This window comes from Mesorhizobium onobrychidis (genome assembly GCF_024707545.1).
Lineage (GTDB): Bacteria > Pseudomonadota > Alphaproteobacteria > Rhizobiales > Rhizobiaceae > Mesorhizobium > Mesorhizobium onobrychidis.
Window position 1 is genome coordinate 1 of the sequence record NZ_CP062230.1, and the last position, 57,671, is coordinate 57,671.

Genomic DNA, 57,671 nt, shown 5'->3' on the forward strand with positions numbered 1-57,671 from the left:
ATGAACGTGAGTTCGCCCGTTCCCACGAAAATCCCGTTGCTGTTCGAGAAAAGCATTCTCGAGCAGGGCGACCAGATATCGAAGAAGCTGCACCTACTCTCGATGCAGCGCTTCCCTCCCCATGCAAAGAAGAATCTTCGCTCGTTCTCGCTGGCCGAGGTTGCCACGTATCTTGGGGTCTCCCAAAGCCATCTGAAGAAACTGCATCTGGAAGGCAAAGGCCCGGTGCCTGAAACCTCAACGTCGGGCAGGCGGTCGTATACTGCTGAACAGATGCTTGAGCTGCGCCAGTATCTCGACCAGTACGGGCGATCCGACGCCCGAATGTATGTTCCCCATCGGCGGCCGGGCGAGAAGCTTCAGATCCTAGCTGTGGTCAATTTCAAGGGCGGCAGCGGTAAGACCACCACCGCTGCCCACCTCGCCCAATATCTTGCGCTGACCGGGCACCGTGTCCTAGCTGTCGATCTCGACCCGCAGGCGTCGCTCTCCTCATTGCATGGGTTCCAGCCTGAACTCGACCAGACGAAATCGCTTTACGACTCGATTCGATATGACGACCAGAAGGTGCCTCTCTCGGAAATCATCAAGCCAACGAATTTCCCGGGCCTCGATATTGTCCCTGCGAACCTAGAGCTGCAGGAATTCGAATACGACACGCCTCTGGCAATGACCGACAGGTCCTCGAATGTGGGCAGGGCGTTCTTCACGCGCATCTCGACGGCATTGACGGAGGTCGACGATCGCTACGATGTCGTAGTTATCGATTGTCCGCCGCAGCTCGGGTATCTGACGATCACCGCACTGACCGCGGCGACGTCGGTGTTGATCACGATCCATCCGCAGATGCTCGACGTGATGAGCATGGGCCAGTTTCTGCTGATGCTCGGGAACATCCTCGATCCGATCAGGGCGGCGGGTGCCGAGGTGAACCTGGAGTGGTATCGCTATCTTGTTACTCGATTCGAACCCACGGATCAGCCGCAAGCGCAGATGGTCGCGTTCCTGCATACGCTGTTTGGCGAATTCATTCTCAAGAACCAGATGCTGAAATCGACGGCGATTTCCGATGCGGGGATTACCAAGCAGACCCTCTACGAAGTTGAGAAGAATGCGATGACCCGTTCCACATACGAGCGGGCAATGGATGCGCTGGAAGTCGTAAACGGTGAAGTCGCCGACTTGATTCATAAAGCATGGGGGCGCTGACTTTTGTCCGCTGACAAAATCGGATCTTTTTCGAATGCATTCAATGGACTAGGCGCTATCTGGAGGTAGACAAATATGGCACGTAAGAACCTTCTTGCAGGCCTCTCAGAAACGGAGACCGACGACCAGGTGTCGTCTACCTCCACGGCGGCATATCCGATCCGCGGCGCTTCGAAATCTATGATCCGCTCAGTCAATGAGTTGGCAAAGCAAGCGGATGCGTATCTTGAAGGCGAGCATGTGGTCGAACTCGATCCAAACGTCATCGACGGCTCGTTCGTTTCCGACCGCATGGGCGACGACAAGGAGCAGTATCAAGAACTGCTGGAAGCGATCCGGGAGAGGGGTCAGGATACTCCCATACTTGTTCGTCCGCATCCCGGTATCGACGGCCGCTACATGATCGTTTTCGGCCATCGCCGCGTCCGAGTTGCCGGCGAACTGGGGCGGAAGGTGAGGGCGGTCGTCAAGGAGATCGACGACAAGACTCATGTCATTGCCCAGGGTCAGGAGAATTCTGCTCGGGCAAATCTCAGTTTCATCGAGAAGGCGATGTTCGCAAAGCGCCTTGAAGACTTAGGATACGACAGAGATGTCATCTCGTCGGCATTAGCCTCGAACGCCGCTGCTGTCTCGAAGATGGTGTCAGTTGTCACAAGGATTCCGGCATCTGTCATCGGCAAGATTGGGTCAGCTGCGTCTGTCGGTCGCGAGCGGTGGGTCGAACTGTCCCTGCTTGTCGGCAAGAAATCCGACATGGTTACTGAAATCCAGTCCGAACCCGAATTCGGTGAGTTGGAAAGCAACGAACGCTTCGAAAGGTTGCTTGCGGCCCTGAATGCCAAGGGGAAGCCCGTTCGCAAGGCCAGTGTAAAGCCCGAGGCACAATCTTGGGCTCCTGAGGACAAATCAGTTAGCGTCAGTGTCAAGAAGGCAGGCAGGGCCGTCACAATCGCTGTGAAGGAGACAGATGGCGGCCGCTTTGGAACGTGGATTTCCGACAATCTGGGCGACCTTTATGAGGCGTTCAGGAAGTCGGAGAGGACAGCAACAGGAGACTGAACCGCAAAAGAAAAAGGCCCCCGACGGCGAACCGTGGAAGCCCTTCTCGATCTGTAGCAAGCCGAGAATCTCATTTCCACGAATCAGTGTCAAGAGTTTTAAGCGTCGATTCGGCGGACGGATTTCTTTTGCCTAATTGAAGGCGAAAGGAAGAAATGGAGACGGGTATAGCAACGACGCCCTTTGGGCGGCGGCCGATGTCGCTTGCCATGCTGGCAGCGCAAAACGAGTCACGTGAGATCCCCAAAGGCAGGGTCGTTGACAAATGGCAGATCTATCGCAACCTCTGCGAGGGCAAGAGCATCATCGGCATCGGCGATCGCGCCCTGGCCGTCCTGAATGCGTTGCTGTCATTCTATCCTGACAGCGAGCTGAGTGAGGAAAACGGCCTCATCGTGTTTCCCTCGAACGCTCAGCTGTCCCTCAGGGCGCACGGCATGCCCGATTCCACCTTGCGGAGGAACCTGGCGGAGCTGGTGGATTGCGGTCTAGTCATCCGTCGGGACAGCCCGAACGGCAAGCGTTATGCACGCAAGGGCAGGGGTGGGGAGATCGAGGAAGCATTTGGCTTCTCGCTGGCGCCGCTGCTGGCCCGTGCTCAAGAGTGCGAGGCGGCGGCCGAGCGTGTCCGCGCCGACAACAGGGCGCTCAGGCTAATGAGGGAACGCATTACGCTGCACCGCCGGGATATCCAGAAGTTGGTCGAGGCGGCCGTTGAGGAAGACGTGGCGGGCGACTGGGGAGGCCTGTGGAGGCGCTTCCGCGCCGTTGTGGAGACAATTCCGCGCCGAGCCCGCATTGCCGAGCTCGAGCCTATCGTGGCCGATCTGGCAGCGTTGCGTGACGACGTGGATAAGCTGCTGGAAATCCATATGGAATCTACGATTCCGAGCGGCAATGAGTCCCAAAGCGAGCGGCAGCAATCTGATTCAAATACCGACTCTATTTTTGAATTTGAACCTGCTTTGGAAAAAAGCGGGGCGGCGGCCGAGCCACTAACGAGGACCGCAGAGCCGCCGAAAACCTATCCGCTGGGGCTAGTGCTGAAGGCCTGCCCCGAAATCGCGGACTACGCCGTTGAGGGGATCGGCAACTGGCGCGATTTCATGATAACCGCCGCCCAGGTGCGGGGATACCTGGGCGTTTCGCCGTCTGCGTATGAGGATGCCTGCCATGTCATGGGTCAGGAGATCGCCGCGGTGGTGATTGCCTGCATTCTGCAGCGGGCACAGCACATCGAGTCAGCTGGCGGCTATCTGCGCGTTCTGACCGAGAAGGCGAGGGCAGGGGAGTTTTCGGTCGGGCCGATGCTGATGGCGGCATTGCGAGCGAACGGCGCGACTGCGAAGATGACAGGGTAGCCGTTGGCGGATCCGTTCGCGCTGATGCGGGGCTTGCATGACGCATCAAGTGAGGCTATATTTTGCCTCAAATGGAATGGAGAGTGAAATGCTAGCGTTCGGAAATGTCGCCGACGTGTTGGGGCTGCCCGTCAAAGAGGTGGCGGCGCGGTCGCCTTTCGGGCTGATCTCCCGGATCGAGCATGGACTTCCCATTGGCGCGCTCGAGCGCGTTGCGCATCTTCTGGCGCCTGGCGATGCTCAGTTCAAATACCGGCTGATCCCCAAGGCGACCTACGAGCGGCGCAAGGCGGTACATCGCCTCTCGTCGGACGAGGGTACACGATTGGCCCGCGTGGCGCGCGTCTGGGGCCTTGCTGTCGATGTCTGGCAGAACGAAGAGGAAGCGCGCGATTTCTTGTTTCGGCCGCACCCGATGATCGAGGACAAGCGACCGATCGACGTCGTTATCCTGAGCGAGTTCGGCGCCGAAATGGTGGTCGATATCCTCGCAGGTCTGAAGTACGGCAGTGCTGCGTGACGGCGCAGACTCTCGATCGCACGCTATCGTCCTTTCGTATCGGCGATCCGGCCGGCACCTACCCGATCTTCGATGCGACCGGCTCGACAGTCGCGCCAGGTCGATGGAATACGCCCGGAAGTCCTATCATCTACACCAGCGAGCACTATTCGACCGCCCTGTTGGAAAAGCTGGTGCATGGCAGCGGCCGACTGCCGCCCAACCAGCACTACATCGAAATCACAATCCCGCGCGGACTGAGCTACGAGGTCTTTTCCCAGCCGTCACTGCCCGGCTGGGACACGATGCCGGCGACGGTGAGCAAGGGATTTGGCGAAACCTGGTGTTTAGACCGGCGCAGCGTCATCCTGCTGGTGCCGAGTGTCGTGGCGCGTCTCGATTGCAATGTGCTGATCAATCCGGCGCATCCGGAGTTTTCAAGGATCCAGACAAGTCTGCACCAGCCGGTCTACTGGGACCGGCGGCTGTTTGGCGCGTAACGGGGAGGGGCTTGTCGCCTACAGCCTCGAGGCCTTGGTGAGATTAGCACGGAACGGGTCACGTCGGCGCTGGTATTTGCGTGTCATCTCCGCCGAGGTGTGGCCGAGCTGCTTTTGCACAAAATGTTCATCGACCTCGGCCGACGAAGGCAAGCTCGGCGCGCAGGGAATGGCCGGAGAACTTTTGGCCCCGTTCGCCTTCCGACCGGTCGCCGCGCCCGCCGGCAAATGCGGCTGCCTCGAACCAATTGTCCTGGAGCTGACGCCGCAAGCTGTGATGTGTCGGATCGATCTGCGGCTCAGACGATGATCCGCGCCGCCCGCCCGAGCGTGCGCTCGGCGTCATTGTAGTAGTTGGACGCCTGTTGCACCGAGCGGTGCTGCGACTGCTGCATGGCTTCGGGCAGCGGAATGCCGCGACGGGCGGTTTCGGTGAGATAGCCGGAGCGCAGGCCGTGGGCGGAAAACGCCATCGGATCAAACCCGGCCTCGGCGATGCGGCGCTTGAGGATCAGATTGACCGCTTGCGGCGTCAGCGCGCGTTTTTTGAGATTGCCCCAGCGGTCGATGCCGCGAAACACGGCGCCTTCCCTGATCCCGGCGCGCTCGAGCCAGCCTTTCAGGGCCAGAACAGGCCGGCCGACGAGCAGCACGAATGCGTCGCTGTCGGCCTGTGTCGTTTTTGTCCGGCCGAGCCGGATCGACAGACAGGGCAGTTTTTTGCCGCCGGGAGCCTTGGGATCGGTGGGTACCGGCTCTTCTTCGACGATCTGCTCGAACCGGAGCGAAGCAATCTCGCTGCGGCGGCGGCCGCCGGACGCAAAGGCGGTTATGAGAAGAGCGCCGTCGCGCACGTCGACGAGACGGTCGCCGGCGCAGATGTTGAGCAGGGTGGTCAAAATATCGGCGGTCACCGCCTTTTTGCTCTTGCGGCCGCGGGGGCGGGCGCTGGCGCGCACCGCCAACTTGATCGCGCTCTGCAGTCCCGGCGCGTTGAATTTTCCCCTAAGACCGCGCCATTTGGTCAGCGTCGACCAGCTGGACAGACGCCGGCGTACGGTGTTCGGCGCGTGCGGTCCATCGACACGCAACAGTTTGGCCGACTTCAAAGCCGCGGTCACGTCTTCCGGCATACCGTGCGAGACGTCGGTTTCACGCTTTGCGGGATCCCACAGGTGATGCGCGACGAATTTGATCAGCAGTGCCTCCGGCGCCGGCCAGGGGAGCGAAAAACCGGTCGCGGCCAGCGACCAGGCCTCGAGGTAGCCGAGGTCGGAGGCGAGTGCCCGCAGCGAATTTTCGCCGATGCCTTCTTTGGCGAGATGGCGCAGAGTGGCGACATCGTCGTCGGTGAGGATTTCGGCCAGAAAATCGCGCCGGTCGAATGGCAGAACCGACTCCAGCGCATCGAGCGCCTCCGCACGGCGCAGTTTTTGGTCGGGTACGGGTTTTGGCAGGCGAAGATCCATGACGGCGGCTCAGAACAGATATTTTTTGTCTGCCCAGGCGAGCAGCACGGCTGCATCGCGGTCTGGCAGGCGCACGCGGCCGGCACGCAAGCCGTCGGCGATGGTGTGGCCGACGTCCGGATCGACCCAGTGCCCGTGCGTCATCAGAAAGAACCAGGCGAAGGGCAGGCCAATCTCGGCGTCGATCGCCTCGGTCCGCTCCATCAGGCGGTGCACCGAAATACCTTCTTCCAACGACAGCTTCCCGGCCGGCATTTTGAGCGGCCGCGGGATAAAACCGATCTCGCGCCGGCCACGATGCTCAAGATCGTGGATCTCGAATGCCCAATGGTCAAAAATGCGGTGGGCGCAAGCGCTCGACCGCTCCCAGTCGGCAAAAAAGCGGTTTTCGCGCGGTACAAAATCGAACCACCCGGGACTGGCTTCCAGGAACGGGATGTCTCGTGTGCCGGCGGGCCCAACCTCATGAAGGACGCTGTTCTCGAGCTCGGTTCGGCGCGCCTCCCGCTGCTCGCGTTCGATGCGGGCCCTGCGCGCCAGAAAACTGCGCATGTGAACGATGCCGCCGCCGGCGCGGCCGCGCAGCCGGTAGACTGGTCCTGCGAGCGGCTGCGCCTCAGCAGCGGAATCGCGAGAAACCCAGGTCGGCTCGAAGAGATGGTCGACGCTGTTGGGGCGGTAGTCGGGATCAACGACGGGGCCGGCTAGGACCTCGATCTCGCGGCCGAGCGAGAGTTGCACGAAGTCGGCGACGCCCGGCCCGGTCGGCGCAAAGGCGAAGGCGCTGGTGCCGCGCCATTCGGCGAATTTTTCCCCGTCCTCGCGATGCCGGTTCCAGAAGGCGGTCAGATCGCCGTTGAGTTCGGCCAGCTCGCTCTCGATCCAGGCACGGTGGTCGCCGCGGCGCGTGCCGTCGGCAGCGACAACAGCGTGAGGGTTGCACCAGTAGGGATCGTCGATCGTCACGACGGTGAAGGCAAAGCCTGGAAAGGCCTTGTTGAGGGCAGGGGCGAGCTCGGCGTCGGCCGACTGCGCCTCCAGAGATGCGAGCACGGTTTCGACGGAAGCGGGATCGGGCAGGCGGACGGGTTCCGTGGTCATGCAAGGTTCTCTGCGGCGGGAACGAAAGATGCGCTTTCTCGTCGATGTCAAGCCCGATTGTCGTCGCCGGCGGGCTCCTGGGAGGGCGATTCTGGCTGATTTGGGCGGCGATATCAATCACTATCGATAAGAGGTCATTATCGATAGTGAGCCTTGTTCCCAGAATCATCGCCTGTGACGGAAGTGAATAGCGATATAGCTTCCGTTACGCGAATCGGTTACAAAGAAATCAATGGCTTACGATTTTTCCAGCCTGCCCCTGAACAGCCTGATCGGGCCGCTCGCCCGCGCCGAAGACCTTTTGGCCCGGCTCGACGAGCGCGTGCAGAAGAGTCCGCTGCGCGACGGTTTTTTGCAACGCTCCCACTTCGCGGACGCGGCCGCCGCGCTGTGGCTCGACGGCGAACTCGTCCATGCAGAAGACCTCGTGCTGCACGACACCCATATGGACATCCGCACCCCGACCCACGAACTCACCCGGGCGCACGCCGTGCTGCGCGCCCGCCGCCGGATTTTTGGCCACAAACCCGACTGGGCGCTTTCTCGCGTTGGCATTTTGGCCTTGCGCGGGCGCGAAGGGCAGGGCGGCGGCAACGGGGCGAGTCCGGGACGTGCCGGCTCCGAACCTTATCCCGCGACGGCGGCCGGTGGGGCGGGCGACGACGCCGACGAAAGCCTTTCCGAAGACACCGACCAGGCGGTCGCGCTGAGCGAAGAGCTGGCCGAGATCGACGCCGTGCTGGCCCGCTCCAGCCGGCTGCTGGCGGGCGAAAAGTTCGCGCCGCGCGCCGCGGACGGCGAAGATGTCGACACGACAGGGCAGGGGGCAAACGCGCGAGAGGGCTTGCCGAACAGTCTCGGGCCGCTGATCCGCGATCTCGACTGGGACGAGGAACAGCGGCTGGCCGACTGGCTCGCCGTCGTCGACCGGCTCTGTGGCGAAAACATGCCGGCCGTGCTGAGCGCGGCGATCGCCTGGGAGGCCTGGCAAGACATCGAACCGCTGCAGCACCAACATTGGCTCGGTACGCTGCTGGTGGCCGCCCTGCTCAGGGAGCGCGGCAAGGTCGGCTCGCATCTTTTTTGCCTGAATGCCGGATTGCGCGTCGTTCCGCGGGAACGGCGGCGGGCGCGCGATCGGACCGCCCGGCTGCTCGCTATCCTCGACGCTTTCGCCGAGGCGGCCTCGGCCGGACTGAAGGAGCTCGACCGGCTGGTGCTGGCCAAGGGCCAGATGGAGCGCCGGCTCAGGAAGCGGCGCAATAACTCGCACCTGCCGGCGTTGATCGACTTGGTGCTGGCGCGGCCGGTGGTGTCGGCGGGATTGATCGCGGCCGAGCTGAAAATCAGCCAGCGCGCCGCGCACGGCCTCGTCGCCGAACTCGGCATCCGCGAGGTGACCGGCCGGGGGCGCTACCGGGCGTGGGGGATCGTCTAATACTCCTTTCCGTGCGGCGGTGCTTGTCTAGCCACCGATCTCGGCCGCGCTGCGGCCAGCTCGTTTTTTCGGATCTCACGCGCCTGAATGGGCTGGTCAGACCGCATCGTCCGGGTGCATAGTTATGTCCGGACTTCGCGGGCGGTACCTGTCCGCAGCAATGCCATTGCCCGGTCCCGTCTTTGTGCTGCATCCGTCCGCGATCCCGATGGGACCAGGCCACATGGAGGCTACCATGCTGGTAAAGGAAGCGATGACGGGCGAAGTGCGTTGGTACTCCCCCGATACGCCGATACAGGAAGTCGCGCGCGTTATGCGTGATGAAAGTATCGGTTGCGTGCCGATCGGCGAGAACGATCGGCTTGTTGGCATGATCACAGATCGCGACATCACCTGCCGCGGCGTGGCCGCCGGCGAACGCCTCGAAGCCTTGACATGCCGCGCGGTGATGTCGCCCGGCATATTCTTCTGTTTCGAGGACCAGACACTGGAGCAGGCGCTTGGGCAAATGCAGGAGCACCAGGTACATCACCTCCCAGTGCTCAACCGGCAGAAGCGGATGACGGGCCTCATCTCGCTGGGTGATATCGCCCTGAAGGGCGAAAGTTCGATCCTCGCGCCGCTTGCCAAAATTGCCGCACGCGACGCTGAACGGCACCTGCAGGCCGCCTGAGGTTTTCAGGGACGCTTGCGTCAAATAGACGGGGGCGGCATGCGCTTAGCGGGAACCAGGCATGCCGCCCCCAAATATCAATCGGCGTGGGGGTTCCGCGCCGATCGGCACGATAAGCCATTGCAATCTCGGTCACGCTGTGGCGCCTGTTCACACCCATGCTGAGCGATGGACCTCGGCTGTTAACGGCTTCAAGCGCGGCTGGTGCGTAGTCCCGTGTTAGATCGAAGATAGGTGTCGCGCACCGTCATCGGTAGGTCGCAGCCGTAGCGTGGTGATGCCAGAGGAGTTCAGATTTGATCACATTCAATGGTATCCTTCGGGCCGAGAATATTGATCCCAGTACCGTGCTACTCGTTCGTCACCAAGATGGGCGATCCAAGAGCAACCGCACACCCTACAGCCTCTGGCGAACTGACCCGGAGGCATTGGAGCTCTACCAGAGAATCCAGAGCAAGGACCGTTTCCCGCTAGGATCACGCCTCGCCAGCTTTGTCGGTACTCCTTCCGGCGAAACGCTGTTCACCGGCCTCTACGCGGTTGTTGAACGTGGATTCGTACCACCCGGCACGATCGATCCGGTTTCGGCGGAGAGCGTCGAAGGCCTGCATTTGTATACGCTCGACCGCGACCCACGCCTCGATGCGTACCGCGGCCTTCTGGTTGTCGATTGGGGGCAGGGATTCCGCTCGTGGATTCAAAAGGCCCAACGCCAAGACAAGCCAATCTTGGAGCTACGCCGCACGGTTGCCGATCCGCCGTTCCCTGGCTTCACCGAGTTCCGGCACGATGTAGACACGATCGAAGCGATACCGGAGTCATGGAAAGAGGTGCTGCGTTCTGTGAAGGGCGTGTACGTCCTCGCATGCAAGGAAACCGGCAAGCTCTACGTCGGATCTGCGAAAGGGGAAGAGAGTCTGTGGGGCCGCTTCGCTGATTATGCGGCAAGCGGCCACGGCGGTAACGTGGAGCTAAAGAAGCGCGGCAAGAGAACCTACCAGGTGTCCGTGCTTGAGGTTACGAACAGCGCCGTTGGGATCGAGCGCCTCGAAGAGCTGTGGAAGCGAAAGCTGATGAGCCGAGAGCACGGCCTCAACGACCCGGTGTTCTCTCCGGACCTGGAGGCGATTTCGGCGTTCGCCGAAAAATTTGCCGACCGTCAATTCTCGTTTGGTGAGTGGGCCGGAGGAGAAACCAAGGACGGAGCCACGCAGATGCCTTGGTTAAAGATGTCGGACGACGCCATGGCTTTCGTCAAAGCGGCGTATGATGGCCGGTGGATTTTGGACGGCGAGTTCTCCTGGGTCCAATGGAAGGAGAGCGAAGAAGCGCGTCGTCTTTTCAATGAGTCCGGCCGGATTGAGAAGGCCAATGTGCGGCAGCTGGCGCGACTGCTGACGGCCTTGATCCGGAGCGACCATTTTGCGGAGGGAACGCTGAATGGCGCATTTCAAAGTGGCCTTTTGCCGAGGATAGTCAGGCGCGCTGCAGTCTTGGCTGGATCTTTGACAAGAGCCGATCCGCTGGCGCCAACGGCCGCGGCGCCCTGATCAGCGACGCAACGGCTCGTATTTGCTGACCGTATTCGAGGTGGCGTGGGCAACCACACCACGTTTGCTTCCTGGCGGTGTCTTACCAAAGAAGCTTCGACGCGTACGACCGCCCGCAAGCATGGTCAAGGCTCTCTTCCGGCATCCGGTACGGGCGGACGGCATTGCTTATCGCGCGCGACATGACGACGACGAGCTCTGCTATGCCTTCTTTGATCGTTCGATGACGGTCTTACGTGAAGCCGAGAGAAAAGTGGACCTCGACGGTGACTGGTTTTGGGAGATCGCCGCACGATACAAACTTGGCCTTTCACCTGGCTGATAGGCAATGAGGCCAGAGCCAATCGTAAGCTAACTTCTGACCTTGGTTGGATGCGATGTACGGCTAAGAGTTGCCCACCAACGAGGTCACTATCCGAGCTGCGAACCGCCCCGGCCCACCGGACCGGAGTATCAGCTATCACGGCTGGCGGCCGCAGGCACATTGCCTTATTTGTTGGATCTGGTCGGTTCGAGGATGTGCGTCGCCGATGCAATTTCTTCAGTCCATCACCTCATAGGGCCAGTCAAAGCGGCTATAAAGAAACGGTTTGCCACCTTCCCGATTAGTTATCCCCTTTGCGTAGATGCGGAATTTTGTGCCTACAGGATGGTTCTTACGCATCGAACGAGAGCATTCCACATCCATACTGGTTGGGAAGGGCTGTCCTTCAATTGGCCTAACATGGATAAATGAGCTTTTTCCTGGCTTCCTTGCCGCATAGGTCTCGACGACAATTTGCTGGTAATCCGACCATCGGCTGTTCATGGTTCTGTTCTCCGAATATATCCCCAGATGGCAAGCCTTCGATCCAATCGCAATATTGCACAGCTGTCTACCAACTGTTTGACTTGTCGGAGGAGTTTGAGGAAGGTTCAGTGTTTGGGATTCGGTCGCTTAAAGATTCCAATGCGTGGTCTCCTCACCTTTTTTCGACAGGCCGGATGCCATCAACTGATCGAATATGGATAGTAAATTCCGGGACAGAAAGTCAGGTGGTGCTGCCAAGTACTGGGCCGACAGTCCGACCTCCAACGCTGTGCATTGCGCGGCAAAGAAAGCCGAAGCGTCATTAGGGCGGGGTGTTTAATAGATGCGATTTATGGCAACTAACCGCTAACTAGGGCTGCACCCGAATTTCAGGATGATCATGATGAAAAGATTCACTTTGGAGCTTACCGCTGATCCGAGCGGATCAGATCAAGAGGAAGCTCTCTTGGTGATCATTCGGGCCACAGCCCAAAAACTGCTGGCGGATACACTTTTGCTAGAGTGCAAGCGGCAACCGAACATCGCCGTGTACGTAGCCGATATGTTTTCCGGCGTTCAGGAAATTGATCTCGAAGCCCCTTCGTTGCCGGATAGGAAAAGGGTGCCGCCCCCAGGAATGATGCACTCGAGCGATCACGTTCGAAGTGTAGTCGATTGGATTCGGTCGCAGGACACCGATGTAATACTGTACAGTACCTACGTGAACGAAATAGAAAAATTCAATTTTCTCTCGGACGACCGCATAAAATTCAACCAAGAACTCGAAGAGCTTGGGTACACCATATCAGGGTTCGCCACACTTGCTGACGGGACGGATATCCCTGTCGCGATTGCTCTCGCTAGTAGCGGGGAGCAGCCAATCCAACTTGGCGGGCAGGTTGCAAAAGAAGAAGTAGAACAGGGGCTAAGGCGAAGCGCATCTGAGTGTGGTATATTGCCGGGCGACCAAGTATGGCAATATTCGACTCTATCAGATCAAGAAAGCCCAGGATTTGGCATGGAGAGCGGGTACGCGATAGTTCGTGGCGGTGTAGTTGTGAACATTTTAGTAACGCGGATCACCTAGCCCAGATGACGAAGGAATGGGCAATTAATACAATTATACGGGATGGACGTGATCAACACCGTGCTATTGCGAGTCGCTTCGTCTTGGCAGCGGGAACAGGCTTCCCACTTCATAGCTCGGCACCCTGACTATCCAGTTTCCTCATCTTCTCTGGCGCGCCAAACCTTCGAACGCATTGATGTGAACCGCGACTACGAGCCGACTTCTTCAACGATATCCGCGCAATTCGCTCGTTTGACGATCGCCAGCTGTTTAGTTCTGCGGCTGTAAGTGCACGTACAGGCTCTCAGCCAGTGTCGCTTTCGAGGTCCTAGGGCAATCCGTTACGAACGTTGGGCGAGAAGGCACTTACAGGCGCCGTGGTCGGCGAGGTTGTCCGATTGCGCATTCGAGAGCGGCGGCATCCCATTCCGCGAGGTCGGCAGCGGCGCGATAGGCGCTCTCGAGAAAACCCATGAGGATCGCTTCCGGATCGGCTGCTCCGCGCACCGCGTCATAAGGCAGCAGGAATTCTCCAAGGCTCGCTTCGTAGTATGCGGCGTCGGGAAGGATCTTTGCCGCGGCGAAGCCAGCCGGTGCCGGATAGGCATAGGAATAGAAGGCGGGAAAGTCGACCGCTCCACCGCCCGGCCAAAAGCCAGCCGACGAAACCTCATGACTGTAGGCTTCGCGGGTGATCTCGTCGGGCAGGGCGGGAATGCCACCCGGGTGCAGGGGCGCTCGCCGCCCGGAAAAGCGCGTCACTGCGAGATCGAAGCTCCCCCAGAACAGGTGCACCGGGCTGACCTTGCCGAGATAAGCGGTGCGGAAGGTCTGGAGTACGGCTGTCACCGCTATGCTTGCCTTGAAAAAGCGCGCGACGGCATCGGCATCGTAGGGCCGCTCGGCTCGGTCCTCTGCGAACGGAATCGCGTTCGGGATTTCATTCGGCATGCCGTTCAGCTCCGCCGTCCCGCCGAGGCTGCGAACGAGGTCTAATGCGTGAGCATGGAAGGAAGCGACCGACATCGGCTCGAGCGGAAATCGGGCAGTGCGTCCGTCGGTGGCCGCTCCGACCACCTGATGGTCGACCAGGTCGAGGCTGAGCTCGATCCCGCCAGCTCCATCAGGCACGAGCCCGGTCGTGAAGCCGCGAGCATTAGGATAGAGGGTCGCGTGCCACGAATGGTTCACCCAGGGCGTGCGCGCAAGCCGATATTTCCCTATGATCTGGGAATAAAGATGCAGCGCGGAGCAGGTGCCGCGCCAAGGACCATACGGTATGTCCGGCCACCGATCATGGATGCGGTCGTTCATCGGGCTAACCTACCTTCGACAAAGTTGAACAACAATCTGCGAGTGCCCCTTCGCTCCGGTCACAATACCCGCCCCGTTGAGATAGAGTAGGTCCAAGGCATTGTCAGTTTCGCTTGGGATCGATCCGTTCATTTGGGTCCCGCTTCAACCACAAGGATGCCGAAATTTGAAAAAGGGCTCTGACCTCCTCGTTGCCGCCCTCGAGAATGAGGGAGTGGATCGGATCTTCGGTGTCCCCGGCGAGGAAAATCTCGACGTCCTGGAGTCGTTGCGCACCTCGGGGATCGAATTGATCACAACGCGGCATGAGCAGGCGGCCGGCTTCATGGCGGCCACGCATGGACGGCTGACCGGGCGGCCCGGCGTTTGCATCTCGACGCTTGGACCCGGCGCGCTCAATTTCTCGACCGCCGCGGCCTATGCCCATCTCGGCGCGATGCCGATGATCCTGATCACGGGACAGAAGGCGATACGCAGCGCCAGGCAAGCGCGCTTTCAGATCGTCGACGTGGTCGGATCAATGAAGCCGCTGACCAAGATGTCGCGGCAAATCGTCAGCCCGCGCAGCATCCCGACCGCCGTACGCGATGCTTTCCGGGTTGCAACGGAAGAGCGTCCCGGCCCGGTGCACCTGGAGCTTCCCGAAGATGTTGCTGGTGAGAAAATCGCGCTCATTCCTCCCATTCCGGTGCATCGGCTGGAAAGTCCGGTGGCCCATGCCGCCGCGATCAATCGTGCAGCCGAGATGATACTCGCGGCCAAGCGTCCTCTGATCATGATAGGCGCGGCTGGCAATCGTCCCAGGCTGGTCGGTCCTCTCTCTGACTTTGTGCGACGCTGCCGCATTCCGTTCTTCAACACACAGATGGGCAAGGGCGCCGTCGACGGCGGCTCCAACCTCTATGTCGGAACGGCCGCGCTTTCCGAGCGCGATTATGTGCACGATGCGATCGAGCTTTCGGATCTGATCATCGCCATTGGACACGACACGATCGAGAAGCCGCCATTCCTCATGCGGGACAAGGGCGGCCCCAAAGTCATCCACATCGGGTTCACATCAGCGACGGTGGAACAGGTGTTCCATCCCGATGCCGAAGTGGTCGGCGACATCGGCACGACCGCGGCCGTGCTCGCTGATCGGCTCGAGGGCCGGCTCAGCCCCGACACGAAGATCATCGAGCTTCGTCAGACGATTCTGTCGCGGATCAACGAGCGCAGCCTGGAGGATCGTTTCCCGATCAAGCCGCAGCGCATCGTACACGACGTCAGAACGGTCATGCCCGAGGACGGCATCGTCTGCCTGGACAACGGCATGTACAAGATCTGGTTCGCCCGCAACTACCGCACCCATCATGCGAACACGCTGCTGCTCGACAACGCGCTCGCGACCATGGGGGCGGGATTGCCGTCGGCGATCATGGCGTCGCTCCTCTATCCCGAGCGCCGCGTGATGGCGGTATGCGGTGACGGCGGCTTCATGATGAACTCCCAGGAACTCGAGACAGCCGTTCGCTTGAGGCTTAACCTTGTCGTGATGATCCTCAACGATTCCGCCTACGGCATGATCCGCTGGAAGCAGGCGGTCGACGGATTTCCGGACTTCGGGCTCACATTCGGCAATCCCGACTTCGTCCGCTACGCCGAGTCGTACGGGGCCAGCGGTTCCCGCGTCGGCGCAGCGGAGGAGCTGGTTCCAACGCTGGAGGAAGCCTTCAAGGGAGGCGGCGTCCATCTGGTGGACGTCCCGATCGACTATTCGGAGAATGCCCGCGTCCTCGTCGAAGAGCTGCGCAGGCATTTCGCGGCCAAGGAATCGCAATGAGGCGAACCTATGCTGCCAATCCTGCAAGTCAGCGGAGAAGCCCCTTGCAGGCGGTCCTGCCCCGGCCGCTTTCGCCTCGTAGGAAGAGGCTTCATGAATTGGTTGCAGCCGAAGCATCAATGCAATGTCGGGAAATGGCGCCCAGTGTGCCCTTTGCCAAGGTGCACTTCATCGGGCACCGCCAACCGGCAATTCTCAAACCGAATCCTTAGTAGCGCTTTCTGGTGAGACGCTACAATTCGCAGGCTCGCGTCGAGCGCTACGGCTAGAAGCCGTGAGGCTGATAGAGGGGCTGCGCCGCAGCCCGAGCGATACGAAATCGGAAATACTAGTGAGGGCGCTCTCGCCACTGCAAGAGGCCGCAAAACCTGCGGCTGATGGCCGGAAGGTCTTCGACTACAAGGAAGGCATTCGCCTGCCGGTCGGTGAAAAGCTTTACCTGTTCCTGTCGCGAGGGGCTAAGTATGCAGGCAAGCCCGATGCCCAAGGTGAAATCCGCCAGGACGGGTTCTACATGGATGGCAAGCGCATTGAGCCGTCGCATGGAAGGCCTTTCCAGCCGGCCATGGAAATCGTCCAAAATCGAAAGAAGCACTTCAGCAAAACGAACGGCGGAACGGTGTCGCTGAGCGCTATCAGTAAGTGGTGCGTCCTGCGGAACGGGAAATTTACGTCGCTCCGTGAGTTGAAGGACCCGGCGCTGAAGCGCACTCGCGGGAAGCGCATGGACCTTGATAGCCTTGACGAGCTCGACGATTGAGCAAATCCCTCGGCGACCGAGTTTATGGCCTACAACTGTGAGCTTGAGACGAAGACCGTGCTGCGGACGGTGGCGAGCAATCTATTGTCAGGAACACAGGAACCGGTCATTTGATCAGTGTGAAGATCTCGCCAGACTTGGCCACACAACCAATCAGGCTGCCTTGCCGACCTGTTTTTTGATACCCATTTTTTTGCATCATCTTAGTTACGAGATAACCGGCCTGGATCGTGGCCTCGTAAGTTTTCGCGTACTTGTCTTCGAGCGCGGCTTTCAGCAGCGGGTCAATTGCGGCCAAAGCCGGCAATCCTTGGTTCGTGGCTCCTATAGCAGCAGCCACCCCTTGCGGAGAATTCACGATCTTGGCCATTTCCCGGCCAACCGGAGTGTCCAGTTTCAAACCTTTGGGATCTGTGTATGCCAGGCCGCACTCCTCAATCATTCGTACGAGGTCTTCCGCGCCGAGACGGTTGGCATTGTTCCAAAGGTCATACCTTCCTTGTTGAGTGAGGGCCGTGATCCTTTCTTTGGTCCAGTGCATTTTCACTCGTATCTCCCCATATCCGATGTGATTGAACGGAAACTGACAGCAACACGACCAGTTGGTATTAGCCTACCGCCAGTAGGTTAGGTCCTCGATGACGAGAAGCTGATTGCGCTGATCAGCCGCGCGGTGCCGGATTAATAACAGCTTAAGGGTTCCCTATTCAAAGAGGCTTATTCGGCAGCTTCCTCTACCGTGGGGGCCGTCAGCCGATTCCACAGAAGCTCCAAATCGTCATTCTCGCGCGGCAGAGTATCCAGGAATGCCTGCTGGATGCGGATGGCAAAATTCATCCGGTCCGGCGGCCGCTCGGGGCGCTTCAGGCCGCCGAGCGGTTTCCAAGAGTCCGCGGGTAGTGGCGGCCCAGGATCAGAGGCGGCCCAGACCCAATCTACACGTCGCTCACACGGGAGAAGGTCATTCAGCGGATTCCAGGACCAGCAGACCTTGAAGCCCGACGTCACGTCGGGGAGGAGAAAGGCCATCAGGTATCTACTGGGTTTATCCTCTGCCTTCCGGCGCTCGTGTTCAGACCAATAAATGCGCTCCGTCGCAAGCGTCTTGATTTCAATGTGCCATTCATCGCAATCCGACGACAGCACGACGTCGCTCTCGCGGACTTCCTCGTCCCGAACGTTGAAGCTAGGGGTCCAGCCAACTGCGATGGTATTCTCGAGGCGCCTAGCGAACCACTCTTCACCGGCATAGCCAAGCGCTCGTGCTTGAATGGCTGCCCCTGCAGCGATCGCGCGTCCGGGAGTGCCACCTCCGCTCAACTTACTTCCGCCCTCATAAAGTGGACGCTTGCGCAGAGCACTGGAAAGTACGGAGCCCGAGCGACCGCTAGTAGCGGACGGAAGTTGGGTCGATCGCCCGTCTGACCTCGTGCCTCGATCAGCTTTGGAACCGTCGCTCTTATCCACTCCAGTATACTCGCTGCCGTGGTCCTCGTCGAACTCCCGTGGGCCAAGGCCGACATCTGTCTCAGGCAGTAAGGGGGAAGGTCCAGGCGGCTCAATTAACAAAGATGCGGTCGGCCGCGACACAAACTCAGGGGGAGGTGCTTCATCATCAACAAGGCTCAATTCTTCGAGGCGGTAGCTCGGGATCCCGCCATCGCGAAGAATGGCGGATACTTCCTGAGCGTTGGGCGCCTTAAGGATCTGGACAAACCAAAGGCGGAGATCAGCGGAATTTCGGAAACGGTCGGCACACGCCATCGCTAGGCCCTCCCAGAGACCGGCATCGAGGTTGATCAACCAGGTGCCCTGAACGTGGAAGGCCGCCGCCGCGTGGCGTGAGATGACCTGATCAGCCAAGGTCAGCGTCAGTGACAGGCCTTGCACGGAGCGGAGGATGCCGGGCTCGGCCCATTTTTCGCCTTTCCGTTCGCAGACGGCGGCGAGAGCCCGACGTCGAGATTTAAGCCGGCTTTCGAGGCGCGCAGTGATCTCGATCGGCCCGTCCCGGAAATCCGGGGTCACGGCGACCAGCTCGCTTGCTTTCCTGGTCTTCAACCGTTGCACTGAGCCGGCTCCTCGGTCGAGCATCGGCAGAAACAGCGGCTGGGTCGCGAGCAGCTCAGCATGCACCTCGGGGGAGGCAAGCTTGGGCTCATCAATCCAGACTACGTCCTTTGCAGGCACTGCGATCAGCTTGTCGCTTGTTGCCGCGACAACCCGCTTCGGGGTGCGAGGCTGGCGATCGTCGAATTTGCGCGAAACGAATTCTTCATAGAAATTGCGGGCGGCTCGGATCGAAATCGATCCTCCGCTTGCGACGTGGTCAGCGAGGCCATCTGCCCAATCGAGCCATGTCTCCCACGTGTCTGGCAGCTTTTCCTGAACCTTTAGTTGGGACACAAGAAACTTCTTCAGGCGTGAACGCTCGCCTAAAGGAAAGGATCCAACATCCAGAGTCGGCGTTATTCCAGGGAGCCCTCGATGCGGCCAATAGAGATCGCATGGCGCTCCTCGATTGCCGGGGTGCGTAAAGCTTGGTCGGCAAGGGAGATAGGCCTCTCGCTTCAACTGGTAGTCAGCGCAGGATTCGAACGGGTACGGCCGGTGCGCTAGCATGACGCCCCAAACCTTAGTGTAAGCCGCTGAGAGTTGCGAGACGGCCGGCTGCAGGACCTCGATCATTCGCAACAGACGAGCTGGTCTCACGTCAGCAATGGCATCTGGGAACCCGTCGACGTACCAGTCGCATTTCAGGTATCTGAGGGAAGACGCTTCAATGGCAGCCCAATATCTCGATTGGCAAAGGAGGCCATGATCCTGACGACCACTCATTGCCCGGATTTTCGGTTCCCATGAGACTCCTAGATATCTAAGCAGGGCTTTCCAGCGACCTTTGCCCACGACGTTGGCCTTTGGCGGCATGCCGACCACGGTTCTGCCGTCCTGTATGCGGAAATACTCCGCCATTTCATGGCTGCCACCAATTTCGCCACTTGCATAAGCATCTGCCGACGCGACCCAATCTGATCCAAACGGCACTCGCGCGGTTTCTATCAATGCGGCACGCGCCGGTTCGCTCAATTGAGTTTTTTTAGGAATGAACGGCTCGATCTTGGACCAGTCCAGATCAGGAAGCCAAGCGCAGAGGGTCTCAAGTGCCTCCCAGCCACGTTCGGCCCAGTCATTAGGGGACCAGTTGCTCAGGGTGGGCACGAGGCAGTGGACGATCTTGTCGTCGATACTCCGAAGAAGACGACCCTCGATTAGCGGCGCCCATTTCTCTGTCTCCTTACCCGAAGGAAAGACCGCCTTGACAAAATCGGAATGAAGATCGTCGACCACAAGCCATGACGGCCACGCTGCGGAGCGGAAGTTGACGAGAGGCTGCTTGCCCTCGAGCGGCCTCACATTGCCATCGTTCACAAACCAGAACGACCCCTTGGCGAGGAGAGCAGTGGCACTGTCCGTCAGATTGCCACCCTCAAGGCAGGCATCACGAATCACATCAGCCGCGTTAAGGCACTCATCCAGTGTTTTGCAGCGCACGTTTGCGAGAAGTTCAGCATAGTCGGCGATTCGCAAAGTCTCAGCCCCGAATTCACGCAACGCCGGCGCAGCCTCAATCACCGCTTTAGCGCATAGCCGAGCCTCTCTGATCGCCTTCAGCCGACGATCCAGTATGGAAACAAGGTTGTGGGACCAGATTCTAGCGCTAGACGGTGACACGAGCCGCCCACCATGAGTTGGCACGAACTCTGCGGCATGTACCGCCATTCCAAGGGCGCGTTCGATCTTGCGATCGAGCCGAGTGACATTGGCGGGAGGCAGCTTCGCCAGCGGCCGAAAGAGCTCCAGAGCGGAGGCCGGCTCCAAATAGCTGGCGGCATGGCTTGCTAGGTCGCCTAGTGCATCGAGGAGCACCGACTGGTGTTTCGCGCCAGCCAAAAGGTGGTTGCGATCACTGCGGAGTTCGAACGCGGCATGTACCAAAAACGGCGCCGAGATCGTCTCCTGAGTTGGGAAGAAGACATGGACAGGTATCTCCCGCTGGGCCGGAATAGCAATCTTCCCTTCCACCTTGACGGCGATAGTAGCACTGAGCCGCTTCGATCCATCGGTCGGCGTCTCCCAAAGCTTCGACCACATCCGCCATTCTTCCACTTGGCTCTCGTTGCCTTCCAAGGTCGAAAGGACCGCTCGGACGGCCATGCCATTGAGACTGCCGCCCTGTTTGCTCATGCGGCGAGCCGTGCCATTTCCGAATTGGATCTCAAGGGAGGTCAGGTGCTGGCAGAGAAGCAGGAAATGCGGAGCAAGCCCGCGGAGGCTGTGCTCGACCTGCTCTCGGGTTTCCGCTCCCTTGTACGGGAGCTTGACGACCGTAGCGAAGCCCTCAGAGCGAAACGATTTGACCAGCTTGTCAGGCAGTGTGGTATGCGGCAACCTGAAAACCAAGCGCGGCGGCTTCGCAACCAGCTTGCTAAGCATGGTTGCCGATCGATCCGGATCGAAAGCGAAATGGAATTGCCCCGAATGCACTTCAGGGCGATCTGTCAGTTCCAGAACGGACTTGAAGCCTAATCCCTTTGCTCCGATCAATTCGCTTGAGGGACTGCCGGCTGGAGCCATGGCATCATCGGCATTCTGGAGCAACTCCCAAAGCGCGCGCCCCGCATAGTCTCGTCGTGCGGCATTTTCCTCGTTGACGTGGGCGTTCAAGTCGTTGAGGTTCTGACTGTAAAGGTCCAAGCGCTGATTGCTGATAGCGCTTGCTAGCTCGCCGTCTCGGCAATTATAGTTATCGATCGGTGCGCCTTCCGCCTTGGTACTGAGATATTGGTTCGAGATGGAGATGACGCCGGGTCGGTCCATCGGCCGTCCAGTATTGGCGAAATAGATCGCCTCATCCGTAATGACTATTTTCACGCTGTTGAGCACCGTCCGCTCCCTCGCAATCCCACTAGCGCCAGTTCAAAATTTCAGGCGTCGCGTCCGCTTCGCTGCTGTAATTATCTTTCCGTCATCGCTCATTACTAGATAACTGTTCAGCCGATCCGAAAGTCTTGCGTACTGGCGCCCCAGTTCTTCCTCGGCGCGCGCTCGTGCTCTGTCATCCATGAAATACACGTCTGCGCCGTGTCGGCGTTTGCGACGCCCGTAGGCGAGGATGGCATCGACAACTTCGGCCTTGATCCCTCTCTGCTGACAGCGGATTTCTGCGTGGTTCGTGTACATCGAATTCTCCTCCTTCCTGTGTCGTCTGGAAGGTAGGAGAGGGGGATGCCAATTCCTGTCATGCAGCCCGCCCCCGTGAAACGGCAGCCATGGTAGCGCCTTCCTGCGTAAGGCCATACTCATGCAAGGCGCAGAGCGTATTGACGAGCCGCATCTCGTTAACGTTGCTGCAGGGAACCTCCAGGAGGCGCGGACTGGCGAAAACGAGCGCAAGCACCTGCGCCCGCGAAACAGCGACATTGATCCGGTTGAGGCTGAAAAGGAACTCGACACCCCGCGGTATTTCATCTGCCGACGAGGTAGTCATTGACACGATGCAGACGGGTGCTTCCTGTCCCTGGAATTTGTCAACCGTTCCGATGCGTGCGCCGGCGGGCAGCGATCTTTTCAGGGCATTGACCTGGGCGTTGTAGGGCGCCACGATCAGGATGTCCGCAAGCGTCAGGTTTTTCTCCAAACCATCACGGTTGCGAAACCTTGCTCCGACCAGGCGATCGATCTCTTTACGGATCGCAGCAATCTCCTCGACAGAAGTCTGTCTGTTTCCCGTGTGCGAAACTTGCAGAAGATGGACACCCGAAGATCGGTCGACGGGATCAAGAAGGAGAGCCTGTTTTGCGGCGCCTTCATCCGAAGTGAGGCGGCCCTCATAGACGATGTCGGATATGAATCGGCAAACGTCTGGGTGCATGCGCCGCGACACCGGCAGGAAAATGCCCATGTCGGCCGGAACAGTGTTATGCCCGGCGAGCAGATATTCGAGCGACGACAGCCCACTTTCTCCAGGATGCGCACCCTGAATCGGCTGAGGCAACTGCATAGGATCGCCAACCAGCACAATGTTTTTGGCACAGGTGCCCATCGCAACGATGTTCGCAACTGAAACCTGGCCAGCCTCGTCGACAAACAGATAGTCGAAAGCCTGTTGGAATTCTGGCCTCGAGAGCAGCCAAGCCGTCCCGCCCACCACTGAGGCCGTGATCAACTGAATGTCTTCATTTTTGGACGTGACGTAGATGGAGCCATGCGGATCGTCGAAGCCGTCTCCCCCTTTCTTTGCTATGGCGACCGATGTGCCGGCTTCGTTGGCTCTATCGACCACCGCACACAGCAGATTGTCGATGGCCTTGTGGCTATTGGAGGCGACTGCAATCCGCTTCCCTCGCTTGACCAAATCCAGGATAGCGCAGGAACTGACGTAAGTCTTTCCAGTGCCTGGTGGTCCCTGGACGGCCACTGTACTGCGATCGAGGTCACCGACCGCGGTGATGACTTCCGGAACGACATCTGAAGACGGATCGATGATGTTCGGCTGTCTACCATGGCTCAGAAAGCGAGGTCTGCAACGCTGCAAGAAATCCAGGATTGCCGGGAACTGCCGATCATCCCGAACGATTGAGGCCACCGCGCGTTGAATGGCGCCTTCGATGGTCCGGGTATCCAGCGGTCCTGCAGGAACCAGGCACGTCGATTCGGGTGCATCATCGTAGCGGTTCATTGAAAACTGCACGACCGCGCGATTGCTAGTTCGATCGATCTCGATCAGCTTCGCGGAAGACGGCAGGCCGTCCACCTCGATATGGCAATCTCCCACGTCGATCTTCGTCTCCTGTGCCGGAAACTCATAGGTGCGCTGCCAGTAGTTGCCGGCAACAGACGTTGCCGAGACAGCTTCCAGCCCGCCGAGGCAGTCGAGATCATCCACCAGTTCATCCGCCTCCCTCCCTATATTGTCAAAGATCGACCACCAGGCCGGCTTCTTTTCTCGCGGGTGGAAGTAGCTCAGATCAAACAGCAGGTCGGCCAGCCGATCCCCTAGTTGCGCGCGAACTGGCTGCAGCCTTTCCCGCAGTTTGTCCGCGGCCGCTTGCTCGGCAGCAACTCTCTCAAGATTACAGCCGGCGCCTTCGTCCGCCCCTCCTCGATCCCGCCATTCCATGTTTGGGGGACGCACCTCGGCTATTAACCAGTCGCGGAGCAGCTGCGTGGAGATGCAGTCAACCCGGTTGTAGTCGCGGATTTCATCGAGAATGCTTTGGTCGCCCGTCTCGCGCCATTTTTCATAGGCGACTACGCTGCCACCGGCAGTCTTCACCTCCCCGGTGCGTGCTTCCATGTAGAAAACTTCCAGATTCTTGAGCGAGTAGCGCGGTTCCGACGCAATCAGACCTGCCGAGACCACGCTGTAGAGATCGACGAACCTGTTCTCCCTGAGCATCTGATCCAGCAGCGCCTCGCCTACGCCATGACTGCTGGTGAGCTGGCGCAGGGCCGAAACCTCATACGCGGCGTAGTGATAGATGTGTGCTCTCGGGAACCGCTTCAGACGGTCCTCGAAGAAGACCATCAGCTGCCGCAGCGCCTCCTTCTCTTCCGTGCGATTGTGCGCCCAGAAATCTCGAAATTCTCCACTGCCTCCACTGTCGAACCAGACCCCATGGAGATATTCCAGCCCGTCCTCGTAGAAGGGGTCGCCTTCGATGTCATAGAACAGGTCTCCTGCATCGGGCTTCGGAAGCAGAGCCAGGCCCCGGTTAGGGTCGAACGGCTTAAGCTCGAACGAAGGCCGCCCTCCGGCCCGCCGCGCTGTCTGCAGACGAGCCTGGGTTCGCAACCTGCTCAGCGTCGTCTCCGCTAGCTTCGGGACTCCTTCATTGTGCTGCCCAAGGGCGGCCATTGTCGTCACGCCAGCTGCAATCAGCTTGCTCCGCTGGCTCCGGGAGATGCCAGCCACAAGGGCAAGGCTGTCCGACTCCTCCCAATGCGTCTGGCAAACCTCGCGCCAGCGGCACAGGTCGCACATCTTCACCGGATCGGGAGAGGTCGCGGGCGGATCGGCTACAAAGCGTTCCAGCCGGGATCGTGCATGGCGAGCATATGCCGCATAGTCCAATAGCCTGAAGGAGAAACGCTCACCGTTCCCCAGCTCAATGTGGGCATATTCCGGTTGAAGACCCTGAGCCTCAGCCAAAAGATCCGAATACAGCACAAGCTGCAGAATGTGTTTCGGGTCCGGCTTCCGTTTCAGCTTGGTATCAATGACCTCATAGGAATAGGCGCCCAGCAACGAGGGCTTATCGACCTTGATGAGAAAATCGGACCACCCGCCCCAGGGCAGCCCGAAAAACGCGCCCTGGAAGAGGACATCCGCGCCGGCAAAGAGCGCCGCACGCGTTTCCTTGGCAGCGGCTGGCAAATCCCGGTCGCGGCCGAACTCGATAACGCGATGGCCTTCTGCACGCAGCTTGGCAAGAAACTTCGCTTCGTGGGCGTCGCCCTGCTTCTGGAGGATCTTGGCATCCTCCGTATCCTCGGCGGGGAAAAGAGGTTCCCCCTTCGCGTATCTGAGATCCATCGCGGTCGCATGATTACAGCCCATGAACCGCATCAGGTCCGATGCGGAAAGCAAAATCTCCGAGCCTTCCAGTTTCATTTCACTCCCCCACCCAACTCATAATAGAACCGTAAGTACTGATCGTGACAATAGCTGTCACCCGGATTGGTGAAGATCGATGTCATTTGAGAAGGCCCAGCAGCTGATTGAGCTTGCAACGTATGTTGCAGCCCGAAGAATGGGCGTGACAGTTGACGACGTCGGGGAGCGGTTTCGCGTATCCAAACGCACGGCGCAGCGGATGCTACATACGCTCGAAGTTCAATTTCCCGAGACCGAATCCAGCTTCGAAGACGATGGGCGTAAACGTTGGCGATTACAGACGGGAGCCCTGCGCGATCTGCTCACGCTCACTCCCGATGAACTGGCGGCGCTGGATCTCTCGATCGAGACACTGGAACGGAATGCTCAAGGTCTGGAGGCCGAGCAACTCCGTTCTTTGCGAGAAAAAATACTGGCGCTGGTGCCGGGCAATCGGATCGCACGTCTGGAAACTGACCACGAAGCATTGCTTGAGGCGCAGGGTCTCGCAGCCCGCCCGGGGCCTACGACAAGGCTGGCGCCACATGTGGGTTCGACCATAGCAACGGCGCTTAAGGGGTCGCAGCGGTTGAAGATCGTCTACCAGTCCCGCGGGTCAGATACATCCACCGAGCGAGTGGTCGAACCTTATGGAGTTTTGATCGGAATCCGACGCTACCTGGTGGCCAGGCCAACAACTGATCGCGCGGGTCCGCTCAGGCACTTCGTGGCTGAGAAGATCGAACGCGCGGAACTGACCGGCGAGGTCTTCGAACGTGATCCAGGCTTCGACATTCATGCGCATGCGCGGAAGGCGTTCGGAGCTTTTCAGAACGACAGTGAGTTTGGCGAAGTCATCTGGAAGTTCAAGCCTGACGCAGCGCTGCATGCACGAACTTTCCTGTTCCATCCGGCTCAGATCCTGGAGGATCAATCCGACGGTTCACTGATCGTGCGTTTCTGGGCGTCCGGTCATATGGAGATGTGCTGGCACCTCTATATGTGGGGAGACAAGGTTGAGGTCGTGGCGCCGGAGGCCCTTCGCAGAATGGTCGAGACGCACCAGCGCTCTGACTTTCCCTCGCTTCCATAGAATGCAATTTCCTAAACAGCTTTGAACCGCGGGAACCACACGATCGCCACCAGGTGACAGATTCTGTCATTAGCCTGTGGAAACCTGAAATCCCGAGGGATTGGCAGCCTAGGCAGACACCTAAGCGCAGCCCAGTATCTGTTTCGGGGAATCAAAGCCTTCTCACGCGAAGGCAAAAGGTGAGGGCATGGCTTTTCGATTTGTTCATACGGCGGACGTTCACCTGGATTCGCCTCTTCGGTCGCTGGCGCTGCGCAACCCGGAACTAGGCGAACTGATTGGCAACGCGACGCGGCGTGCTTTTGTCAATATCGTCGATCTCTGCCTATCCGAGCAGGTCAACGCGCTTCTTCTCGCGGGTGATCTCTACGACGGCGATCAGACCTCCATGAAAACTGCGCGGTTCCTTTCCGAGCAAATCCGCCGACTGGACCAAGCCGGAGTGCGGGTGTTCATCATCCGAGGCAACCACGATGCGTTGTCGAAGATCACCAGAGAACTGACGTACCCGGAAACCGTAAAAGTCTACGGTGGGCGCCCGGAGGCTATCTCGCTCGAATTGGATCAAGCAACCCCTGTGGTTATTCACGGGCTTAGCTTTGCGCAGGCCCAGTGTCCCGAAAGTCTGGTGGGAAAGTACAAACCACGGATCGAGGGCGCTGTTAACATCGGTCTTCTGCACACCAGCCTCGCAGGAACGCGGGGGCACGATCCCTATGCACCCTGCGACGTCTCGGATCTGGAGGCGACAGAGTTCGACTATTGGGCGCTCGGTCACATTCACAAGCGATCAATCAGTAACGGACGCTGCACGATCGTAATGCCTGGCATGCCCCAGGGGCGCGACATCAACGAATCCGGTCCGAAATCGGTCAGTCTTGTTACGATCGCTGATGACCGAACAGTTCATGTTGAGGAGAGGTTCACCAGCATCGCACAGTTCGAGCGCGTCGTGATCGACCTCGATGGCGTTGCAGATTGGCGTCAGATGGTGACCACGGTAGCGGGCACCCTGGGGGCTGCGCGGGAAGCTGCAAATTCCGATCACCTTGTGGTCCGGCTTTCCTTCACCGGACGAACGCCGCTCGCATGGCAGCTCCGTAACGACGTCGACCTCATCAAGACCGAAGCCGAGCACAGGGCATCTGTCATTGGCCGGACCTGGATCGAGAAAGTGGAGATCCAGTGCACCGACCTCGTTTCTGCGGATGGGACCAACGGGGATCCACTTGTCGAACTTCGAGAGCTTGTCGGAAGCGAGATCATCGGTTCGGAAGCTTACCACGCCGCGCTCATCGATATTGGGGAGGAGCTTCGTGGTCATCTGCCACCTGAAAGCAGAGGTACTTTCGGTGCTGATCAGGAGGAGTTTCGGGCGACGTTGCGCCTGCTCGCGCAGGAGGGGGTCGAAGATGTGCTCGCACGGCTCCATCGTCGGAAGCAGGATGAGGTAGCATGATGCGCATCAACCGGCTTGACCTTACCCGCTACGGCAAATTCACCGACAAGCACATCGACTTCGGGCCTGTGGAGCCGGGCCGTCCAGATCTACATATCATCTACGGTCCGAACGAGGCGGGCAAATCGACCGCCCTATCTGCATTCCTCGACCTTCTCTTCGGCATCGAGTCCCGCAGCCGCTATGATTTCCTCCATCCTTACTCAACGATGCGCATCGGGGCAGCATTGGACATCGGTGGTGTTGCCCGTGAGCTAGTCCGGATCAAGAAGCCCCAAAGCAGTCTGCTCGGTCCGGGCGATCAGCCGATCGGCGAGCATTTGATACTCGGCGAGCTTGGTGGAGTTGAGCGGGACGTCTATTGCGCGATGTTTTCCCTCGATGATGACACCCTCGAGGAAGGCGGGAAGAGCATCCTGGCCAGCAAGGGTGATCTCGGACAGCTTCTGTTTTCGGCAAGCACAGGTTTGGCCGCACTAAGTCAGACACTTGTTGAATTGCGTTCGCAGGCCGACGGCCTTTTCAAACTCCGTGCCCGCAGCAGTGAAATCGGCGACTTGAAAAGTCGGCTTTCCGATCTGAAGGAGCGAAAAGAGCAGATTGACATGCTCGCCACCCATTACCGCCAGATGGTGGAAACCAAGGAGCGGTCACTGGCAAACTATGACGAAGCGATGGCTGACCGAACCCGGACGCAGCTGCGGCTGGACGAGATCAAGAACCTGCTGACCGCACTGCCACGATTGGCGGAATTGAGGGACATCCGTGACGTTCTCGCCGAGTTGCAAGATATTCCCGAGGCCCCGCCTTCGTGGGGAAACGAACTTCCGGCACTTCGTCAGGAGGACATTGAGCTTGCCGTGAAGCAGGAGACCGCGAAAGCGTCCATGGCCGAGCTTGAGAAAGGGCTCAATGCCATTGGCCTCGACGATATCGCGCTCACCTTGGGGCAAAGGATGGATGCTATCAGCGAGTTGCACGCCCGTTTTGTCACCGCTGCAAGGGATCTGCCGGACCGTCGTCTGCAACTGATGGAAGTCGACCGGGAAATTGCGAATATTCTGCGGCTTCTCGAGCGTCCTGAAGACGACGAGCCAAGCAGCCTGATGCTCGGAAGTCGCATTTCTGGGAGCATCAGAGATCTCGTTGAACGCCGCTCCGGTATCGACGCGACACTCCAAAACGCGAAGCGCGAAGCCGCAGAGGCGAACCGCCGTCTGATCGGGTTGCGGAGCAAGTTGTCGAGCGAAGCCGCTGCCTCCACAAACAGCGCAGCCGTTGCGGCGCTGGCGAGGGAGCTCTCGGCGCTTCGAGAGAATGATCATGCAGCCCGCCGCCGTGTCGCGGAACGCTCCCGTGTGGATTTGAAAGAAACACTGGCGCGGCAGATGTCGGAACTCCTACCGTGGGGCGAAAGCCTTGATCAGGTACGGCAAATGAGAGTGCCGGCACCTTCTGAGCTGGAGGCCTGGAAATCAGCTCTGTCTAAAGCGGAAGCCGAGATCGATCGCTACAGCGATGACAGCGGGCGCCTCACGAGTGAGCTGCGCTGTTTGCGAGCCGAACTGGATGCACTGAAGAATTCCACCGGCGTTGTGGACGATCATGAGGCAGCGACGTCGCGATCGGCGCGTGAAGCGGCATGGGCTACGCATCGTGACGCGCTCGATGAATCGACCGCTGCGGCGTTTGAGATCGAGCTGCGGAAAGACGACCTGATCACCAGCGCGCGGCTGGGACACATGAGCGACCTGGCTAAGCTGAATCAAACCTATCAGAGGCTCGCCGTCGCGGAAGCGGAATTGGAGCGCTCAGCGGAGCTGCTGAACGCGGCGAAGTCGAAACGCGAAGCCATTAGGACCGACATTCTGGATTCCGCTCGGAAAATGGCTCTGACCGTTTCTGGCGAGATCAACCTAGGTGGGCTTGAGGCATGGCTGGGACGCCGCGAAATGGTCCTCGCGACAGCCGACTTGCTCCGGGAGGCCGAAGGTGACTTACGCCAGGCGGCAGCGGACGGCACGGCGGCGCGCAACCGGCTCTCGGCGGCACTATCGGCGGCAGCCGTTTCCCAGGATCACTCTGACTCCTATGAAGCGCTTTTGGCCAGGGCCCAATCCGCCGTTGATCTTGAAGTCGAACACAAGAATTTGAGGGAGCAACTTGAACGCTGCGAAAGGGAGCAGGCTTCCCGCCAGTCAGCCCTTGAAACGGCAGCTGCCGACGAGGCGCAATGGGACGGGTCATGGGCTGAGGTTTGCAAGAGCTGCTGGCTCGGCGCGGGAGGGACTATTCCCAGCCTCGCGACCGTCAAAGAGGTCATGGACAGACTTGCCGAACTCAGCCCGGCCGCTCAACGGCAAGCGGGCTTGGCAGATCGCATCGCCAAGATGGAGGAAGATCAGGCTGCCTTCTCGCGCGAGCTTGCATTGATGGCCGCAGAACTCGGAATGGAGCGACCAGCAGAGAGTGCCCTGAGATTTTGGGCGCTGATGTCCGCCAGAGTGGAAGAGGCCCGGTTGAAAAAGGCGGAAAGGGAATCCAAGCACCTTGCTCTGGAGGATCAGATTCTCAAAAACCGGGACCTGGAGGCTGAAATCGCGGTTTGCGAGCGCCGCAAATCTGAAATGACGCAGCTGTTCGGAGTATCATCCTTGCAGGAGGCGGAGAAAAAGCTGCGCATGATCGAGCAAAAGAGAGACTTGCGCCGGCGGTCTAATATCATCGAACGCGAAATCCGAGACGCGCTATCAATCCAGGACATGGCCGATGCAGAACAGATGCTTGACGCCGCGGATCGGCCTGCGCTGGAGGCCGAGCAGGTAGAACTCAGAGCCCGCTTTGAGGATCAGGATCGGCGCGTACGAGAGTTGTTTACAGCATACAGCAAAGCGTCCGACGAGGTGGATGCCGTCGACGGCGATAGTGCCGTGGCTGCTCTTGAAGAGCAACGGCGTACGGTCCTCCTGGAAATCGAGGATAAGGCGTTCAGCTACTTCCGCCTCAGGGCTGGCGTCGTCGCGGCCGAGCAAGCCTTGCGCCTCTATCGCGACAAGCATCGCAGTTCGATGATGCTTCGCGCCTCGGAGGCTTTTCAGGTGATCAGCCGTGGGGCTTATCGTGGTCTGGCGACCCAGCCTGACAAGGACACCGAAGTCCTTATTGGCATCGGGGCTGATGGGAGTTCCAAGCTGGCGCAGGAAATGTCAAAGGGAACGCGCTTCCAACTCTATCTCGCGCTCAGAGTGGCCGGCTACCACGAGTTCGGTCAATCACGCTCTCCTGTTCCCTTCATCGCCGACGACATCATGGAGACGTTCGACGACTTCCGTGCCGAGGAGGCCTTCCGACTATTCGCCGACATGGCCAAAGTGGGTCAGGTAATCTACCTGACGCATCACCAGCATCTTTGCGATATTGCCCGGCGGGTTTGTCCCAATGCGCGCATACACGAGTTGGCGGCGCCACTCGTCTTGGAAAGTCGTGCGGCATGATACGCGGTAGCCCGTGTTGGGAACTAGGCACCGCATCGAGCCGACTGCCGGAACGCGACCTTAGTTGTTGGGTGAACAGAGCGGAAAGGAATTCCAGAAGGACAGGCCTCCGCGGGGCCCGGAGTTGATCACCTTGCCAGAAATCCTCAGCTATGAAGACTGAACGTGCACGGCGCTGAAGTCCGCGCTTCAAATCGGAATATCGATCAGCCGGCGACTGCGATTCGACCTTCGGCTCTTGCGGCGAGGAGCGCCCGAGCGAATGCAGCGGCCGTGCGTTCAAGCTCTTGCTCGGTGGTGAGCGGGCCAAGGCTAATTCGGACCGCTTCAGCGCATGCCACTGCATCAAGGCCGATTGCGCGCAGCACATGGCTCGGCTCGGGTATGCCCGACGTGCACGCCGATCCGCGCGAGACCGCGATGTCGGGCTGCAATTGCGCAATGATCTGATCGGCGTCTACGCCAGGGAAGCCGACGTTCAGATTGCCGGGGTGTCGACCTACCACCGGACCATGTATCACCATGTTTGGTTCATGCGCGCGTAGGAAATCGCGTAGGCTATCGCGACGACCTTGCCAGGCCCTGACAGCAGAGTCATCGGGCTCGGATGCGCAGGCCACGCCAAGGCCGACGCACAGCGGCGTCGGCAAGGTCCCGGCTCGAAGACCGCCTTCCTGTTCTCCACCGAATATCAAGGGGCGCAACTGCACACGAACGTCGTGTCGCGCATAAAGTGCTCCGACCCCCTTCGGTCCGCCCGTTTTGTGTCCCGACAAGCTGAGTAGGTCAATGCCCAAGGCGTTGACATCGATGGCTCGCCATGCAAGCGCTTGCGCGGCGTCGCAATGGACCAAGGCACCGACCGCGTGTGCCATGGCCGCGATACGGTCCACCGGCTGCACGGCGCCGATTTCATTGTTTACGAGTTGCACCGAGACAAGCAGGACCCGATCGTCGAGAAGGCGAGACAACGCTTCGAGATCGACGATTCCGGACGCATCGACGGGGAGTGTGATGACCTTGAAACCCCGCTCGCTAAGGGCCCGAGCGGGTGCCAAGACTGATTTATGCTCGATTGCGCCCACAAGAATGCGATTGCGCGGCACCGGTTCGCAGCACAGTCCGAGTATGGCAAGATTGTTGGCTTCAGTCGCGCCTGAGGTGAAGATAACTTCCCCGGCATCGGCGCCTAGCCGGCCGGCGATCTTCTCACGCGCTTGGGCGATCGCGTCTGCCGCACGCCACCCCGCCGCATGATCGTCCGAATGTGGATTGGCGTGCTCCTCGGTCAGATAGGGCAGCATCGCGTCGAGCACCTTCGGCAGGAGCGGAGATGATGCCTGATGATCGAGATAAATCACTTGCGGCGCTCCTTGGCCCGGACTACCAACATGCCATCACTGGCGGTTGCCACCAGCCATGCCCTTTGTTAGCATGGCTGGAGAATTTGTCCAGTGAATGGGGGTGGTGACGGTGAGGAGTTTGTTGGACGATCCCGAGGCAAAGTTGCAGGTCGCCGGTCATGAGACGTTTCCTTGCCGATATGGATGGCTGAAGAAATCATTCGATGCAGCTGTTCAAGATAGAGACAACGGGGATACCGAATCAGTTAATATCTTTTTACCAGACCTTGCAATTGCCGATTTTGGTGTCGGCAAGAACATGGTTGCATCAATGCGACATTGGTCACTTGCTTGCGGTGTTCTAGAACCCGTTGGGTCCAAGAAGGGCAGAATGGATGTTCTCGCCGCGACTCGCTTGGGGGAGATGCTGTTCGGCGAACTTGATCCCTATCTAGAGCAACCTGGTTCACTTTGGCTGCTCCATTGGCGGCTGGTTTCGGCTCCAGGACGCGCTACGACTTGGTATTATGGTTTCAACGAATTCAACGATCCCGTCTTCACCAAGGATAGCTTGAGTGCCCGGCTATTCGCTCGGCTCGACGAGTTACGCGAGAGTGGACGCCTTGCAACCGGACGAATCGCAAGGACTACGGTTGATCGCGATGCCGAATGCTTTATTCGCACCTATGCCGTGCGCACCGGTAAGAAGGGCGTCACCGAGGATGGTCTTGAATGTCCATTTGCCGAGCTCGGCCTCGTCACCCCTTTGGTCGGCGGCGCATTGCAGTTCCGGCGCGGCGCTAAGCCGAGCCTTCCCGACGAGATTTTCGCTGCGGGTCTGATCGAGTTTTGGCAGGCGCGATTCGCCAAGCGGGGGTCGCTTTCGATCGAGACCGTGACCCATGAACCCGGCTCGCCAGGACGTGCCTTCGGCTTGGATGAGGAGTCGGTTGCGGAGCGGCTTGAACGGATGGGCGACGTCACCGCAGGCGCGATACAATGGGACGAGGGAGCCGGCATCCGTCAGGTTTCGGTACACAAGGACCTCGGCGCACTTGATCCGCTCGAGGTTGCGCGGCCGGCGCTTCGTTTTCTGGCAGAGGCGGCGTGATGAAAAAATTATCGCAGACTGTGCGTGTCACCCGCCGCTTCAGCCGATCGGTCCGTGTCGGTGCCGATGTGAACACGACCGCAGTCGACGGATTCGTGTGCACCGCTACCGCTGCGCAGGCGCTGACCACAACGGTCAACCATGTAGCGTCGCTCGGGCATGGTGCGTTCACTTGGACCGGACCCTATGGCTGCGGAAAATCGAGCCTAGCCGTTCTGCTTGCCACGATCCTCGGCGAGGAGGGCGCCGCGCGCGACCACGCCCTCGCAACATTGCCGACCGACTTACGAGATCATCTGCTGGCGCAAATGCGCTGGGCCGACGGCAATTGGCGGGTCGTCCCGGTGGTCGGTCGCAAGACCGATGCGAGTGCCTTGACCCTTGAGGCGCTGGTGGAGGCAGGGCTTTGCCGGCGGGGTGGCGATGTCTTGAAGGTGCTCGAGACCTTAACCACCCGCGGGCAGCGAATGCTCTTGCTCATCGACGAGATGGGCAAGCTGCTCGAACACGCTGCTAACGGCGACGGCGACGCGCATTTCTTTCAGGATCTGGCGGAACTCGCCTCTCGCTCGAACGGCAGGCTAGTCGTGATCGGTGTGCTCCACCAAGCCTTTGACGACTACGCCTATCGTCTCGCTCGCGAGACACGCGATGACTGGCTCAAGATCCAGGGTCGTTTCGTGGACATACCGCTCAATCCAACCGGTGAAGAGCAAGTCGAGCTTCTCTCGCGCGCGATCGAGTCATCACAGACACCGACGGATACGACGTTTGCTGATCGCGTCGCGCGCGAGATCCATGGCGACCGTCCAGGCGCCGAGCAGTTCGCCAAAAGGTTGGCTGCATGCTGGCCGCTCAACCCTGTCGTTGCCTGCTTGCTCGGGCCGCTGTCTCGACGGCGCTTTGGCCAGAACCAGCGCAGCCTGTTCGGCTTTCTCGGCTCGGCGGAGCCATTCGGCTTCCAGGAATATTTGGACAGCACCCAGGCTGACTCACGCCGCGATTATGATGTGACGTGGCTATGGAGCTATTTGCGCATCAACCTTGAACCGTCGATCCTTGCCTCGCCTGACGGTCATCGCTGGGCGGTCGCGGTCGACGCAATCGAGCGTTGCGAATCCCATGGCGGCACAGATCTGGAGCTCGGCGTGCTCAAAGCGGTCGCGCTGATCGACCTGTTCCGCGAGCGATCGGGATTGGTCGCGAGCCGCTCTATAATCGAAACCGCAGTGCATCTCTCCGAAACCGACGCGAAATGCACGCTCGATCGGCTGCGCGACTGGTCTCTGGTCGTGTATCGCCGTCATCTTGGCGGGTTCTCGCTCTATGCTGGGTCGGATTTCGACGTCGACGCTGCAGTCGAGGAAGCCCGTGCGCAACAGTCCAGCTGCGACTATGGCCGGTTACGCCAGACCGGGGTATTGGCGCCGATCCTGGCAAAGCGTCATTATCACGATACCGGCGCGATGCGCTGGTTCGATGTCGATTTGGCGCCTCTAGAGAACGCCAGCGCCCGACTTTCCAGCATGGATACCGGGACGGGGGCCGCTGGACTGTTCCTACTGATCGTCAACGATCAGGGGGCCTCGTCTGCCAAAATTCGGCGGCAGATCGAAAAGCTTACCGCGCAGGTCGGCGACGAGCCGGTAGCCTTCGCGGTCTCGGCAGACAGTTTCATGCTGCGCGAATTGACACTCGAGCTGCTCGCTCTGGAGCGCATCCAAGTCGGTCGTCCGGAGCTCAAGGGCGATGCCGTCGCTCGTCGCGAAGTCTCTGGCCGGATCGCTCGCTTGGCAGGCGAGCTTGAGGCTCGGCTGCGTCAAGCTCTGGTAGGGGCATGCTGGACGGCTCCGGCGATCAATCTGGATATGGGCTCTTCGCGGCTTCTGGGCGCCGCTGGGCTATCAATTATGGCATCGCGGATGGCGAAGGAGCTTTATCCGGACGCGCCGCTGATACGCAACGAGCTCGTTAACCGCTCGAAGCCCTCTTCCAATGCGATGGGCGCGATCCGCGCGCTCATGATTGCGATGGTGACGAGCGCCGATCGGGAACGGCTAGATATTGTCGGCTATCCCCCGGAGGCGGGACTCTACGTGTCGTTGCTTGAACGCACCGGTCTGCACAGGCGCGGGGAGGACGGTGCGTTTGTCTTCCAAGGCCCGCCTGAGCACGCGGATAAGGCCCGCTTGGCAAAGCTATGGACGGTTGGCGACATGCTGCTGGCCGAGCGACCGAGCGTGACTATGGCCGACCTCCACGATTGCTGGCGCGATCGCCCGGTGGGCGCGAAGGAAGGGCTCCTGCCGATCTTCGGGCTCGCTTTCCTGCTGTCACGCCGCGCCGATCTCGCCATCTATCTCGACGGTCGGTTCTGCCCAAGCATCGGCGATTTGCTGGTCGACCGGATGCTGCAGGATCCCGGGAGTGTGCAGATGCGGTGGAGCAACGTCTCCGAACGCGACGCATCGATCTTGCGCGGACTTGCCAATGCCATGGCAGAGCTCGGTGAAGATCTGAGCGCCCTCGAGCCGCTCGCCATCGGGCGTCAGCTGGTTGCTGTGGTGCTGGCAACCCCGACCTGGACACGGCGGACCTCGCGGATCGGGCTGGCGGCCACCAAGGTACGCGATCTGGCGCTGGCCGCACACGATCCCAACAAGCTGCTGCTCGAGGATTTGCCGGCAATTGCCGGGGCAGATGCCACGGTGCCGAAGATCGTCGCGCTGTTGCAAGAGGGCATGCGCGAGCTGCAAACTGCTTACGGCACTATGCTTGGCGAAATAAATACTTTGCTGATGGCCGAGCTAAAAGCCAGCGACGCCGGCTTTGCAGTGCTGCGCGAGCGCGCCAGGCGGATCATAGGCCTGACCGGCAATTATCGTCTGGATGCCTTCGCGACCCGGCTCTCGACCTACAATGGCGAGCTTGACGCACTTGAGGGATTGGCAAGCCTGGCTGCCAACAAGCCCCCGCGCGATTGGGTCGATCGAGACGTGGACGCCGCCCGCGTTGAAATAGCCGCGCTCGCCCAGCAATTTTTGCGGGGCGAGGCGTTTGCTCATGTCGGAGGACGGCGGCTCGAGCGCTTCGCAATCGCGGTTTATATGTCCGACCCGTCTCGGGCGGCGCTCGTCGCCCCAGAGATCAACCTCGACGGCGCTGCATTGCGTCGGGCGCGATCGCTTGCCATGACCTTGCACTCGACGCTTGGCGACGACGTGCCACGCGACGTCGCTATCGCGGCCGCGGCCGAGCTGATGGCGGTGCTTGCCGAGAACCGCGACGAGGCCGATCCGGCCGAACGTCTCGGTCGCCGGGGGGCCGTAGCATGAGCGTCGTTCGCCACGTTCTAGGTCTCTCGGGCGGCCGCGACAGCGCCTCGCTCGCAGTTTATATGGCGCAGCATCGGCCCGAACTCGAGATCGAGTACTTTTTCACTGACACGGGAAAAGAATTGCCCGAAGTCTATGAGTATTTGGGACGCCTAGAGGGTTTTCTCGGGCGACCGATCCTGCGACTCAATCCCGATCGCGATTTCGATTTCTGGCTACGCCAATACAATAATTTCCTGCCGAGCCCTCGCACGCGCTGGTGTACCCGCCAACTCAAGATCCGGCCGTTCGAAAGTTGGCTCTGGCCTTCGCTCGATGCGGGCGTCCGCGTCGTCAGCTATGTCGCGATCCGGTCGGATGAGAATTATCGCGAAGGCTATTCCTCGACCCATCCCAATCTGACCGTTGAGTTGCCGTTCCGCGAGGCAGCAATAGACAAGGCGGCGGTGATTGACCTTCTCGAGGCCAGCGGACTTGGGCTGCCGGCCTACTATGATTGGCGATCACGCTCTGGCTGCACTTTCTGTTTTTTCCAACAGAAAATCGAATGGGTGCGATTGATGGAGCGCCATCCCGACGAGTTCGAAGAAGCCAAGTCTTACGAGAAGAATGCCCTCGAACATGGCTCGCCGTTCACCTGGAGCCAGGGTGAGTCCCTGATCGAGCTTGCTGCACCGGAGCGGGTTGCACAGATTCGCGCTGATCACGAGCGCAGGCTTGAGCGCGCTGCGGCGCGTCGACCGCGCAACCAGCTGCGGCCCGATAGCGATCTGATCGACAATGACGAGCTTTACGGTCAGGCAAAAGTCTGCCTTACCTGTCACAAATAGGTTGAACGTTTGGAGACGATTTCCGAATAGTTGGGGGTATCGAGCTCATAGAGATCAGGCGCAAAATACAGCATCCAGCGTAGCAGTAGCTGGAGCATCGCCTGCAGCTCTTCGTGGTTCATTTCTGGCATGACGCCTTGCAGCGCGTTGGTCAAGGCGCCGAAGCGGCGTGGTTCTGAAAGCGATTCATCAAGGACGCGGATCGGAGAAGATGCGAGCAGCCGCCGCCTGACGTGACTGTCGAAGGCAGCGCGATCCAGTCCTTTAGGCAGCTGTAGCCACAGCAAGTCGCAGAGCGCCGGGTCGCCCGGTTTAGACGATATCTGCCAATCTTCATCTCTGTAGAGATCGTAGAGCCGGTCGGGGGAGCGGAAGCGCGGCACCCATTTTGATGACGCTCCGATGATATCGTCCTGCGCGTCGGGATCAAACGGCCCTTCCGGAAGGGTAAGAAGCGCGGCGGCCAGCTCAACCGATGCGGCTATCTCGGGGGTTGCCCGCTGGCTACGCGCCCGGAGATCTTGGACCAACGATGCTGCCGCTCCGGAATGCATCGCGACCGGCGTCAGAATCTCGAAATTGGGACTTCTGGACAGGCCGAGCCCTGCGGCAGTTACGTTGGCGGAGCCGACCAAGGCGTGGTGACCGTCGACGAGGAAGATTTTAGCGTGAAGGGCGTCGAGCAGCCAGACCGTCCCGCCACGCTTTTCGACTAAGGCCAGGATTTCGGTGTCGCTAACCCCGCGGGCGATTTCGTCTGGTCGCCACCGCGTGTAAAGTACGATCTCGACGTTGGCGGGGGTTGCTTCGAGGAGCGCCCGCAATGCGGCCAATTTGACAAAAGGGGCGACGATGACAAGCGATCGCTCCGCAGCCGCGACATGATCGCGCGTGATGAAGAACAGATCGTGCCAAAACATAAACCGTTCTACTCGTCGACTTCGCGCATGAAGTCGCGGGCGATCCGGCCCCAGTCACCGCGGATATCCTCGAGTTTGTCGCGCTCGTCTCCCGACGCTTCGTCCTCCATCCGCGCCCACGCAGTCAGCAGCAATTTCAATCCCTGGAGCGCTGGACTTTCAGGCACATTCGGGTCGCCTTCGCGCAGCAACTCAAATAGATGCGCTTGTGCCGGATGTTTGGTGTTGATCGTGATGATTATCACGCCAGCCTTGGAGGTGACGTCAAACACCGAAAATCCCGGGAAATCGGCGTGACGGAACAGAAACTTGATCTTGCGTTGGACATAATCGACTGCGATCTCGCGAGCCACGCTTGGGTCGAGCCCTTCCTGCTCGATCTCAGCAGTCAAGAGGTCGGTTCGCTCCTCTGCAGACGCGCTTTCGTCGTGATCGCTCGTTCCCGTCTCACCGAGCTTCTCCTGTCGCCGTCTGAGCGCACGAGTCGCAATGTCCTCAGCGCTGTTGCCGGTCCCGCGCTGCGAAGCGCTGTTCGTACGCTCGCCTTCGCGCATCCGCACTATTTGCGCGCGCATCGTGCTGAGCAGGCTATCAATCGCGATGTTTAGCTCGTAGATCGGTAGGCGCGGATCATTATCCCCGTCAAGCTGAGCGCGATATGCAGCGACGCCAAGCCCTTCGGCCGCGGCGTCATCCTTCAAACTCATCGCAGCGAACTCGGTGGCGGATTGCTTATTGTTGGTGACCCCGAACACCGTATCCAGGTCGGGTTCGAAGCTTACCTCAATGCCCCACCAACGCTCGCGCGGCTCCGAAGGAATTTCAAAGGTGCGGTTGAGCTCGAGTTCACGGCGCGCACGCACTACCGAAATGCCAACGTTTTTCGCCGCGAACTGACCGATCGCCGACGACCCACCCTGAAGACGGGTGGCGGTCTTGCAGATTGATGCTGTGAGAGTGACGATATGGCGCTCACCGCGATAACCGATCTCGATCTGCTGAGGCTCGCCGAAGGGTTCGAAGGCTGGTTCCTTGTCATAAGGCTCGGGCGCCGCCGTTCCTGTCATTAGCATCAGCGGATCAGTCGGTCGCACTAAGGCATCGGTATGGCTGATATATTGCCCGCCGGTCTGCTCGTAAGAGGCCAGCCGGATTGTCGCGTCGCCGGAATTGATGAAATAGCGGTACACTCGCCCGATGATCATCTCGGCATTGCGCAGAAGTGCGCCGCTCTGCTTGTAGCGCATCAGATCGAGGTTAGACCAAACCACTAAGGTGCCACTATCCTCGATCTCGCTCGTGATCAGAGGAAGCCACTCAGCGGGCATGGTGGCGGAGGTCGGCTCGGGAACTTCCGTTATTACTTGCTGTTCGATCTGGTCGATGTCGAGAAAGGTGTGCCATGTTTGCCCATTCTGCCAGGTCCAGACATCTACCCGCCGGCATTGCGATATCGAAGAATTTGGCAGGCCCATGCCGAACTTGCCAATTCCCTTCTGTTGAGCGGACTGCCGGTGCGTGCCAACCCCGAATTGCAGCGCCGCCCGCAACGTCTCGGGAGACATGCCGCTAGCATTATCGAACACCGCGACCTTTTCGAGCCGACGCCTGCCACCCGCGCTCTGCGACCCGGTCTTGTCGACGCAAATCACTTCGACTACGGCCTGCCGGTCCAGGTGCTCGGCGGCCTGTATCGAATTATCGATTAGCTCGGCCAAAGCATAGGATGCATCCTTATAGCCGGAGCTTCGCATCGCATCGATCGACATGTGTGGCGGTATGATTGCGAATTTCACGATTAATCCTCTTCCCAAATGTCGTTCCAGAATTCGAAGCCTTCACCTAGGCTGCGGAAGCCAGGCACCCGATCAACGACGGTGAGAATCCGACATTTCTCATTGCCGCCTGCCCTGGTGCCACGCGCTGCCCGTCCGATCATCTGGCTATAAAGCACAACCGATGACGTCGGCCGCGCGATGACCGCAACATTGGTGCGCGGCGCATCGAATCCTGTGGTGAGCACGCCGTAATTGCACAGGACCATGAGTTCGTCCGTGTCCTTGAAGCGCTGGATAGTTTGGCGCCGGCGCTCAGTCGGCGTCGAAGACGTCACTGCAGCGGCGCTAACTCCTCGCAATTTCAAGACGCTGGCGATGAGCGCGGCATGTTCGACCGAGATGGCAAACAGGATGACCTTGCCACCGCCAGCGACCTCGGCCGCAACCGCGTCGACGATCAAGAGGTTGCGGGCGTCGTCGCTGGCGAGCGCATCGAGGATCCGTCCTGGTAGGTCGAAGCCGTCGGCGAGTCGCTGTGATTCAGTGGAAGAAAGCTTGACTTCGCCTCGCATGTCGAATGGCAGCTCGACGAATTCCATGCGAGCCAAATAGCCTTCGTCCACCAAATAGTCGATTGGGTTGTCGTACCCCTCAACGTTCAGAGTTACCTTTTGACGATTGAAGAAGTTGGCCAATGCAAGGTCCGCACCAACATCTATCAGGGAGCGTCCCGGCGTCGCCGACAGACCGAGAACGCCGGTCGCAGCGTTGCGTTGCAGTAGGTTGATCAGATGTGAGTACGTCGGCGCGATCGCTTGGTGCGCTTCGTCCATCACGATCAGCCGAATGCGACTCGACAAATCGAGAAACTCGTCCTGCCGTTTGAGGCTATCGAGATACATCAGCGCGAGACTGCCGATCACGAAGCCGTCCCGAACCTCGGCGAAATTGTGCACGCGGCTGTCGCCGTAGTGTCGATAAATGGTCAGCTCGCGCGATCCTATCGCGCGCCATGCCTTGGCGGCTTCGTCGAACGCCTGGTCACAGAGTTCTTCGGAATGCGCGAGCCAAACGATGACCCGTTCGTCCGGCTCGGCTCGCAACAGATCGGCAATCGTTGTCATCGCGGTGCGGGTCTTGCCCGCACCGGTCGGCATATGCAGCAGCACCCGAGCACGGGGGGTGGCGAGCTTGTGCCGAACCTCGAGTGAGGCGCGGCGTTGATGCGGGAATAATACATAGGTACCCGTCGCCCTCACCGATGAGGGTTTTTCCTCCACGAATCCGGGCGGCTCATAGACGACCCCGAAAAAGGCGTGCAGCGTCGCGAGTTGGTCTTCGGATCGTGAGAAATCGACGCGCTGGAGAGCCGCGAAAGGATCTTCCTGAGAAAGGCCAAGCACGCCAGCGAGATTATCGGCTTCGTTACGTTTCAGTGCGGGAATGATTAGCGCGCGGATTTCGGGCTCCTGAAGGGCTTGGCTCGCGCCATAGCGATCCACCACCAGCTGCGCCAAGCCATGCGCGCTCAGCGTCTTGCTCTCGATTCGCTCGAGCAGATCTACTGCCGCTTTGCCAGCGACCGAATAGAGTGACGTAACACCGGCCCGAGATAGGGCCTCAACGAGCCGTTTCGACAAAAATTCCCCCAGGGCAAAGCCTTAGTTAGGGAATAGCATACGGCATCAAGATTGAAAGTATGTTTTCACCAGAGTGGGTAGCTTTTGTTAAAAGTAGCTTTTCCAAATCTTAATGAATGGCAAGTGTGAGGAAGCATAGGGTAGGGCGCCAAGCTGTGTTGAAGGAGGTCATTGGGACCACCAAGGGAGCCTAAAGACGTCCTTCTTCGCCTCTTTGCGTTTCCGCCGCCGCTCCGTCTGCGGCACGCTCCAAGGCGACCATCTTCTTGACTAGGGCCAGCAGATCGCGCTTGGTGCCGTGCGGCAGAGACACGACCTGTTGCGCGAGTTCGACGGTGTCGCGCGCTTCCTCCGGCGTGCGGCCCCATAGATGCGGGGCCGCGCTGAACAACATCTCCATCGGCATGAACCCAAGGATTTCGCACAGGTGGATCATCCTGGTTACGTGCATTTTTGAGAATGCGCGCTCATAGCGGCCGTAAACCTGCATCGAAAGGCCAAGCAAGGGCGCGAGCTCGGCGCGCGTCAGATCTTTGTCCTCGCGCGCCTTGCGGATGAAGGTGGCAATTCTCTTATCGATTTCGCCTAGGGTTTTTATGCCTTCGAACCCCGGGCGGCGGAAAACAGCCTTGTCGATCTCAGGATCGGTCGTCTCAACCAATTCCATTTTGTCTTTATAGGCGTCCATATCCTTAGGCACGTCTTCTCCCTTCTTGTATTTTTCCAGTCGCGGACAGGGCGACGACCTCAATCAAACATTTGAAACGGGATTGACCCAAGCACGCCCCGGCACTCGCTTGCACAGCAATTTTCCAGAAGCGGGAGGTGAGGATAGTGCTTTCCGCTACTCGCAAAACCATCAGGGCCGTGCTGCGCTCGCCTTGCATGGTTTTCTCCAGCGGAAACCTGCATTCATAATGCCCTTGAGCTGGCGCGGGGATAGGCACTGCTCACAGAGAGAAAATCAGCGCGCCCTGGCTGCAACCATTCGCCAAGTGCCCGGCTTTCCCTCGAACACAGCTTCGACAAGTTTTTCCCCACCGACCCACCCCAAATGCGCCAGGAGTTCGCACGCGATAGAATCTTTGCCAGCACTAATACATCGCTTCACGGTAACCGTCGATCCAGTCCCGTGCATTGAGATATCCCAATTGGATAAGCGAAACAGCTCGCCTTTGGCGGTTTCGTCGGATGGCCGGATGGCCGCATGGAGAGGGGATTCCATACGCCCGTTCAATGGCGAAGCGGCATTTGAGCCTTCACCAAAGTCGAAGCCTTGGCGACCGACCCACGGTGCGGCGCAGATGCCAATTAGGATACCGATCGTCATCCCGAGCAGGAGGCTTCGACCGCTCACGGATCAATAGCCGTTGTCTCGGAGGAACTGGTCGATGGCTGCCTTTATGATCACCGTCATCTTGATGTCGTTGTCGAAGGCGGCCTTTTGCAGTCGCATCTTCGTGTCGTAGTCCAACGGGCAATTGACGTAGTGCTTGGCTTCTCGCGTGTGCGCTCGTTTCAAGTCGCGCAGGCGATAGCGTCCCTCCTCCTGAGCCAGAGCACGTTCGATCGCCTTGCTCTTGCGCTCTTCACCTGTCGGGTTTGGCAGGCTGCGCCGCGGCCGTTCGTTTGTCGCATCCGCTTCTGAAACCGGCGGCGCTGTTGGCCCCTGTGCAGTCATTCCCGCTTCTGCACCTTCCGACACAGAGGCTGGTTTCATTGTGGCTTTGGATGTGGCCGGCTTCGGCCGTCGCGGCGCGATCGGAAAGTCAGAGACGGACAGTTTGCCTGGTTTAGACATTTCCCACCTTTTCCCGGTTAGCCGCGAGATGGCGATCGAGCTCGGCCACAAACGCCGCGACCTCCGCGCGGCCCTTCATGATCGGGTCGGTCAGCTCGAGCATCTGCAAGGTGCCGAGGCCGTTACGGATTTCGCGGTAGCAATTTCTTTCGGTGAGCTCGATATCCATCAGCGTCGATTCATAGCCATTGTCGCGAAGATTGGCGATGAACGGACGGATCAGCCTGTAAGCCTCGAGAACGCGGCCCGGAAGGGCGATGCGCGTCACCACGTTGACGTGGGGAATAGTGCGCCTCTCCCTGTCGCCAATATCCGCCGTGATGGTGGCGGCTTCGCCGGCCGCCTTGATTTCATCCTGGTTCGGCTGAATTGGCGTCAGGACCAGGTCGGAATTGCGGATGATCGTATCGCGGATGACACTGTCGATGCCCGGTGAGTCCATCAGGATTACGTCATAGACGCCGTCTTGTTCGGAAAGCACGGATTCAATGCTTCGCTGCGTTGCCGCGCTGTGCAGCTCGATGTTGGCCGGAAGATTGTCCTTGGCCTCACATCGCTTCCACCATTCGGCGAGGTTCTGGCGCGGATCGGCGTCGATCAGAAGAACCTTCTTTCCATGAATAGCGTACTCGCCGGCAACGAGGATAATGACCGTCGTCTTCCCGGCGCCGCCTTTTCCGCTGATCGCGCAAATCCTTCGAGGCATGTTCGATCCCTCTTTTGCCGTATCCAAGGCGTCAACGCGGCAAGCCGTCGCCAGGCAGCATTTCCAAACGGAGCGAATGCTTGCTTTCGCTCATGGCGTTTTACACCATGCGATCACACCTCACTATCCTATCGTGTGATACTTCAATCACATCTTACCTTCACATCGTAACGTCGAGGCATGTGAACGCATCGTGTGAACAAGTCGTGTGAAATGGGATCAACCGTGTGCCGCCGCTTGGGCGATCCTGGAAGTCTCCACGTCGCCCAATTCCCCTGGTTGACCGATGAAGCCGGCCACCGGCCTCCCCGCTTCTTTTGTGGTGAACCCCGGAGCCGCGAGTACGAGGGGCACACAAAGGCCGCCAAAGCGGTCCTGGAGGTGAACCCTGGAGAGCGTTTTAGCGTTTGAGGGCAGGGGCGAAGGCCCTGCCCATGGTCGCGATACAGTCGAGCGAAGTGTGGGCGCTCGAAAAGTTGGTTTGATTGAGTTCGAATTTCACGTCTACTAGTGATGGCAGGATACGGAAAAATGTGCGACATTTTTCCCGACGATCGAGGAACAAGCCCTCGATTCCTGTCGCAAGCGCCAGAGAGAGGGGCCTAAGGCCAATGGATGACGCGAAATTCGAGGTCCGGCTGGAGCCGGACCGGAAGGGTCGGATGGTGCATGCCCGCGTCAGCGCGGACGAATATGCGGCGATCGAAAAGGCCGCGACGGCGGCCGACATGACGGTTTCGGGATTCTTCCGATCGCTGATCCTCGAAGGCGCCGGCGTACGACCGATCCTGACTAAGGATGATCGGCTCGTCATGGCGCTGCTGCTGGAGGACATGCGCGCGATCGGCGTGAACCTGAACCAAGTGGCGCGATCAATAAACAGCGGCAAGAGGGTTCACCCGAGCGAGCTCGACATCAATCTCGGGAACGTGCAGCGCGTCCAGGCGGCCGTTTTGACGGAGCTGCGATCGCTATCGAAACGTGCCGGCCACAAGCGGCGAGGGGAGGCGTAGTTGGAAATTTTCTTCGGCGCCTTCACCAGCGAATGGGAGCAGCGGCGCTCGGCGTTGCTGCATGAGCTGTCGCTTGGTGGAAAGCGGCGGTCGGCCGAGGAAGAAATGCGGCGGCGGCTGAAGGCCCTGGCAGAGCTAGGCGGCGGCGGTGGTGTTGGTGGCGGCGGAGGCAGCCAGCCGAAAATGCGGCAGACGGCCGCCAAGCCGATCTTCGCGGCCGAGACGCGAGCAGCAGCGGCGTCCCGTCCAATAGAAGCGCGGCTAGCGGCGATTGCCCAGGGCAGCCAGCCCGCGGTTGTCAAAATGGCCTCCTATGGCGGTGGCGCGAGGGTAGGGGCGATGCTGAACTATGTGTCGCGCGGCGGCGAGCTCGCCGTCGAGAACGAGAACGGCGAGCGGATCAGCAGCCGCGAGGGTCTAGCGCGGTTGCGGGGAGACTGGAACCACCTTTTCCAGAACCGAGTAGAGACCCGCGATATCGGCAGCTTCACCGTAGAGATTGCGACTGCGGCGGTTTCGTCAGACGCGGCGATGCATGATCTGGTCAGGAACAGTTTGACGAGCGCGTTGGGTGATCGACGCTATGCTTATGCGGTCACGCGCCAGGCCGACGGCGCGCTGACGGTTCAAGGAGCGGTCGTGCTCAGAAGCGGGCAGGGGGAGCGGCTGACTGGCGACGACAAGGCCGCCAGCATCATTCAGGCGCGATATGACGCGAGCGCGGCCGCGCAAGGGACAGAAGCCCGGTTCTCGTTCCAGGGCTACGGCAACGGTGTCGAGTATGGCGCCAGCACATTGCGAAGCCTGGTTGAACGTCATGACGGCAACGTTCGCGACGACCGCGGCCAAGTCATCGGTGACGAAGAGCTCGCTGGCGACCTGGTGCAAAAGGAATGGCGCAGTGATCTGCACAGCCGCAAAGGCCGCGACGTGATGCACCTGATCATGTCGGCCTGGGCCGGCACGAATGTCGAGGCGTTTGAAAACGCTGCACGCGACTTCCTCGCCGAGCAGTTCGGCGGCCATCGCTACGTGTTTGGCATGCATGATCCGGCCAATGATCCGAAGGAAGAAGGCGAGGGGGGCAAGCGCCCACACGTCCATGCGCACGCGATCATCACCATGCGATCGGAATCGGGGGATCGGATCGAGACGACCCCGCAGGTGTTTCGTGAGTGGCGGGCCACAATGGCGCAGATGGCCCGGGCGCATGGAATAGCGATGGAGATGACCGATCGCCGCGAGTTCGCCAGTCCGCCCGCCTTTACCCGCAATCAGGTGAGGCCGGTGAGCAGTGAAGGGCGGACCGAGCACGTCGGGACCAGCGAAGCGGCACAGGCACGATACGACGCCAAGCGGGGCGGACGACGCAGTCTGGCGAAGGCCGAGAGAAGCCGGGAGTATGCCATAAAGGCAACGCAGAGTTGGCAGAAAATCGCGCTCGCCAGCGGTGATCGACGTGTTGTCGCCTATGCAGAACAGCAGCGGGATCATTTGACAGCAAGCCTTTCGGCAGGCCAGGGGGAAGCGAGCGTAAATGTTGTCCATGCAGATTTCGGATCAAAATTCCGCGCCAATATGGTAACCCTGCAGAAAGTCGTTTTGGAGGGCCAGGAAATGCGCGAGACAACACGGGCAGAGTTTGAAGCCTATGAAAAGAAGGTCGAGACGGCCTTGTTCCGGCTGGAGCGGAGCGTCGGTCCGGACGAGCGGGCCGACTTCGATGAAGTGGCGACATTGGCGCGCGAACACGTCAATCAGCGCCGCGAGCTGGTGGAACTATATGAGCAGCGCAACGAAGTGCGGGCCGAGCAGAAGCAAGAAGAGCAGGCGGAGGCCGAATGGCAAGCAGCCGTCGCCCAGGACGGCGATGTCGCGGTTGATGCTGGCAACGACGTCCTCTCGGTTCAGGATCACAGCTCCGATCTGATCGAATCCAGTTCTGCTGAAAAACGGCAAGCCGCAATGGAACAGCCGCAAATGCCGAAAGAGGAATTAGAACGGGACATTCAGGCCGAGATTGATCGGCTCAAAGCAGAAGGCTACAGCACCGCATACATTTGCGAACGGAGTCTGGAGATCGAGGACGGCGTTCGCCAGCGGTATGCCGAGGCCATGCAGAACCCCGACAATCCCGATCTTGTCGGCGCGGCTAAAAATCGGGAGGCGCTGATTGCTGGCGCCGAAAGGGTAGGGGAGCAGTCAGCAGAGCAAAAGGACAAGACCCCGACGAATGCCGATGCCGTCGTCGAACAGCAGCGCGAGCCTCGTCTCGAGGAGCCGGAGCGCCAGCCAATCGATCCGGATGCGCGCGAGGCGCACGAACTCGCATCAACAGTCGATGCTACAAATCGGCTGCAGGATAAGTTAAACAGGGACAAGGAGGCTGCACAACGCGGCGGCGAGACAACGCGGACCGATCCGGCGCAACAGCATATTCCTCGCCTCGAGGAGTTGGAGCGCGAGGAATTGGAAAGAAGGGAACGCGACCGCGACGACCGGGACCGTTAGAGGATCATGTTTAGTCGACAGGATTACGTTTACCAGAGCAGCGACCCGAAGGGTGACGAGGGGTTTGGCAAGTTATTTGCTATCATCATCTGTTTCGTTTTCTTCCTGGGCGCACTGCAGGTTGCTTATGAAACGGTGTCTGGCTGGTACCAAAACTTCATGCAGTGGAGCAGCGAAATGCTGGCTTTTTTGGCCGGCTTATGGCCGTTCTGATTAGTTCCGGGCCTCCGGCACTCGAGTCCTATGCGAGGATAAGAAAATGGTAGACGAACCGATCCGGAATCCGACTGCTGACGAAATGGCCGGTATGCAGTGGTGGAATTCACTTACCGAGGCTGAGCGCGCGGACTGGCTGGCCCGAGCGGATTCGGCAGTGCCCGCCGAGGCTTGGGCAGCATATAAACGTCAAGGGCGGCTCGACCCACAACCTGCTGCAGGGATCCACTAACGGCGAAGAAGATAGGGCGATTTATTCCCGCCCGGCCGGTCGATGACCGCAACCATGGTGGTACACCGTTTGAACGACGGGATTCGACGCTTCTAGCGACGTTGCAGCCGCGCAGCGGCAATGACCGGTTCGGGCGTCTGCCAACTACTGCGCGCCGGGCGTCCATTCAAGCAGCGGCTCCAGGCTGCGGTTGAACTGCTTCCACCACATGGACTCATCTATCTCGCAGCAGGCGCGAAGCATGGCGTGCGCCTTCTCGAAAGCCTGGGTGGCGAGATCGTCGAACGTCATATGCGCGTCATACGGCACCGACACCCACCAGTTCCTGACCGGTCTGTGTGCCGCCTTCGTCGACCTGAAGGAAAAGCCAAACGACGAAATGCGCGTCGTGGCCGCCCGCGTCCGCGTTGCCGATCTTGATGCGGTCGATGCCTGCTGCAGTGACTTCATGCGGAGGCCCTTCATTTGGGAATCGTAGTGAATCCCAGAAGTCCGCAGCAATCAGAAAGGTTCCGGGACCGTTGTCCCTATGGCGAAGTATTCATAAAGAGGTGGTTAGGCAGTCCCTGTCGCTTGGCAGTTAACTGAGTTCTTCCTCAATTTCTGTGTTAACGGCTCGCCGACCGCCAACAGCCGCATTATCGCGATCCGATCACATGCCAGACGAGCTTTGGTCAGGCGAGATAAATGGAGGGCGGATAAATGGGGGCGATCGAGCGATGCCGGCCGATGGAGGTGCCACGGTTCCTGCGGAGAATCTGCAACGCGGTGAATTTGCAAGTCGGTGCTTCGCCAGATAACTTTGCCGCCCCAAACGGAGTGAAGGATGGATTATCGAACAGCCACCCCTGCCGATCTCGTAGCCATCTTTAGAGATTTGGCTTTTAGGATGGCCGACCAATACGCGACCGCTGGTCTGAATATCGACGAGGTGAAGGACGAATTCTTGATGTGCCTAAGGGAGGGGCGCGGTCATACGTTGATGGCGGACGGCCAGCCGGTCGCCCTCATCGCTTGGCGGGAAGTTGACCACGCTGCGCAAACTGCTTTCGCAGCCCATGAAAGTTTCTTCTCCAGGTCAACCGTTCGTTTTTGCAAGAAACACATCAGGCGTATCCAAGCCCTGTGCGGAAATCTTCCTATCCACTCATACAGTTGGTCGGAACGGCCGGAAGTCGCAAAGTGGTTCCATGTTCTGGGTTTTGAAGAACGGGAACGCGGAGAAGGCTTCATTGTCTACGAACTCGATCCGGCTCAAACGCCTGCGGGCTAAAGTGGCCTAATCGATGGCGTGGACGCCCCCTAACGGCATCGCGATGTGCCAAGGTAGCTGGTGTCGAACCATTGCCCCACAAAACCTCATGCTCTCTCGAACAGGGCCTAATCGGGCTGTTCTGCTTCATCCCTAGTCATGACGAATGATGACAGGTGATCACCCGAAGGCAAGTCTTCTGTTCCGACACAAAAGCAAGGCGCCGACGACGCTGGTGCGTCCGAATGGCAGCGTGTGACAGCCATCCGCGTCGCCACGTCCCGCCGATCAGTTTGAGACGGCAATTGAGAGCGACAACCCGCCGAGCTTTACAGCCAAAGGAAAGTCGGCGGCCCATCTTTCAATGAGCATTGCCTGAACCCGCCGACCTGCGGATTGCCAGTGGCCCCGCGATTCGCAGCTTTGCCGGAACGGAGGCGTGCCGTCTAGCAATGCAGGCGTGTACAGTTCCAGGTGCGGAAGCTTTTCAAGACTTCTGCCTTAAGCTCTCGGCCAGCGCTCGCGCAATCTGTGCTGCCTATAAAGTTGCGCAGCACGGGTGATCTAAGTTGCAGGGTTGGCGCGGCAGGCGTCATGTCCTTGGCCAGGAAGCAGGCGCCAGCGCTGAACAACGCAGCCAGGACGGGTTTCCGGATTCATTCCCGCCATCGGCGATTTGCTCACGGACCTCGCAGGTCCGCGGTGCATTGGTGAGAGTCCAAATCCTCCCTCCGCCGCGCCGAATGATTACAGAATACGAACCTGCCCAATCCCGGCGTGGTCAGATGCCGGTCATTGGGCGAGCGCGACCAGGGCCGATCGATTGGGGCACCGAGATGGCCATGCGCTGCCCCGGCCCAAGGGTGGAGATGAAGCGGATCGGCAGCTCGTCTGCGCCCGAAGCCAGCGTCGCAACGACCCGGTAGCCAGACTGCTCGACCGTGTAATAGATAACGCCGTCGAAGCCAGGCAAATGAATGCTGTGTCCGCTGGCGGGCGCCAGCCCGGCCGCTGCGGAGGCGCCTGTCAAGAAAAGGCCGGATAATGCAAATGCTGTCAAAAGCCGGATCATTATTTGCGGACCAAAATGGGCGGTCGGCCGACCTTCATTCAGATGACAAAATCGCAGCTCACATAAGGTGGCTATTAAGCGTTTCGAGGCCGATGAGCGCCCCAGCTCGCGTGCGAGGAAGTTGAGACTGGCGATGGCATTGGTCAGCTACGTGCTTGGTGATTGCCCCGGCTGCGGGGCGAAAAACTCCTTCGGCAATATTGACGTATACGCCACGCGTGTATCGCTAGGCTGCGGCAGGTGTACCTACAAGGAAAGCCGCCCGCTGCCGCCCATCACGAAGAAAATCCTCTACCTCGACCAGTATTTCTTCAGCCATGCCGTCCGGGGCAACGACGCCCAGTTTACTGCCGCCGCAAAACTCATTCGTGAGTTGGTAGGTCTGCAGCTTTTGGTCGTGCCGTACTCCGACGTGCACGAGGACGAGACCCACCAATGGGCGGGGCATGAACAGCTCCTCGAATTCATCAAGTCCACGTCCGGTGGACATGAGTTTTCCCAGACCTACCGGGTGGAGCTGAACCAGCTCAACAACGCGTTCAAGGCATTCCTGCAGGGTCAGCCCGCGGCCTATGTTCCCAGGCGCGAGGACGCCCTTCACGACAAGATCGACATCTGGAACGGATACTTCCGCATCGAGGTGGGCGGCTATCACGGCGACGTTGACCTCATCCGCAACCTCAAGGGGCAGGCAATTGACGGCCTGGTTGCACTATTCCCCGGATGGCGCGAAGCACCAATACTTTCGAGCAAGATGTCGGCCTGGAGCACGAGGCTGCCGCGAAAGGCTATCGGGACGCCTATGTGGCTTACGTGAAGCGCATTGCCGAGGGCGACTATATGGCCCTCATTGACGCGCCCATTATGTCCCAGGTCATTCAGACGCTGATGCACCACTTCCCCGGGGAAGTGCCGCCGCCCGAGCGGATGAAGCATATCATGGCGTTTCTCTCCTCCGAGCACTTCCACAACACGCCCTACCACGACATTCAGGCCCGTATGTACGCTACATTGAAAGCCATGGTGAAGGGTGGCTCGTACATGAACCCCGAGAAGAGCATCGCGCGGCTTTCGGGCTTCTACTATGACGTGAAGCACATCTCCATTTATGCGCCTTACTGCGATGCCTTCCTCATGGACAATCCCATGGCCGAAATCGTCGGCCGCGATACCGTGGCACTTACTGAGCGCTATGGAGTTCAGGTGTTCAGCCGGAACAATTGGGGTGATTTCATCGCGTGGCTTGAGACCTTAAAGTCGGGAATGACCAACGAGTACAAAGAGGCCCTCCGCGTCGCCTACCCTGGTATTTCTATTCCCGGCGACGTGTGAATTTTGCTCAAAAGGGCTAGGACTAGGGCTCGGTAACCTCAAAACTCGTCTCAGACGCAGTTCAGCCCTATTCCGGACTCTCCTCAAGGCACCGAGCCTGTGAACGACTGCAGAGGAGTCGAACTCCGTCGTTCAGCGTGATTGGGTTTTGACCCTAAGGCTCCGCGCCGCCTCATCGAGTGCCAGCGGATCGTCACCGAGGCGGTCGATGAGGTCTTGAGCTTGGTCGCCGGTGATGCCTGTTCTCATCGCCAGCGCTTCCGCTGCCTCAACATCTGATTGACCAGCGGCGCGCTTGCCTTTCTTCGCTCGGCTTTGGGTCTGCGCGGGAGCTGGTACGTCGGCACCAGATATTACCGGTGGACGAGCACCAAGCGAGCGGTCTTCGTTCTCGATTTCGAAGGTCGCCTGATTCCAGTGGCGCGCTTGCCTTTCTTCGCTCGGCTTTGGGTCTGCGCGGGAGCTGGTACGTCGGCACCAGATATTACCGGTGGACGAGCACCAAGCGAGCGGTCTTCGTTCTCGATTTCGAAGGTCGCCTGATTCCAGTGGCGCTCGTGCAGACCGTGCGTCTGGCCTTCTCGTTCCCAGATCTCATATGCGCGGCGCCGAATGCGTTCGTGTTTGTCGTCTGACATGGTCGCTCCTCCTTATGGGTTTTCACCCAACGCGAAGGAGCGTCGGAACGATCCGACCCTACATGCCGATTTCGGACAAAAGAGGGACAGAACCAGGAGGGCTGGCTCCCGGGGGACCTACGCAGCGGCCGCGGCTATCCGAGTATTTCGTTCTGAGGACCTGCGTCTTGCGCGATCCGACTTTCCCCCATACGAAAGCGGAATAGCATAGGAGTTGATGAATGACCGAAGAGAACAATCGCCAGAACGCGGAATTGATGGAATTGACCGCGGATATTGTCGCGGCGTTTGTCCAAAATAACGCAGTGCCCGTGGCAGGCCTGCCCGATCTGATTTCTTCGGTGAACTCCGCTCTCGTTAGCTTAGTCAAGCCAGCTGTAGTTGAGCAGCCAACACAGACCCCGGCGGTCAACCCCAAAAAGTCTGTGTTTCCCGACCACATCATTTCCTTGGAAGACGGGCGCAAGTTCAAGTCGATGAAACGGCACTTGGGCTTGCTTGGCATGACCGCCTGAAGAGTTAAGCTACGCTGCACAGCGATCGGAGCTAGCGAAAGCTAGTGGGTTGGGTCGTAAGGTGAGTGCAAAAATGCCCACCAAGAAGGAACCAGCCAAGAAGGTACCAGCCAAGCGGGTGGAGGCCTAAGAAGACCCTGCCTCAGGCAAGCGGACCAATGCGATGACACGCCAATCCATTGCCGAAGAGCTCGAAAGTGCCGCTGATCGCACTGCGGACATTTCGCGCGCGGATCTGCAGATCATCTTGCGGCGCGCGGCATTGATGCTCAGAAACGTCGCCGGCGTGCCGCTGGAACCGGCAACCGAGGACGCTCTGAACTCCATTGCTGCTGAAATGAAAATCGGCAGATCAGACCTAATTCAAGTCATCTTGCGCGAGTGGCTGGAAACCAACGCCTATCTGCCAGTTCTGTCAGTGGATGAGGATAGCGAAACTGACGGGTGCGCGTAAATCCAATCTTCCGCGATCACGCCATGCACATCGAAGCCGCGACTCAAGTATCGCTAAGGCGCGGCGGACCTGATGGCCCGTCTGGCCCGCCTTTCAGGTAAACTCCCACCGAACGGCGTCGGCCTGTCGTTTCGTTCGACGGCCATGGTGCGAGCGATAGGAACCATTGGCAGTTCTAGCTTCTTTGCGGCCTGTCGCGCTTTAAGCCCGACGATCTCGTCATCCCGCCTGGCGATGCGGCTTTCGAGATTGGCGATCCGCTCCGTCAAAAAGTAGCGCCCGACTAGGAAGCCTCCGCCTCCAAAAAGGACCGCGAACGAAGCAAAGGCGACTGGGTTGGCTAGCACCAGGGCCGAGTTGGCTTGTAGAAAATCGATCAGGTCCTGCATCCTTCCCATCCTTTCAATTCCTCGGCAGCTTGTGAATCTCCAGCCGAATCTGCCCGCCTCGGTCGCAACTCGTACAAAACAGCGCCCTCTCGACCGTGCTGAACAGTGCGCCTTTGCCATACCTGCGGATGAGTGCGGCCGACTTTACGTCGGCATGATGCGAGCAATTTCTGCACCAGGCGCGTAACGTGTGCCATTCGCGGAGATCGCTTAGCGACACGTCCAGTCCGGCATGTATGCTGCCCTCTACGATGGTCTGCGGCGGCACTGTCGGCTCGCCGGGCGTGATGATCTTCTCCATTACGTGCCGGCTGTTGTAGTGGATCAGGAGCATGCCCGGTCGACGCCGGATGGCGGTTTGCCATGCCGCTTGGCTGATAAATGAGTCCGGCGACCGACAAATCGTCTCGACAAGCGCCTTCTCCTCTCGGTCCCAAACCTCGATCCGGAAATTGTCTTCCGCCGTGTTTGCCATGGCTAGGGTCGAGCCTTGTGCCAACCACGAGAAAAGCCGTTCGAGACTGCTGCCCGCGACAAGGCAAGCTCGCGCTCGAGTTCGGCATTCCGAACGAGCACGTTCAGCAGGGCAATCATGGCATCGCCACCTGCCGCAGCTGTGGCCTGCTGGGCAACTAGTTCCAATTCAGACACAGCTTCGCCGGCCGGCGCGTTGCGGCGCTTTCCCATAGCCCTTCCTGCTCAGATGCATCTGAATAAGGAACATATTCCTCGCCAGTCAAGACGGTCTTGACAAATTTGTTCTCATTTTGTTCACTAGAGGCGAGATAGCCGCAGGAGGCAGTCATGGACCTGCTTTTGAAACTCAGGGGAGCATCAGCGGAGGAAAAGAAGCGTGGCGTTGATGCTGCGAAGGCTGTGCTTGAGCGCGCTGGACTGACAGCCGAGGAAGCCGCTGACGCTGCATTTGAACTTGAGGGCTGGGATATCGATGGCTTTCCTGAATACCGCACACCGTCGGACGCCGTGTTCGATCGAGGTCTATTTCATTGAGGCGGCACGGACCGATGTCATCCGCGAGCATTGGGACGAGGTGATGCGCCTGGTTGCGTCGCTGAAAGCCGGTCATGTCGCGCCGTCGGTGATGCTGAGGAAGCTCGCCGCCTATGAGCGCCAAAACAGGTGGACATCGCCCTCCAGGAGATCGGCAAGATTGAACGGACGTTGTTCATGCTTGATTGGCTGGAAAATCCGTCGCTCCGTCGCCGCTGCCAGGCCGGGCTGAACAAGAGCGAACAACGCCATGCGCTCACGCAGGCCATCTACACCTTCCGCCAAGGTCGGATCATCGATCGCCCAGCAATACCGGGCATCCGGCTTGAACCTCGTGATCGCGGCGATCGTCTATTGGAATACGACCTATATGGCCGACGCCATTGCGCATCTCCGATCAGGCGGCGAAGCCGTCCCCGACGATCTGTTGGCCGCACATACCTCACCGGTCGGATGGGAGCACATTGCCTTCTCCGGCGATTTCCTTTGGGATCGGGGCCGCAAAGGCGATTGGCAGAAAGCCGCTCAACCTATTGACGAAACAGCGCGCAGCATGACGGCGTTCAGGCTTCGTTCCCCCTTAGCGTTGTTTAGCGGGAAATCAACGCTATGCCCTCTCATTGTTACCGTTGGCAGGATCCGTGGAGTAGTTGTCATTGCTGACATGGGTCCGAGATGAGATAAAAAGATCCCGGCGAGTATCCCGGAGACAGGAGGCGGCGATGGCTATGCCGCGTGTGGTAGTGGTCGCGATGCCCTGCAACGAGGTCGTCGACGTGGGTGGCATCCTCGACGTCTTCTATGCCGTCAACAGCCATACCGGTGCATCCGACGCGGGCTACGCCGTCGAGGTGGTGTCGCCGGTCGAGACTGTCTGTGCCTGGCCGGGGCTGCGGATCGTCGCCGATCGGTCGTACCGCGCCGTCCGTGCTCCCGTCGACACTTTGATCGTCACCGGGGTCGACGGGCCCGACGACGCGAGGCGCGACCCGGAGCTCGTGCGCTGGCTGGCGCGCATCGCACCGCGGACCCGGCGGGTGGTCGGGCTCTGTACTGGATCGTTCGTCCTGGCCGAGGCGGGGCTCCTGGAGGGCCGCAGTGCGACGACGCACTGGGCCTTTTGCGGCGAGCTGGCGCGGCGCTTTCCTGGCGTCAGGGTCCAGCCGGATCCCATCTACGTTCGGGACGGCGGTGTCTACACATCTGCCGGCGCCACAGCGGGCCTGGATCTTGTGCTGGCGCTGGTGGAGGAGGACTTCGGCCGTCGCGTGGCCCTGGCAGTGGCCCAGTGGATGGTCATCTTCCTCAAGCGGCCGGGAGGCCAGGCGCAGTTCAGCGTCCAGCTCTCCACGCAGATGGCCGATCGCCAGCCGCTCCGCGACATGCAGGCCTGGGTCCTCGACCATCCCGGCGCCGACCTCTCCGTGGAAGCGCTCGCGCGCCGGGTGAACATGAGCCCGCGCAACTTCTTCCGCGTGTTCGTGCGCGAGGTGAGCATGACGCCGGGGTGTTTCGTGGAGCGCGTGCGCGTGGAGGCGGCCCGGCGGCTCCTTGAGGAGACATCGCGCGACGTTCCAGACGTCGCGACCACGTGCGGGTTCAGGAGTCAGGAAACGATGCGCCTGGCCTTTCGGCGAGCGTTGGGAGTGAGCCCGACGGGCTACCGGAGCCGCTTCCGCACAACCGCCGTCTCGTAGGAGATTCTCAACGGAGAACAGAGATGATCAAGCAACGCGCGCTCGACGACTTCCGCTCCACGCTTCGTGGCGACGTCCTGCTTCCCCAGGACGCCGAATACGACGCTGCCCGCCGGATCTTCAACGCCATGATCGACTGGCGGCCAGCCCTGATCGCCCGCTGTGCGAGCGCGGCCGATGTGGTCGCCTGCATCGGGTTCAAGCGGGCGGAGGCGCTCGAGATCTCCGTGCGGGGCGGTGGGCACAACGTGTCCGGCAAGGCGGTGTGCGATGGCGGGCTGATGATCGATCTCGCGCGGATGAAGGGCTGTCGCGTCGATCCCGTGAGGCGGAGGGCCCGCGCTGAGGCGGGCTTGACCCTCGCCGACCTCGACCGCGACTGCCAGGCTTTCGGCCTGGCCACGCCCACCGGCATTGTCTCCCCAACCGGGATCGCCGGTCTGACCCTGGGCGGCGGCATCGGGTGGCTCGGAGGCAAGCACGGCCTGTCGTGCGACAATCTCGAATCCGTCGACATCGTGACCGCCGACGGCCGCCTGCTGGTCGCCACCCCCAC

The 57,671-nt window shown here is 59.6% G+C and carries 51 protein-coding genes and 2 pseudogenes (1 of these 53 running past the window's edge); 30 read left to right on the top strand and 23 right to left on the bottom strand.

Annotated elements, in window-relative coordinates; translation table 11 throughout:
- The 5 genes from repA (at position 1) to IHQ72_RS35995 (ending at position 4,631) form a co-directional block, all read left to right on the top strand.
- On the top strand, positions 1-1,209 hold the full coding sequence (gene repA, locus IHQ72_RS35975; protein ID WP_258124224.1) for a plasmid partitioning protein RepA: 1,209 nt from the start codon (positions 1-3) through the stop codon (positions 1,207-1,209).
- A 75-nt stretch (positions 1,210-1,284) separates the two neighbouring features.
- The gene (gene repB, locus IHQ72_RS35980; protein WP_258124225.1) at positions 1,285-2,271 is read left to right on the top strand and encodes a plasmid partitioning protein RepB; all 987 of its coding nucleotides are present in this window, start codon (positions 1,285-1,287) and stop codon (positions 2,269-2,271) included.
- A gap of 155 nt (positions 2,272-2,426) precedes the next feature.
- Entirely contained in the window at positions 2,427-3,632 is a 1,206-nt protein-coding gene (gene repC, locus IHQ72_RS35985; RefSeq protein WP_258124226.1) for a plasmid replication protein RepC, read from the top strand.
- 88 nt (positions 3,633-3,720) lie between these two features.
- Positions 3,721-4,152 (top strand): Xre family toxin-antitoxin system antitoxin, encoded by a 432-nt coding sequence (locus IHQ72_RS35990; protein ID WP_236372488.1) that lies wholly within the window; start codon positions 3,721-3,723, stop codon positions 4,150-4,152.
- Positions 4,149-4,631: an RES family NAD+ phosphorylase gene (locus IHQ72_RS35995; RefSeq protein ID WP_258124227.1), complete on the top strand. Its 483-nt coding sequence runs from the start codon at positions 4,149-4,151 to the stop codon at positions 4,629-4,631. The genes IHQ72_RS35990 and IHQ72_RS35995 overlap by 4 nt, the downstream gene beginning before the upstream one ends.
- 18 nt (positions 4,632-4,649) lie before the next feature.
- Here the strand turns inward: IHQ72_RS35995 and IHQ72_RS36000 are convergent.
- The 3 genes and pseudogenes from IHQ72_RS36000 to IHQ72_RS36010 form a co-directional block, all read right to left on the bottom strand.
- A pseudogene (locus IHQ72_RS36000) lies at positions 4,650-4,869 on the bottom strand (tyrosine-type recombinase/integrase); the annotation flags it as partial.
- A 61-nt stretch (positions 4,870-4,930) separates the two neighbouring features.
- Complete coding sequence (locus IHQ72_RS36005; protein ID WP_258124228.1) at positions 4,931-6,100, bottom strand: tyrosine-type recombinase/integrase; 1,170 nt, start codon at positions 6,098-6,100, stop codon at positions 4,931-4,933.
- A gap of 9 nt (positions 6,101-6,109) precedes the next feature.
- Positions 6,110-7,201, bottom strand: coding sequence for a hypothetical protein (locus tag IHQ72_RS36010; protein ID WP_258124229.1), 1,092 nt, complete (start codon positions 7,199-7,201; stop codon positions 6,110-6,112).
- A gap of 232 nt (positions 7,202-7,433) precedes the next feature.
- Between IHQ72_RS36010 and IHQ72_RS36015 the strand changes: the two genes are divergently transcribed.
- The 4 genes from IHQ72_RS36015 to IHQ72_RS36030 all read left to right on the top strand — a co-directional run bounded on the left by IHQ72_RS36015 (position 7,434) and on the right by IHQ72_RS36030 (position 11,184).
- Positions 7,434-8,639, top strand: a complete 1,206-nt coding sequence (locus IHQ72_RS36015) for an RHE_PE00001 family protein (protein ID WP_258124230.1) — start codon at positions 7,434-7,436, stop codon at positions 8,637-8,639.
- A 235-nt stretch (positions 8,640-8,874) separates the two neighbouring features.
- Positions 8,875-9,312 (top strand): CBS domain-containing protein, encoded by a 438-nt coding sequence (locus IHQ72_RS36020; RefSeq protein WP_258124231.1) that lies wholly within the window; start codon positions 8,875-8,877, stop codon positions 9,310-9,312.
- A 296-nt stretch (positions 9,313-9,608) separates the two neighbouring features.
- Positions 9,609-10,862, top strand: a complete 1,254-nt coding sequence (locus IHQ72_RS36025; protein WP_258124232.1) for a DUF6508 domain-containing protein — start codon at positions 9,609-9,611, stop codon at positions 10,860-10,862.
- A 121-nt stretch (positions 10,863-10,983) separates the two neighbouring features.
- Positions 10,984-11,184: a hypothetical protein gene (locus IHQ72_RS36030; protein ID WP_258124233.1), complete on the top strand. Its 201-nt coding sequence runs from the start codon at positions 10,984-10,986 to the stop codon at positions 11,182-11,184.
- A 219-nt stretch (positions 11,185-11,403) separates the two neighbouring features.
- On the opposite strand, the gene IHQ72_RS36035 is transcribed toward IHQ72_RS36030, so the two are convergent.
- Positions 11,404-11,670: a hypothetical protein gene (locus IHQ72_RS36035; RefSeq protein WP_258124234.1), complete on the bottom strand. Its 267-nt coding sequence runs from the start codon at positions 11,668-11,670 to the stop codon at positions 11,404-11,406.
- A gap of 382 nt (positions 11,671-12,052) precedes the next feature.
- Between IHQ72_RS36035 and IHQ72_RS36040 the strand changes: the two genes are divergently transcribed.
- The gene (locus IHQ72_RS36040) at positions 12,053-12,739 is read left to right on the top strand and encodes a hypothetical protein (protein WP_258124236.1); all 687 of its coding nucleotides are present in this window, start codon (positions 12,053-12,055) and stop codon (positions 12,737-12,739) included.
- A gap of 348 nt (positions 12,740-13,087) precedes the next feature.
- On the opposite strand, the gene IHQ72_RS36045 is transcribed toward IHQ72_RS36040, so the two are convergent.
- Positions 13,088-14,035, bottom strand: coding sequence for a DUF5996 family protein (locus IHQ72_RS36045; protein WP_374120433.1), 948 nt, complete (start codon positions 14,033-14,035; stop codon positions 13,088-13,090).
- Between the two features lie 166 nt (positions 14,036-14,201).
- Between IHQ72_RS36045 and IHQ72_RS36050 the strand changes: the two genes are divergently transcribed.
- Both IHQ72_RS36050 and IHQ72_RS36055 read left to right on the top strand, forming a co-directional pair.
- The gene (locus IHQ72_RS36050; protein ID WP_258124237.1) at positions 14,202-15,857 is read left to right on the top strand and encodes an acetolactate synthase large subunit; all 1,656 of its coding nucleotides are present in this window, start codon (positions 14,202-14,204) and stop codon (positions 15,855-15,857) included.
- A 274-nt stretch (positions 15,858-16,131) separates the two neighbouring features.
- Complete coding sequence (locus IHQ72_RS36055; RefSeq protein WP_258124239.1) at positions 16,132-16,617, top strand: hypothetical protein; 486 nt, start codon at positions 16,132-16,134, stop codon at positions 16,615-16,617.
- Positions 16,618-16,723: 106 nt separating this feature from the next.
- On the opposite strand, the gene IHQ72_RS36060 is transcribed toward IHQ72_RS36055, so the two are convergent.
- The 4 genes from IHQ72_RS36060 to IHQ72_RS36075 form a co-directional block, all read right to left on the bottom strand.
- The gene (locus IHQ72_RS36060) at positions 16,724-17,164 is read right to left on the bottom strand and encodes a hypothetical protein (RefSeq protein ID WP_258124241.1); all 441 of its coding nucleotides are present in this window, start codon (positions 17,162-17,164) and stop codon (positions 16,724-16,726) included.
- 170 nt (positions 17,165-17,334) lie between these two features.
- Positions 17,335-21,561: a hypothetical protein gene (locus tag IHQ72_RS36065; protein ID WP_258124242.1), complete on the bottom strand. Its 4,227-nt coding sequence runs from the start codon at positions 21,559-21,561 to the stop codon at positions 17,335-17,337.
- A gap of 33 nt (positions 21,562-21,594) precedes the next feature.
- Positions 21,595-21,858, bottom strand: coding sequence for a DUF4258 domain-containing protein (locus tag IHQ72_RS36070; RefSeq protein WP_258124243.1), 264 nt, complete (start codon positions 21,856-21,858; stop codon positions 21,595-21,597).
- A gap of 58 nt (positions 21,859-21,916) precedes the next feature.
- Positions 21,917-25,291 (bottom strand): TM0106 family RecB-like putative nuclease, encoded by a 3,375-nt coding sequence (locus IHQ72_RS36075; protein WP_258124244.1) that lies wholly within the window; start codon positions 25,289-25,291, stop codon positions 21,917-21,919.
- Between the two features lie 79 nt (positions 25,292-25,370).
- Between IHQ72_RS36075 and IHQ72_RS36080 the strand changes: the two genes are divergently transcribed.
- The 3 genes from IHQ72_RS36080 (at position 25,371) to IHQ72_RS36090 (ending at position 31,319) form a co-directional block, all read left to right on the top strand.
- A complete protein-coding gene (locus IHQ72_RS36080) occupies positions 25,371-26,366 on the top strand; it encodes a helix-turn-helix transcriptional regulator (protein WP_258124245.1) in 996 nt (331 codons plus the stop codon).
- 187 nt (positions 26,367-26,553) lie between these two features.
- The gene (locus IHQ72_RS36085) at positions 26,554-27,825 is read left to right on the top strand and encodes a metallophosphoesterase family protein (protein ID WP_258124246.1); all 1,272 of its coding nucleotides are present in this window, start codon (positions 26,554-26,556) and stop codon (positions 27,823-27,825) included.
- The gene (locus tag IHQ72_RS36090; RefSeq protein WP_258124247.1) at positions 27,822-31,319 is read left to right on the top strand and encodes an AAA family ATPase; all 3,498 of its coding nucleotides are present in this window, start codon (positions 27,822-27,824) and stop codon (positions 31,317-31,319) included. Before IHQ72_RS36085 ends, IHQ72_RS36090 begins: the two co-directional genes overlap by 4 nt.
- Before the next feature lie 206 nt (positions 31,320-31,525).
- Here the strand turns inward: IHQ72_RS36090 and IHQ72_RS36095 are convergent, their stop codons facing one another.
- Positions 31,526-32,680, bottom strand: coding sequence for a cysteine desulfurase family protein (locus IHQ72_RS36095; RefSeq protein WP_258124248.1), 1,155 nt, complete (start codon positions 32,678-32,680; stop codon positions 31,526-31,528).
- 124 nt (positions 32,681-32,804) lie between these two features.
- Between IHQ72_RS36095 and IHQ72_RS36100 the strand changes: the two genes are divergently transcribed.
- The 3 genes from IHQ72_RS36100 to IHQ72_RS36110 all read left to right on the top strand — a co-directional run bounded on the left by IHQ72_RS36100 (position 32,805) and on the right by IHQ72_RS36110 (position 37,938).
- On the top strand, positions 32,805-33,773 hold the full coding sequence (locus IHQ72_RS36100) for a DUF4007 family protein (protein ID WP_258124249.1): 969 nt from the start codon (positions 32,805-32,807) through the stop codon (positions 33,771-33,773).
- Positions 33,774-34,081: 308 nt separating this feature from the next.
- Positions 34,082-37,108, top strand: a complete 3,027-nt coding sequence (locus tag IHQ72_RS36105) for an ATP-binding protein (protein ID WP_258124250.1) — start codon at positions 34,082-34,084, stop codon at positions 37,106-37,108.
- Positions 37,105-37,938, top strand: a complete 834-nt coding sequence (locus IHQ72_RS36110; RefSeq protein ID WP_258124251.1) for a phosphoadenosine phosphosulfate reductase family protein — start codon at positions 37,105-37,107, stop codon at positions 37,936-37,938. Before IHQ72_RS36105 ends, IHQ72_RS36110 begins: the two co-directional genes overlap by 4 nt.
- Here the strand turns inward: IHQ72_RS36110 and IHQ72_RS36115 are convergent.
- From IHQ72_RS36115 to IHQ72_RS36145, 7 genes are all read right to left on the bottom strand, one after another.
- Positions 37,929-38,858 (bottom strand): phospholipase D-like domain-containing protein, encoded by a 930-nt coding sequence (locus IHQ72_RS36115; protein WP_258124253.1) that lies wholly within the window; start codon positions 38,856-38,858, stop codon positions 37,929-37,931. The genes IHQ72_RS36110 and IHQ72_RS36115 overlap by 10 nt on opposite strands.
- 8 nt (positions 38,859-38,866) lie before the next feature.
- The gene (locus IHQ72_RS36120) at positions 38,867-40,654 is read right to left on the bottom strand and encodes an ATP-binding protein (RefSeq protein WP_258124254.1); all 1,788 of its coding nucleotides are present in this window, start codon (positions 40,652-40,654) and stop codon (positions 38,867-38,869) included.
- Between the two features lie 2 nt (positions 40,655-40,656).
- A complete protein-coding gene (locus tag IHQ72_RS36125) occupies positions 40,657-42,276 on the bottom strand; it encodes a DEAD/DEAH box helicase (protein WP_258124255.1) in 1,620 nt (539 codons plus the stop codon).
- Between the two features lie 190 nt (positions 42,277-42,466).
- Positions 42,467-42,964 (bottom strand): helix-turn-helix transcriptional regulator, encoded by a 498-nt coding sequence (locus IHQ72_RS36130; RefSeq protein ID WP_258124256.1) that lies wholly within the window; start codon positions 42,962-42,964, stop codon positions 42,467-42,469.
- A 276-nt stretch (positions 42,965-43,240) separates the two neighbouring features.
- Complete coding sequence (locus tag IHQ72_RS36135) at positions 43,241-43,606, bottom strand: hypothetical protein (protein ID WP_258124257.1); 366 nt, start codon at positions 43,604-43,606, stop codon at positions 43,241-43,243.
- A gap of 30 nt (positions 43,607-43,636) precedes the next feature.
- Entirely contained in the window at positions 43,637-43,981 is a 345-nt protein-coding gene (locus IHQ72_RS36140; RefSeq protein ID WP_258124258.1) for a hypothetical protein, read from the bottom strand.
- Positions 43,982-44,069: 88 nt separating this feature from the next.
- Positions 44,070-44,783: a ParA family protein gene (locus IHQ72_RS36145; protein ID WP_258124259.1), complete on the bottom strand. Its 714-nt coding sequence runs from the start codon at positions 44,781-44,783 to the stop codon at positions 44,070-44,072.
- Between the two features lie 611 nt (positions 44,784-45,394).
- On the opposite strand from IHQ72_RS36145, the gene IHQ72_RS36150 reads away from it, so the two are divergent.
- From IHQ72_RS36150 to IHQ72_RS36160, 3 genes are read left to right on the top strand one after another with little or no spacing between them, the layout of a single operon-like run.
- Complete coding sequence (locus IHQ72_RS36150; RefSeq protein ID WP_258124260.1) at positions 45,395-45,796, top strand: MobC family plasmid mobilization relaxosome protein; 402 nt, start codon at positions 45,395-45,397, stop codon at positions 45,794-45,796.
- Complete coding sequence (locus tag IHQ72_RS36155; protein WP_258124261.1) at positions 45,797-48,307, top strand: relaxase/mobilization nuclease domain-containing protein; 2,511 nt, start codon at positions 45,797-45,799, stop codon at positions 48,305-48,307.
- A gap of 6 nt (positions 48,308-48,313) precedes the next feature.
- Positions 48,314-48,520: a hypothetical protein gene (locus tag IHQ72_RS36160; protein ID WP_258124263.1), complete on the top strand. Its 207-nt coding sequence runs from the start codon at positions 48,314-48,316 to the stop codon at positions 48,518-48,520.
- Between the two features lie 379 nt (positions 48,521-48,899).
- On the opposite strand, the gene IHQ72_RS36165 is transcribed toward IHQ72_RS36160, so the two are convergent.
- Positions 48,900-49,205 (bottom strand): hypothetical protein, encoded by a 306-nt coding sequence (locus IHQ72_RS36165; protein ID WP_258124264.1) that lies wholly within the window; start codon positions 49,203-49,205, stop codon positions 48,900-48,902.
- Between the two features lie 376 nt (positions 49,206-49,581).
- On the opposite strand from IHQ72_RS36165, the gene IHQ72_RS36170 reads away from it, so the two are divergent.
- Positions 49,582-50,028 (top strand): hypothetical protein, encoded by a 447-nt coding sequence (locus IHQ72_RS36170; protein ID WP_192357796.1) that lies wholly within the window; start codon positions 49,582-49,584, stop codon positions 50,026-50,028.
- Between the two features lie 760 nt (positions 50,029-50,788).
- Here IHQ72_RS36170 and IHQ72_RS36175 read toward each other — a convergent pair.
- Positions 50,789-51,037 (bottom strand): hypothetical protein, encoded by a 249-nt coding sequence (locus tag IHQ72_RS36175; protein ID WP_258124266.1) that lies wholly within the window; start codon positions 51,035-51,037, stop codon positions 50,789-50,791.
- A gap of 175 nt (positions 51,038-51,212) precedes the next feature.
- Between IHQ72_RS36175 and IHQ72_RS36180 the strand changes: the two genes are divergently transcribed.
- Both IHQ72_RS36180 and IHQ72_RS36185 read left to right on the top strand, forming a co-directional pair.
- The gene (locus IHQ72_RS36180; RefSeq protein WP_258124267.1) at positions 51,213-51,896 is read left to right on the top strand and encodes a hypothetical protein; all 684 of its coding nucleotides are present in this window, start codon (positions 51,213-51,215) and stop codon (positions 51,894-51,896) included.
- Positions 51,884-52,411, top strand: coding sequence for a hypothetical protein (locus IHQ72_RS36185; RefSeq protein WP_258124268.1), 528 nt, complete (start codon positions 51,884-51,886; stop codon positions 52,409-52,411). Before IHQ72_RS36180 ends, IHQ72_RS36185 begins: the two co-directional genes overlap by 13 nt.
- 353 nt (positions 52,412-52,764) lie before the next feature.
- On the opposite strand, the gene IHQ72_RS36190 is transcribed toward IHQ72_RS36185, so the two are convergent.
- Positions 52,765-53,049, bottom strand: a complete 285-nt coding sequence (locus tag IHQ72_RS36190) for a DUF2934 domain-containing protein (RefSeq protein WP_258124269.1) — start codon at positions 53,047-53,049, stop codon at positions 52,765-52,767.
- Positions 53,050-53,270: 221 nt separating this feature from the next.
- Between IHQ72_RS36190 and IHQ72_RS36195 the strand changes: the two genes are divergently transcribed.
- Entirely contained in the window at positions 53,271-53,564 is a 294-nt protein-coding gene (locus IHQ72_RS36195) for a Ros/MucR family transcriptional regulator (RefSeq protein ID WP_309508988.1), read from the top strand.
- Between the two features lie 163 nt (positions 53,565-53,727).
- Positions 53,728-54,018 carry a hypothetical protein gene (locus tag IHQ72_RS36200; RefSeq protein ID WP_258124270.1) on the top strand — a complete coding sequence of 97 codons (291 nt, stop codon included), beginning with the start codon at positions 53,728-53,730 and terminating at the stop codon, positions 54,016-54,018.
- Between the two features lie 53 nt (positions 54,019-54,071).
- Here the strand turns inward: IHQ72_RS36200 and IHQ72_RS36205 are convergent, their stop codons facing one another.
- The 3 genes from IHQ72_RS36205 to IHQ72_RS36215 are packed head-to-tail and all read right to left on the bottom strand — an operon-like array spanning position 54,072 to position 55,094.
- Positions 54,072-54,407, bottom strand: a complete 336-nt coding sequence (locus IHQ72_RS36205; RefSeq protein WP_258124272.1) for a hypothetical protein — start codon at positions 54,405-54,407, stop codon at positions 54,072-54,074.
- A 13-nt stretch (positions 54,408-54,420) separates the two neighbouring features.
- Complete coding sequence (locus IHQ72_RS36210; RefSeq protein WP_258124273.1) at positions 54,421-54,882, bottom strand: hypothetical protein; 462 nt, start codon at positions 54,880-54,882, stop codon at positions 54,421-54,423.
- 2 nt (positions 54,883-54,884) lie between these two features.
- Entirely contained in the window at positions 54,885-55,094 is a 210-nt protein-coding gene (locus tag IHQ72_RS36215) for a hypothetical protein (protein WP_258124274.1), read from the bottom strand.
- Positions 55,095-55,211: 117 nt separating this feature from the next.
- On the opposite strand from IHQ72_RS36215, the gene IHQ72_RS36220 reads away from it, so the two are divergent.
- The 4 genes and pseudogenes from IHQ72_RS36220 to IHQ72_RS36235 form a co-directional block, all read left to right on the top strand.
- Entirely contained in the window at positions 55,212-55,418 is a 207-nt protein-coding gene (locus tag IHQ72_RS36220; protein ID WP_258124276.1) for a hypothetical protein, read from the top strand.
- A 7-nt stretch (positions 55,419-55,425) separates the two neighbouring features.
- Positions 55,426-55,975: pseudogene (locus IHQ72_RS36225) on the top strand (Tn3 family transposase); the annotation flags it as partial.
- 165 nt (positions 55,976-56,140) lie between these two features.
- Entirely contained in the window at positions 56,141-57,115 is a 975-nt protein-coding gene (locus IHQ72_RS36230; protein WP_258124277.1) for a GlxA family transcriptional regulator, read from the top strand.
- A 23-nt stretch (positions 57,116-57,138) separates the two neighbouring features.
- Positions 57,139-57,671, top strand: the start of a protein-coding gene (locus tag IHQ72_RS36235) for an FAD-binding oxidoreductase (RefSeq protein WP_258124278.1). The gene runs 823 nt beyond the window's last position; only the first 533 of its 1,356 coding nucleotides appear in the window; its start codon is at positions 57,139-57,141; its stop codon lies off the right edge, out of view.

Coding starts and splice junctions, on each gene's coding strand:
- IHQ72_RS36070 (WP_258124243.1), bottom strand. CDS start 21,858: ATGTACACGAACCACGCAGAAATCCGCTGTCAGCAGAGAGGGATCAAG.
- IHQ72_RS36200 (WP_258124270.1), top strand. CDS start 53,728: ATGACACGCCAATCCATTGCCGAAGAGCTCGAAAGTGCCGCTGATCGC.
- IHQ72_RS36220 (WP_258124276.1), top strand. CDS start 55,212: ATGGACCTGCTTTTGAAACTCAGGGGAGCATCAGCGGAGGAAAAGAAG.
- IHQ72_RS36145 (WP_258124259.1), bottom strand. CDS start 44,783: ATGCCTCGAAGGATTTGCGCGATCAGCGGAAAAGGCGGCGCCGGGAAG.
- IHQ72_RS36160 (WP_258124263.1), top strand. CDS start 48,314: ATGTTTAGTCGACAGGATTACGTTTACCAGAGCAGCGACCCGAAGGGT.
- IHQ72_RS36190 (WP_258124269.1), bottom strand. CDS start 53,049: ATGTCAGACGACAAACACGAACGCATTCGGCGCCGCGCATATGAGATC.
- IHQ72_RS36005 (WP_258124228.1), bottom strand. CDS start 6,100: ATGGATCTTCGCCTGCCAAAACCCGTACCCGACCAAAAACTGCGCCGT.
- IHQ72_RS36150 (WP_258124260.1), top strand. CDS start 45,395: ATGGATGACGCGAAATTCGAGGTCCGGCTGGAGCCGGACCGGAAGGGT.
- IHQ72_RS36230 (WP_258124277.1), top strand. CDS start 56,141: ATGGCTATGCCGCGTGTGGTAGTGGTCGCGATGCCCTGCAACGAGGTC.
- IHQ72_RS36075 (WP_258124244.1), bottom strand. CDS start 25,291: ATGAAACTGGAAGGCTCGGAGATTTTGCTTTCCGCATCGGACCTGATG.
- repA (WP_258124224.1), top strand. CDS start 1: ATGAACGTGAGTTCGCCCGTTCCCACGAAAATCCCGTTGCTGTTCGAG.
- IHQ72_RS35990 (WP_236372488.1), top strand. CDS start 3,721: ATGCTAGCGTTCGGAAATGTCGCCGACGTGTTGGGGCTGCCCGTCAAA.
- IHQ72_RS36205 (WP_258124272.1), bottom strand. CDS start 54,407: ATGCAGGACCTGATCGATTTTCTACAAGCCAACTCGGCCCTGGTGCTA.
- repC (WP_258124226.1), top strand. CDS start 2,427: ATGGAGACGGGTATAGCAACGACGCCCTTTGGGCGGCGGCCGATGTCG.
- IHQ72_RS36165 (WP_258124264.1), bottom strand. CDS start 49,205: ATGAAGTCACTGCAGCAGGCATCGACCGCATCAAGATCGGCAACGCGG.
- IHQ72_RS36020 (WP_258124231.1), top strand. CDS start 8,875: ATGCTGGTAAAGGAAGCGATGACGGGCGAAGTGCGTTGGTACTCCCCC.
- IHQ72_RS36135 (WP_258124257.1), bottom strand. CDS start 43,606: ATGACGATCGGTATCCTAATTGGCATCTGCGCCGCACCGTGGGTCGGT.
- IHQ72_RS36180 (WP_258124267.1), top strand. CDS start 51,213: ATGGCATTGGTCAGCTACGTGCTTGGTGATTGCCCCGGCTGCGGGGCG.
- IHQ72_RS36080 (WP_258124245.1), top strand. CDS start 25,371: ATGTCATTTGAGAAGGCCCAGCAGCTGATTGAGCTTGCAACGTATGTT.
- IHQ72_RS36210 (WP_258124273.1), bottom strand. CDS start 54,882: ATGGCAAACACGGCGGAAGACAATTTCCGGATCGAGGTTTGGGACCGA.
- IHQ72_RS36215 (WP_258124274.1), bottom strand. CDS start 55,094: ATGGGAAAGCGCCGCAACGCGCCGGCCGGCGAAGCTGTGTCTGAATTG.
- IHQ72_RS36015 (WP_258124230.1), top strand. CDS start 7,434: ATGGCTTACGATTTTTCCAGCCTGCCCCTGAACAGCCTGATCGGGCCG.
- IHQ72_RS36130 (WP_258124256.1), bottom strand. CDS start 42,964: ATGGACGCCTATAAAGACAAAATGGAATTGGTTGAGACGACCGATCCT.
- IHQ72_RS36040 (WP_258124236.1), top strand. CDS start 12,053: ATGATGAAAAGATTCACTTTGGAGCTTACCGCTGATCCGAGCGGATCA.
- IHQ72_RS36045 (WP_374120433.1), bottom strand. CDS start 14,035: ATGAACGACCGCATCCATGATCGGTGGCCGGACATACCGTATGGTCCT.
- repB (WP_258124225.1), top strand. CDS start 1,285: ATGGCACGTAAGAACCTTCTTGCAGGCCTCTCAGAAACGGAGACCGAC.
- IHQ72_RS36085 (WP_258124246.1), top strand. CDS start 26,554: ATGGCTTTTCGATTTGTTCATACGGCGGACGTTCACCTGGATTCGCCT.
- IHQ72_RS36035 (WP_258124234.1), bottom strand. CDS start 11,670: ATGAACAGCCGATGGTCGGATTACCAGCAAATTGTCGTCGAGACCTAT.
- IHQ72_RS36115 (WP_258124253.1), bottom strand. CDS start 38,858: ATGTTTTGGCACGATCTGTTCTTCATCACGCGCGATCATGTCGCGGCT.
- IHQ72_RS36195 (WP_309508988.1), top strand. CDS start 53,271: ATGACCGAAGAGAACAATCGCCAGAACGCGGAATTGATGGAATTGACC.
- IHQ72_RS36030 (WP_258124233.1), top strand. CDS start 10,984: ATGGTCAAGGCTCTCTTCCGGCATCCGGTACGGGCGGACGGCATTGCT.
- IHQ72_RS36105 (WP_258124250.1), top strand. CDS start 34,082: ATGCGCTGGGCCGACGGCAATTGGCGGGTCGTCCCGGTGGTCGGTCGC.
- IHQ72_RS36170 (WP_192357796.1), top strand. CDS start 49,582: ATGGATTATCGAACAGCCACCCCTGCCGATCTCGTAGCCATCTTTAGA.
- IHQ72_RS36110 (WP_258124251.1), top strand. CDS start 37,105: ATGAGCGTCGTTCGCCACGTTCTAGGTCTCTCGGGCGGCCGCGACAGC.
- IHQ72_RS36010 (WP_258124229.1), bottom strand. CDS start 7,201: ATGACCACGGAACCCGTCCGCCTGCCCGATCCCGCTTCCGTCGAAACC.
- IHQ72_RS36090 (WP_258124247.1), top strand. CDS start 27,822: ATGATGCGCATCAACCGGCTTGACCTTACCCGCTACGGCAAATTCACC.